Origin of the sequence: Rhodococcus sp. NBC_00294 (genome assembly GCF_036163995.1) — a bacterium.
Taxonomy (GTDB): Bacteria; Actinomycetota; Actinomycetes; order Mycobacteriales; family Mycobacteriaceae; genus Rhodococcoides.
The window spans coordinates 2351644-2409314 of record NZ_CP108043.1; the positions used below are offsets into that span (position 1 = coordinate 2351644).

Sequence of the window (57671 nt, forward strand, 5' to 3'; positions counted from 1 at the left end):
CGGCGACTCCGAATAAGAGGGTCCGCACCACAGCCCGAGTAGTCAGGTACCACCCATGCCCGAGGGGCACACTCTCCATCGTCTGGCGCGACTGCACCAGAAGCGTTTCGGCGGCCAGGTCATCGAGGTGTCCAGTCCGCAGGGACGTTTCGTCGACGGCGCCGAGTGGGTCTCCGGGCATGTCCTGAAGCGCGCCGACGCCTGGGGCAAGCATCTGCTCCACCGGTACGACAACGGGGCGATCGTCCACGTCCACCTGGGGCTGTACGGAAAGTTCGGCGAGCAGTCCGTTCCCATGAAGGAGCCCGTCGGCCAGGTGCGGATGCGCATGGTGGGGGAGGAGTACGGCACCGACCTGCGCGGCCCCACCCGCTGCGAGATCTTCGACGACACTCAGGTCGACGCGCTGGTGGCGCGCCTGGGTCCCGATCCGCTGCGCAAGGAGTCCGACCCGGAGAAGGCCTTCCACCGGATCCACAAGTCGGCCATGGCGGTCGGCGCGTTGCTGATGGAGCAGGACGTCATCGCCGGCATCGGCAACGTCTACCGAGCCGAGCTGCTGTTCCGGCACCGCATGAGCCCGTTCCGCACCGGCAAGCACCTCGACCACGAGGAGTGGGACGAGATGTGGACGGATCTCGTCGAGTTGATGAAGGTGGGCGTGCGACGCGGGCGCATCATCACGCTGGACAAGGAACACGACTCGGGCACCGGGTCGCGAGGACCGGGACGCCCGCGTTCCTACGTCTACAAGCGGAACGGCCAGCCGTGCCTGATCTGCGGCACGACGATTCTCACCGCGGACATGAAGGGCCGCAACCTCTTCTGGTGCCCGACGTGTCAGGCGACGTGAGGTCGGTCGAGCGCTGATCCGTCCGCACACGTTCCGGGGGCGCGCACCCGGTTCCGCTGACTGGACGGGGTGCACGGCACCGGTGGGTGTGCGGACCGGCGCCCGTGGAGGTCAGAAACCTCCGAAGTCGCCGCCGCCCCCGAAGTCGCCGCCGCCCCCGAAGTCGCCACCACCGCCGAAGTCGCCACCACCGAAGTCGCCCCCGGCATCGCCGCCCATGTCGCCGCCACCGTCACCCGTGTCGCCGCCCATGTCGCCGCCGTCGCCCATGTCGCCCCCGTCGCCCTCACCGCTGGCGAAGTTGTCCGCCCCGTAGCCCACGCCGGCCATCCCGGAGAACATCGCGGAGAACAGGAACATGGATCCCATGCCCCACGCGCCGGCCACGAGGGCGGGCTTCCACCACGGCTCGGAGTACCAGCCCGCAGGGACGGGGCGACCCGCCACGCGTCCGCCGGGGTAGTAGTTCGGCGTCCTCTCGGACGGTCCGGGGCTCGCGGTCACGGCCCGACCCTCGTAGTCGACGGTGCGTTCCTCGGTGACCTCGCCCGCGGACTTCTGTCCGTCGATGGTGGGGACCTCGGGTCCGGGGTCCATGCCCATCGCCAGCCGGGCAGCGCGGATGTAGTAGAGCCCTTCCAGCGCAGTCTGTTTGGCCAGACGCGCCTGGGTGGGGGACTGCGCCTGATCGATCTGTGAGCCCGCGGCCGTGTAGCGCTCGGACGCGTCGGCCAGAGCCTGCTTGGAGGCAGTGTCCGAGCCCACCAGGTTGTACACCTGGCCGCCGAGGCGCTCGATGGCCTGACGCGCGTCGGCCTTGGCGTCGTCGAGCGACTCGAGACTCCGTCGGCCGGACCTGCGCTGGGACGCGACGACGACGCCGACGACCAGAGCCACGACGACGATGATCAGGAGCAGAGGTTCCATGGTCCCAGTGTACGGAGAGTCCGGTTCCGGTCGCGGATCACGACGCGGGGCGCAGCGACTCTCGACCGTTGCTCCACGCGTCCATGAGATGGTCCGCCAGGACGTTCTCGACGTGGTCGATGGCGCGCATCCCGAAGACGACGTCCGCCTCGAGTTCCGGTTCGCGCGCGATGAGGTCGCCCACCACGTCGTGTCGCATGACCTGCTCGTGCACCGCGTCCGCCTCGACGTGCTCGGCGTAGAACGCGACGCACTCGGCCGGGAACTCCAACCGCTGCAACGCTTTCACCAGCCGCTGCGATCCGGGTGAGGAGGTGATCTCGGTCGCGGCGAGGTGTCCGACGGCGGCACCCCGCAGCGATCGGTGCAGACCGAACATCGACATCAGGTTGACCGGTGCGAGGGTCGGTGCACCCACCCGGTCGAGGTAACCGAGGTAGGTCGCGTCGAGTCCCGCCGCTGCCAGGAGGTCGCGAAAGAGGTTCTGGTGCATCCGACTTCCGCGCCCGCCGCCGAATTCGTCGAACTCGACGGCGACGTAGGAGGCCTTGGCCTGACCCTGCAGCCGCGGGATCGTCCACGCGTGGGGGTCGGCCTCCTTGAGGTGGTACAGCGACCGGTGCGCGAGGTACTCCCGCATCTGCTCGGCGGTGCCGGTGTCGCGGAGGTGGAATGACGGGCCGGACCCGTCGACGTGCTCCGTCGACAACAGGTCCATCTCGTCGGCCGCCGAGCCGCCCACCGTCACGTGCGCACGGACGTCGGCGAGGAATGCGCTCTCCATCTCGGCACGCAGACGCAGGAGGTCGGGATTCCACTCCCAGGCGTCGTCCACACCGGGGAGCCCGCGGTAGTGCAGTTCGTAGCAGAGGTACAACGCGAGATGAAGGTCGTCGCCGTAGGGATCGGCGTCCGTGACGGGGGCGACGACGCTGCCCGCGTCCGACGGGGACTGCACGAGTGCGGACAGGACGGCGGAGGACAGCGGCCCACGCGCCGTCGGCAGCGCGGCTGCGGTAGCCGGGGTCGAGGAGGTCGGGGTGTCGTTCAGCATCGCGGTCACCTCGTCCGACTACCCGTTTCGACCGTGTCCGAACATGCGCGGCGGTCGCTGGGGTCCGAAGACGGGCAGCGGACCCGATCCGGGTTCGGTCGGTACGGGCGTGGTGCGGCGGAGCAACAGGGTGGCCGCGTCGAGCACCAGTTCGCGGTCGTACGTCAGGCGGTAGTCGAACACCGGGTCCGACTCGGTCGATCCGTCGCCGTCCGTTTCGGCTCCGATGACGGCGGCGGTGAAGTGCGGGCTCACGACGATCACCGACAGTTCCCGCAACAGCGGGTCCGCGGCGGGCAGCCTCATGGTGTGCAGGCCGGGCACCGGCGGTGTGGTCGCGGCGCCGCCTCGTCCGAACAGGGCGACGAGCGTCCCGGACGCGGCGAGGTGCGCGGCCTGATGCATCTGCTCGGCGGACACCTCGAACGAGTGCGGAACCGTGGCCAGCACGATGGTCGACGGTCCGGTGGCCGCCGCGTGGAGCGCGAACTGGTCGATGATCGTGGAGAGCAGGGACAGACGCCCGCGGCGGATGCCACCGGTGGCCGCGGCGAGTGCGAACGGCGTCGGCGCGGACGGCATGCGGTGGGTGAGCCCGACGGCGAAGGGGGAGTCCGACGGCAGGTCGGCGGCGGTCGGGCCGGCGTGTGGCTCACGGCGCGGCAACGGAGCGGGCGTGCCGAAGAGCCAGCCCTGGCCGAGAGCAGCGCCCATCTCACGCGCGAGATGCAGGTGTTCCTCGGTCTCGATGCCCTCGGCGAGGACCACCGCGCCCGTGCGGTCGGACTCCGCCGAGACCGCCGCGAGCACCCGCGCGGTGTCCGCCGTCGCCCGCTGCTGGGTGAACGTCATGTCCAGCTTGATGATGTCGGGCCGCAGGAACGGCAGGAGGGCCAGGCTCGCCGTCTCGGCTCCCACGTCGTCCACCGCCACGAGCCACCGTCGGTCGCGCACTCGTTCCACTGCCTCGAGCAGCGATGCGGGGTCGGCGAGCAGGTCACGTTCGGTGATCTCCACGACCACCGACAGTCGCGACGCCTCGGCGAGCAGAGCGGCCACCCCCGCGGGAGGCGCGAGGTTCATCGCGCTGGGTTCCATGTTGACGAACAACTGCAACCCGGTCGGCAGATTGGCCTCCAGCGCCCCCCGGAGCGCACTGACGCGGCACATCCAGTCCAGCTGACCGACGGTCCCGTGCGCACGCGCCGACTCGAACAGTGCAGCGGGTGACTCCCAGGGTGTGCCGACGGGGCCGCGGGCGAGGGCCTCGTAGCCGACCAGCGCGCGCGTCGAGAGGTCGACGACGGGTTGGTAGAGGGAGTGGACCGTCAGGCCTGCGGGGATCTCTTCCACGCCCGGTCCTCTCGTCGGCGGACCGAGTCCGCGTGCCTGCAGCATCTGAAACAGTAGGCCGATCACCCCTCGCGAGGGCGAGGACGGATCAGACGGGCGACGGCACGACGGTGACAGGGACGTCCACCGAGTGCATCACGGCTCGGCTGGTCGATCCCAGCAGGAGCGAGGTGAATCCACCCCGCCCGCGGCGACCCACGACGACGAGGTCCGCCTCGGCCGATCTGGCCACGAGTTCCCGCACCGGCCGGTCCTGGACCACCACGCGCTCCACCTCGACGTCGGGGTAGTCCTGCGACCACCCGGCCATCGTCTCCGCGAGGACGGCCTCCTCGTCCTCGGCAGACCGACCGCGGCCGCCGGGAACGTCGATGTCGCTCCACGCGTGCACGGCGATCAGCGATGCCCCGCGTGACGAGGCGATCTCGAACGCCCAGCGGACGGCGGGCCCGCTGTTGTCCGTGCCGTCGACGCCGACGACGACGGCGTGTCCCGTGCCCTCGTTCGGCGGCGTGTCCAGAGGCACCACGGTGACGGCGCACGAGGCGTGTGTCGCCACCGCCGTGCTCACCGACGCGGAGAGTCCTCCGGTGAACTCGCCGAGCCCCCGCGTCCCCACGACGATCATCGCGGCGTCCGTCGATCGTTCGACCAGTACTCCGGCGGGGGTGCCGTGGTGGGTCTCGGTGGAGACCGACACGTCGGCCGCTACGGCCCGCGCCGCGTCCACTCCGTCGGCGAGAATGCGGTCGAGCGCACTCGCCGCAGTGTCGTCGACGTCCGCGAAGGCCGGCGCGGACACCGCCGTGACCAGCACGAGGGGCAGGCCGCGAGCGGTGCAGAGCCGCGTGGCCCATCGCACGGCCGCGAGCGCTGCGGACGATCCGTCGACTCCGACGACGACGGGGTGGGACACGGGCATGCAGGCCTCCAGCGGTTCGAACGGACGGTGCCGAGATGACCACAGTGTTCCCGACGCGAGGCGATGTCATGCCCGGAACAGGCAGTTGAGTCCGCAACGGCGTTACCTCGATGTGCTGTGAACGTTATCGAATCGTGATGCACTGCACGCAGCCTCGTCACTCTGGCGGGCGAATCTAAGGCAGACGCCGAGGAACGAGATCGACGCACACGAACCGGGAGACACAGCAATGACCGCACACGGACTCGACACCCACTTCTCTTTCGACGCTGCCGATCTCACCGTCCTCGAATACGAACGCGGCGACGTCGCCGTGGTGTCGGTCGGCGGCGAGATCGACATGAGCACCACGCCCGAACTCCGCGAGGTCCTGGCACGCGTGGCTGCTCGCGGCCACGAGGACGTGGTTCTCGACCTGTCGGACGTCACCTTCCTGGGCAGCGCCGGCGCTGTCCTTCTCCTCGGCGCGGCATCCTCGCTGTCGGTCCGTCCGATGGTGCTGGTGGCCACCGACCCCGCAGTGCGGCGCCCGCTCGAGCTCCTCGGCGTCTGCTCGCCGATCACCGTGTGCGGAAGCATCTTCGAGGCAGTGTCGCTGGTCACCTCGGCGCGCGACGGCGCCGGAGTCCTGTCCGACGCCGGCTGACCCCCGAACACGCGAGAGCCCCCCGATTCGGTGAATCGGGGGGCTCTCGCGTTCGTGGAGCGGGCGACGGGAATCGAACCCGCGTAATCAGTTTGGAAGACTGAGGCTCTACCATTGAGCTACGCCCGCATGCCTGCGGCGGTGCTGGGATCGCCAGCTCCTGCCGCCTGCGTTGAGGAACTGTACCGAACGTCGCGCGCGATCGAGAAATCGGCCCGCCGTCGGCGCCTCCGCGGTACCGCCGTAGGATCGTCGGCGCACGTCGCTGTGGCCTTGCCGGTGCGAATCGCCACGATCGAGGGTGACGGCGTGCACGAGGAACGGGATGTGGCGCAGCTTGGTAGCGCATCCGCTTTGGGAGCGGAGGGTCGCAGGTTCGAATCCTGTCATCCCGACAGACGTCGGTCGCCGCGATCGAATGGTCCAGATCCACCTTCCCACCGGAACCACCCCGCACCACCACAGTCCGACACCGAGTCACTGCAGTCGAGCAGATGAAGGAGCACGTTCGTGAAGAGCACTGTCGAGCAGCTGAGCCCGACGCGAGTCCGTATCAACGTCGAGGTGCCCTTCGAGGAGCTGAAGCCTGATTTCGACCGCGCCTACAAGACGCTCGCGCAGCAGATCCGCCTGCCCGGGTTCCGGCCCGGCAAGGCGCCCGCGAAGCTTCTCGAGGCACGCGTCGGCCGCGCGAACGTCCTGAACCAGGTGGTCAACGACGCGTTGCCAGCCAAGTACAACGATGCGCTCAGCTCGACCGAGCTGAAGCCCCTCGGCCAGCCGGACATCGAGATCACCAAACTCGAGGACGGGGAGGAGATCGTCTTCACCGCCGAGGTCGACGTGCGTCCCGAGATCACGCTGCCCGACTTCTCGAGCGTCACCGTCACCGTCGACCCGGTCGAGATCACCGACGAGGCCGTCGACGAGCAGTTGCTCTCGCTGCGTCAGCGTTTCGGCACCCTCACCGGTGTCGAGCGCGCGGCGCAGACCGGCGACTTCGTCTCCATCGACCTGTCGGCCACGGTCGACGGCGAGGACGTCGCGGAGGCCTCGACCGAGGGCCTGTCCCACGAGGTCGGCTCCGGCCAGCTCATCGAGGGCCTCGACGACGCGATCGTCGGCCTGTCCGTGGGTGACTCCAAGGAGTTCCCGACGACGCTGCTCGCCGGTGAGCACGCCGGTCGGGAAGCGCAGGTCACCGTCACGGTGAAGTCGGTGAAGGAGCGCGAGCTGCCCGAGCCCGACGACGAGTTCGCCCAGCTGGCGAGCCAGTTCGACACGTTCGACGAGCTGATGGTCGATCTGCGCGAGCGCGTGGCCCGCGTCAAGAAGGTCGAGCAGGCCGGACAGATCCGCGACAAGGTGCTCGAGGCTCTGCTCGAGTCCGTCGAGGTCCCGGTTCCCGAGGCCTTCGTCAAGGCCGAGGTCGATTCCGCGCTGCACGACGCGATCCATCCTCTCGACCACGACGAGGACAAGCTCGCGCAGCAGCTCGAGGCCGCAGGCTCCTCGCGCGAGGAGTTCGACACGAACGCGCGTGAGAGTGCCGAGAAGTCCGTGCGCACCCAGCTGTTGCTCGACACCATCGCCGACGCCGAGTCGGTCCAGGTCGGACAGGAAGAGCTGACCCAGAACATCGTCTTCCAGGCGCAGCGGTACGGCATCGCACCGGAGGAGTTCATCCAGCAGGTGCAGCAGGCCAACCAGCTGCCCGCACTGTTCGCCGACATCCGACGCAGCAAGGCACTCGCCGCGATCGTCGATCGCGTCTCCGTGACCGACACCGCCGGTGCGAGCGTCGACACCAAGGAGCTCTTCGGAGATCCCGAGGACGAGGCCACCGACGAGACCGAGTCGGCGGAGATCGAGTCGTCCACGGACGAGTCGGCTGCGGACGATTCGTCTGCGGGCGAACAGCAGAAGTAACGCTCACAGCGAACGACGGCGGTTCCGGGACTCCGGGGCCGCCGTCCTTCGTTAGTGTCGGTGACAGAGAACGTGAGCGTTCCGTCCACAGGGAACGTTCGCGCTCACGGCGAGAAACTCGTTCAGGCGAGACCACATCGAGCACGAGAAGGCAGGTACCGTGACCACCACGAACCCGGCGACCAACACCGACCAGGCAGGGCCGTCCCGTCAGGCAGGGTCGATCGTGACCGCTCCGGCCATGACGTCCGCGACCGCCGGACTCAACCTCAGCGACTCCGTCTACGAGCGTCTGCTCCGTGAGCGCATCATCTTCCTCGGCACGCAGGTCGACGACGACATCGCGAACAAGCTGTGCGCCCAGATCCTCCTGCTCTCGGCAGAGGACCCCACTCGCGACATCGCGCTCTACATCAACTCGCCCGGCGGTTCCGTCTCGGCCGGCATGGCGATCTACGACACGATGAACTTCGCCGAGTGCGACGTCGCGACCTACGCGATGGGCCTGGCGGCGTCGATGGGCCAGTTCCTGCTCACCGCCGGGACCAAGGGCAAGCGCTACGCCCTGCCGCACGCCCGCATCATGATGCACCAGCCGTCCGCCGGAATCGGCGGCAGCGCGGCGGACATCGCCATCATGGCCGAGCAGTTCGCCCTCACCAAGCGCGAGATGGCCGAACTGATCGCACAGCACACCGGCCAGTCGTTCGAGCAGGTCACCGAGGACTCCGACCGCGACCGGTGGTTCACGGCGCAGCAGGCCCTCGAGTACGGCATGGTCGATCACGTCATCACACGCGCCGAGCAGGCCGGCGGCACCAGCGGAGCCGACAACTGATCGGACCGGACAGCGCAGCGCGCGACGCGCTCGCTCCTGTCGGTCGTCCGATCTCTTCACCCACACCCTTGGAGTACTGATGTCCCAGCTCTTCGATCCCCGTTCTCTCCCCGGCTCCAGCTCGCCCGCCGGGCCCGATTCCCGCTACATCCTCCCGTCCTTCGTCGAGCACTCCAGCTACGGCGTCAAGGAGTCGAACCCGTACAACAAGCTCTTCGAGGAGCGCATCATCTTCCTCGGCGTGCAGGTCGACGACGCCTCGGCGAACGACATCATGGCGCAGCTGCTCGTGCTCGAGGGTCTCGATCCCGACCGCGACATCACGATGTACATCAACTCGCCCGGTGGCTCGTTCACGTCGCTGATGGCGATCTACGACACGATGCAGTACGTGCGCGCCGATGTCGCGACCGTCTGCCTCGGTCAGGCCGCGTCGGCCGCCGCCGTGCTGCTCGCAGCGGGTGCCCCCGGCAAGCGTGCGGCACTGCCGAACGCTCGCGTCCTCATCCACCAGCCGTCCACCGGCGGTGTGCAGGGCCAGGTGTCGGACCTCGAGATCCAGGCTCGGGAGATCGAGCGCATGCGTCGTCTGATGGAGACCACCCTCGGTCGCCACACCGGCAAGGACGCCGACGTCATCCGCAAGGACACCGATCGCGACAAGATCCTCACGGCCGAGGAGGCCAAGGACTACGGGATCATCGACACCGTCTTCGAGTACCGCAAGCTTTCCGCACGCAAGTGACGCCGGCCGGCCGGAGGCCGCTCCCGACACGCCCGGACGACGGGTCGTGGACGGGTGGCTCCGGCCGGTTCCGGGCCCCCGGACTGCATCGATTCACCCACGTCCGAGGGGGTGCGACGCCGCTCCGACATGCCTGCTCGGGTTGCGTCAGAAGTCGACCTCCGACCGCGAAGGCGGGTACGGTCGCACGCAGAGATTCTCTTTCACTAGTGAGGACTAACGCTCATGGCACGCATCGGTGACGGTGGTGATCTGCTCAAGTGCTCTTTCTGCGGAAAGAGCCAGAAGCAGGTCAAGAAGCTCATTGCCGGACCAGGTGTCTACATCTGTGACGAGTGCATCGATCTGTGCAACGAGATCATCGAGGAAGAACTGGCCGAGTCGAGCGAGGTCAAGCTCGACGAGTTGCCCAAGCCCGCGGAGATCCGCGACTTCCTGGAGAACTACGTCATCGGTCAGGACACGGCGAAGCGTCGTCTCGCCGTCGCGGTCTACAACCACTACAAGCGCATCCAGGCCGGCGACAAGGCCCGTGACGCCCGTGGTGAGACCGTGGAACTGGCCAAGTCCAACATCCTGATGCTCGGTCCCACCGGTTGCGGCAAGACCTACCTCGCGCAGACGCTGGCGAAGATGCTGAACGTCCCGTTCGCCATCGCCGACGCCACCGCGTTGACCGAGGCCGGGTACGTCGGTGAGGACGTCGAGAACATCCTCCTCAAGCTGATCCAGGCCGCGGACTACGACGTCAAGCGTGCCGAGACCGGCATCATCTACATCGACGAGGTCGACAAGATCGCTCGCAAGAGCGAGAACCCGTCGATCACGCGCGACGTCTCCGGCGAGGGTGTGCAGCAGGCCCTGCTCAAGATCCTCGAGGGCACGCAGGCCAGTGTCCCGCCGCAGGGTGGACGCAAGCACCCGCACCAGGAGTTCATCCAGATCGACACGACCAACGTGCTCTTCATCGTCGCCGGTGCGTTCGCCGGGCTCGAGAAGATCGTGTCGGACCGCATCGGCAAGCGCGGCCTCGGCTTCGGCGCCGAGGTCCACTCCAAGGCCGAGATCGACACGCAGGACCACTTCGCCGAGGTCATGCCCGAGGATCTGATCAAGTTCGGTCTGATTCCCGAGTTCATCGGTCGCCTGCCGGTCGTCGCGTCGGTCACGCATCTCGACAAGGAGTCCCTCGTGACCATCCTGTCGGAGCCGAAGAACGCTCTGGTGAAGCAGTACACGCGCCTGTTCGACATGGACGGTGTCGAATTGGAGTTCACCCCGGACGCGCTGGACGCGATGGCCGAGCAGGCCATCCATCGCGGCACGGGTGCTCGTGGACTGCGCGCGATCATGGAGGAAGTGCTCAACCCGGTCATGTTCGACATCCCCAGTCGTGACGACGTGGCGAAGGTGGTCGTGACGGCGGAGACCGTGAACGACAACGTGCTCCCCACCATCGTGCCGCGCAAGCCGGACCGGCCGGAACGGCGCGAGAAGAGCGCCTGACCCCCTCAGCTTGATCGAGAGCCCCGGACGACCGATGGTCGCCGGGGTTCTCGTGCGTCGGGGCTCTGGAGCGTCGGGGCTCTGGAACGTCGGGGGTAGGGTCGCCGCCATGCGCGTCGCGATCACGTACTGCACCCAGTGTCAGTGGCTCCTGCGAGCCGGATGGATGGCGCAGGAACTGCTGCAGACTTTCGGATCCGACCTCACCGAGGTGGCGCTGATTCCCAGCACCGGCGGAGTCTTCCGCGTCGTGGTGGGGGAGTCCGTGGTGTGGGATCGCAAGGAGCGCGGCGGTTTTCCCGAGATCACCGTTCTGAAGCAACTCGTTCGAGACGAGGTCGACCCGGAGCGCGACCTCGGGCACGCGGACCGTTCCTAGACGCGCTCGAACACCGCCGCGAGTCCCTGGCCGCCGCCGATGCACATCGTCTCGAGGCCGTACCGCACGTCTCGTCGCACCATCTCGTGAGCGAGGGTGGTCAGGATGCGTGCGCCGGTCGCGCCGACCGGGTGGCCGAGGGAGATGCCCGAGCCGTGCGGGTTGAGCCGAGGGTCGGCGGGGTCCATCGACCATTCGGTCAGCACCGACAACACCTGGGCGGCGAACGCCTCGTTCAGTTCGACGACGTCCATGTCGTCGAGGGTGAGGCCGAGCCGGCCGAGAACGGCGGCCGTCGCCGGGACCGGGCCGATGCCCATCGTCGCCGGCGCGACACCGGCCACCGCCCATCCGGCGAGTCGGACCAGGGGTGTCAGCCCCAGCGCTGCGGCCCTGTCCGCCGTGGTGACGAGGCAGAGCGCGGCGCCGTCGTTCTGACCGCTGGCGTTGCCGGCGGTGACTGTCGATTCCGGATCGATCGTCCCGCGGATCGGGCGGAGCCGGGACAGCGACTCGAGGGTGGTGTCGGCTCGTGGGTGCTCGTCGTCGGTGACGACGACGGGATCGCCCCTGCGCCGAGGCACCGTGACGGGCACGATCTCCTCGGCGAAGACGCCGCTCCGTTGCGCCGCGACGGCGCGCTGGTGGGACTGCACCGCGAAGGCGTCCTGGTCGGCGCGGGGCACACCGTACTGCTCGCGGAGGTTCTCGGCCGTCTCGATCATCCCACCGGGCACGGGAAAGTGTGTGCCGCCGGCCGTGATCCGGGCCCGTGCGAGCCTGTCCTGGAGGGGCACGGAGTCGGCGCCGACGCCCCACCGCACACCGTCGGTGTAGAACTCGGTGGAGCTCATCGACTCCACGCCGCCCGCGAGCACGACGTCGCTCACGCCCGTGGAGACCTGCATGCAGGCGTCGAGAACGGCCTGCAGCCCGGACCCGCAGCGGCGGTCGACCTGGCGGCCGGGGACGCCGATGCCGAGCCCCGCATCGAGTGCGGCGACGCGTCCGATCGCCGGTGCCTCGCCGTTCGGTGCGCCCTGCCCGAGGATCACGTCGTCGATGTCGGCGCCGGACAGCCCGGTGCGCGAGAGGATCTCGATGATCACGGCAGACGCGAGGTCCGCTGCGGGAACGGTCTTCAGGGCCCCGCCGAAGCGGCCCACGGGGGTGCGCAGCGGAGCGCAGATGACGGCGTCGAGCATGGCGTGGTCTCGTCTCGTGTGTCGGTGGTCGGGTGGGGAGGAGAGGTCAGGAGGTGCGGGCTGCGTCCGACCGCGACGCGACGCGGGCGAGATCGGCGTCGATGGCGGCCGCGGTGCTCAGCAGCGCCGGCACGACGGTGGTTCTCAACTCGTCGAGCGAGTAGCGCGCCGCGGGCGTGCTGATGTTGACCGCGGCGGTGACGGCGCCGCCGTGCCCGTGCAGCGGCGCGGCGATCGAGCGGAGTCCGATCTCGAGTTCCTGATCGACGATGCAGAAGCCCTGTGCCCGAACGAGATCGAGTTCGGCGCGCAGGCTCGACTCCGTCGTCACCGTTCGTCCCGTGAGGTCGCGGAGGTCGGTGCGCGCGAGAAGGTCCGCGAGAGCGTTCTCGTCGACACCGGCCCACAGGACTCTGCCCATCGAGGTGGCGTAGGCGGGGAAACGGGTGCCGATGGTGATGGACACGGTCATGATGCGGCTCACCGGGACCCGGGCGACGTAGACGACGTCGAGGTCGTCCAGGACGGACACCGACGAGGACTCGTGCACGCGCGCGGTCAATGCCTCGAGATGCGGTCCGGCGATCTCGGGGAGCGAGAGCGACGAGAGGTACGAGTAGCCGAGATCGAGGACCCTCGGAGTCGGCGCGAAGGTGGTGCCGTCGGTGCGGACGTACCCGAGTTCGACCAGGGTGAGCAGGAAGCGACGGGCCGTGGCGCGGGTGAGATCGGTGGCTCGGGCGACCTCGGACAGCGTGCGACGGGGATGGTCCGCGTCGAAGGCCCGGATCACCGCGAGTCCGCGGGCGAGGGACTGCACGTGATCCGCGGCGGCAGCGCGGGTCTGCGGCGGTGCGGGCTCGGTCATGGGGTCCTCTCCTCGTCGGCTCGGATGCGCGTGTCTCATTGAAGCACAGTGTTCGCATCGCGGACTTCTGTTCACTTGTCGAACGGTGCGTTAGGGTCAGGGTCATGATGAACAAGGTGGTGGTCTCGGCCGCCGAGGCGGTGGCCGACATCCCGAGCGGATCGTCGATCGCGGTGGGCGGATTCGGTCTGGTCGGTGTGCCGGAACTCTTGATCGCTGCGCTGCTCGATCAGGGTGCGACCGATCTCGAGACCATCAGCAACAACTGCGGGACCGACGGCTTCGGGTTGGGAATCCTTTTGGAGCAGGGCCGGATCCGCAGGACCGTCAGCTCGTACGTCGGGTCGAACAAGGAGTTCGCCCGCCAGTACCTCGGCGGTGAACTCGAAGTGGAGCTGACACCGCAGGGCACGCTCGTCGAGCGGCTGCGAGCGGGCGGCGCCGGTGTCCCGGCGTTCTTCACCCCCGCGGGGGTGGGGACACAGGTCGCCGAGGGCGGGCTGCCACAGCGATACGACGGCGCCGGCGGGGTCGCTCTCGCCTCGGCCCCGAAGGAGACGCGCGAGTTCGACGGTGTCACCCATGTCCTCGAGCGCGGGATCGCCGCCGACTTCGCACTGGTGCACGCCTGGAAGGGTGATCGGTACGGCAATCTCGTCTACCGGGCCAGCGCCCGCAACTTCAATCCACCGGCAGCGGAGTCGGGGCGCCTCACCATCGCCCAGGTGGAGCATCTGGTCGAGCCGGGGGAGCTGACGCCCGAGGACGTGCACACGCCCGGTATCCACGTTCAGCGCGTCGTCGTCGTCGGTCCCGTGACGGTCGGGATCGAGCGCAGGACGGTGCGGTCATGACCCCGACTCCGCGCACACGGGACGAGATGGCGGCACGGGTGGCCGCCGAACTCGAGGACGGGCAGTACGTGAACCTGGGCATCGGTATGCCCACGTTGATCCCGGCCCACATTCCCCCCGACAGGACCGTGATCCTGCACTCGGAGAACGGAGTTCTGGGCGTGGGCCCGTACCCCACCGAGGACGAACTCGATCCCGAGCTGATCAATGCCGGCAAGGAGACCGTCACCGTGCTCCCGGGGGCCTCGTTCTTCGACTCGGCACAGTCCTTCGGCATGATCCGCGGCGGCGCCGTGGACGTCGCCGTCCTCGGCGCGATGCAGGTGGACAGCCGCGGTGATCTCGCCAACTGGATGATCCCCGGCCACATGGTCAAGGGGATGGGCGGCGCGATGGACCTGGTCCACGGAGCGCGACGCGTCATCGTGATGATGGAACACGTCTCCCGCAGCGGGGAGCCCAAGATCGTCGAGAGGTGCACGCTCCCGCTCACCGGTCGCGGCTGCGTGCACCGCATCATCACCGATCTGGCGGTCCTCGACGTCACGGCGGACGGGCTCGAACTGATCGAGACCGCACCCGGCGTGGGGGTCGACGACGTCCTCGCGGCGACGGGCGCCGAGGTCCGCGTCCGGACGTAGCGTTACCGTTTCCTTCTCATGGTCGACTCACTCACCGACGGACTGAAGGTCCGCCACCTGACGATGATGGGCCTCGGCTCCGCGATCGGCGCCGGGCTGTTCCTGGGCACGGGCGCCGGCATCGCCGCCGCGGGACCCGCCGTCCTCCTGTCCTACGCCCTCGCCGGCTTCCTCGTGATCCTCGTCATGCGCATGCTCGGCGAGATGGCCGCCGCCTCGCCGTCGTCGGGATCGTTCTCGACCTACGCCGAGATGGCGTTCGGCCGCACCGCCGGCTTCGTCACCGGCTGGCTGTACTGGTTCACCCTCGTCATGGTCATGGGCGCCGAGATGACCGGCGCCGCAGCCTTCATGGGTGCATGGTTCGGCGTGGATCCGTGGATCCCCGCCCTCGTGGCCATGGTCGTCTTCGCCGCGATCAACCTCGCGAAGGTGTCGAACTTCGGCGAGTTCGAGTTCTGGTTCGCCGCCATCAAGGTCACCGTCATCATCGGGTTCCTCGTCGTCGGGACGTTGCTGGTGTTCGGCCTGCTCCCCGGTTCGGCCCCTGTCGGCGCCGCCAACTTCACCGGTCTCGGTGGGTTCGCGCCCAATGGCGTCTCGGGCATCGCCGCGGGCTTGCTGGTCGTGGCGTTCGCCTTCGGCGGCATCGAGATCGTGACCATCGCGGCGGCCGAGTCGAAGGACCCGGCCCTGTCGGTCGGGCGCGCGGTGCGCAGCGTCGTGTGGCGCATCAGCGTCTTCTACCTCGGGTCGATCCTGGTGATCACGTTGTTGCTGCCGTGGAACCGTCTCGACGAGGCGCAGTCGGCCGCGGAGAGCCCGTTCACGCTGGTGCTGCAGCAGGCGAACCTCTCCGGGGTGGTCGGCTTCATGGAGGCCGTCATCGTGCTGTCTCTGCTCAGTGCCTTCAACGCGCAGATCTACGCGACCAGCCGGATGATGTACTCGCTGGCGCTGCGGGAAGGCCGGAGGGGGCCGTTGGCGCGGGTGGATGCGTCGGGGGTCCCGCGTGCCGCGCTGCTCGTCTCGGTGTTCTTCGGCTTCGTGGCCGTGCTGCTGAACTATCTCGACCTCGACGGTCTGCTGACGTTCCTGCTCAACGCCGTGGGCGCGTCCCTGTTGGCGATCTGGGCGGTGACGGTGGCGTCGCAGCTACGACTACGGCGCCGTCTGGAGGCGGCGGGTCCACTGCCCGTTCGCATGTGGGCGTTCCCGTACCTCAGCTGGGTGGCGCTCGCGCTCCTCGTGGGCCTGACCGTGCTCATGCTGACGGACGCGTCGTCCCGTCGTCAGGTACTCGCCACCCTCGCGGTGGTCGTGCTGTTGACCGTCGTCGGTCTGGTCACCGGGCGTCGTCGGGCGGCGGCTCGCTGATCACACGGTGGGCGTGGGTGTAGACGTTCATACCGTCTCCGCGGAGGAAGCCGACGACAGTCAGGCCGGACTCGTCGGCGAGGTCGACGGCGAGCGACGACGGCGCGGACACCGCGGCGAGGATCGGGATCCCGGCCATGACGGCCTTCTGCGCGAGCTCGAAGGATGCGCGTCCGCTGACCATGAGCACCGTTCCCGTGAGGGGAACCCGTCCCTCGAGCACCGCCCACCCGATCACCTTGTCCACGGCGTTGTGTCGGCCGACGTCCTCCCGCACCGCGAGAAGCGTGCCGTCCGTGTCGAAGAGCGCGGCCGCGTGCAGCCCGCCCGTCGACGCGAAGATGCGCTGGTGCTCGCGGAGGGTGTCCGGGAGCGTGGTCAGGACGGTCGTCGTGACTGTCGCGCCGTCGGCTCCGGGGGAGTGGCGGGTCTTGAGCCGCACCGCATCGAGTGACGCCTTGCCGCAGACGCCGCAGGACGACGTCGTGTAGAAGTTCCGTTCGACCCCGGGGTCGGGTGGTGGGACGTGCGCTGCCAGAGCGAGATCGAGCACGTTATAGGTGTTGAGCCCCTCGTCGTCGACACCGTCGCAGTACCGTGCGGCCAGAATGTCGTCGCGGCCGCCGATGACGCCCTCGGTGGCGAGGAACCCGTGCGCGAGTTCGACGTCGTGTCCGGGCGTACGCATGGTGACGGCCAACGCCTTGCCGCCGACGCGTAACTCCAACGGTTCCTCGGCGACCACGGTGTCGGGCCGTGACGAGCGGTGTGGTCCGCGGATGCGGACGACCGGTCGGCGGACGGTGGCGCGGCCCATCAGTGGTGGCTCTCGTGCAACGTGCTCATCACTCCATAGTGGACCCGCGTCGGCCCGGCGCGCGGACGGACCCGTGTCCGAGGCGGCGGTGCATAAGTTAGCCTTGCCTACACCAGGGGGGCTGGGTCCCCGCCGTCCATCGAAGGGACCACCTCACCATGGCCATGTCGGCCGGCGTCTCACGTCGTTCTTTCCTCCTCGGTGCCACCGGCGCGATCGTCGCGGTGGCCGCTGCGTGCAGCAGTTCCGACTCCGGCGGATCGCAGGACTCCGGCGCGACCGTGTCCACGAAGTACGGCGAGGTCAGCGTGCCGTCGGATCCGCAGCGCGTCGTCAGCGTCGGGTACAACGACCAGGACACCCTGCTCGCGCTGGGTGTCGTTCCGGTCGGAGTGTTCGACTGGTACGGCGACTACCCGTCCGCGACCTGGCCCTGGGCGCAGTCTGCGCTGGGGGGCGCCGCACCGGCGATCGTCGGGACCGCGTCCGAGGGCATCGACGTGGAGAAGGTGGCGTCGGCAGGCCCCGATCTCATCGTCGGTACCTATGCCGGTATCACGCAGTCGGAGTTCGACTCGCTGTCCCAGCTCGCCCCGACCGTCACCCAGCCGACCGGTTTCGTCGACTACGGCATTCCGTGGCGTGACCAGACCACACTGCTCGGCCAGGCGCTCGGTCGGGCCGATCAGGCAAGCACGCTGATCACCGATCTCGAGCGCGAGTTCGCCGACACGGCTGCCGCCAACCCGTCGTTCGCCGGCAAGACGGTGCTGCTCGGAGCGCTGCAGGGACCCGGACAGTTCGGTGTCTACGGCGCGCAGGACCCGAAGGTGCGCTTCCTCAACGAACTGGGCTTCGTGAATCCGCCGGTCGTCGATCAGGTGGGCGAGCGCAACTTCGCCACCGTGAGCACCGAGCAGTTGTCTCTCGCCGACGTCGACGTGCTCGTCTGGTACGCCGGTGGCGGCTTCGGTGACAAGCTCCGTGCCGAGCTGGCGGCCACTCCCGTCTACCAGCAGCTGACCGCCGTCCAGGAGAATCGCGTGATCATTCTCGAGGACGAGGCCGCCGAGGCCATGGCGTGGAGCACCGTGCTCAGCCTGCCGTTCGCGTTGCAGGAGATCCCCGGCCGGCTAACACCTCTCGTGCGCTGACAGGCCCGACGGTGGATCGGCCGGCGGTACTGTCGGCGGCGTGACCGTGCTGATCATCGGCGACGCCGACCGTCCGGACTCGGCCGGTGAGAGCCCGGGCCGATTCGCGGTGCGAGGTCCGGAGTCGGACGCGTGGTTCGACGCCGAGACGGACCGTGCGGTGGTCGGCTGGCGCTGTGTGCTGATCGGTTCCGCAGCCGATGTCGCGGTCTACCGCGAGCGAGCGCTGCGGGCGGGCGCAGAACCCGACGAGATCTCCGTCGTCGTCACGCAGGACGGCAGTGTCGACGTCTACTGCCCGGTGTGCGGAACGGTCGGACCGGCACCGCCCTGTGGGTCCTGCGGTGCGAATCTCGTGGTGACCGACCATGTCTCGAGCCGTCTCGCTGCTCGCCTCGGCGTTCCGGACGCCGCGTCGTGACACTGCGGGTGGTCCACTCGACCGCGGTCACTCCGGGCGGTGCGGTGCGGCGCATCGACCTCGCGCCGCTGCGCTCGGGGGACGCGCTGCCGTCGTTCGTGCCCGGAAGCCACGTGGTGGTGCGCTGCGGCGACGACGCGTCCGCCCCGTACAACGCCTATTCCCTGATCGGGCCGCCGCACGCCCCGTCCCTCTACTCCTGCGCGGTACTCGCCGTCGGCGCCGGGTCGCGATGGCTGCAGAGCCGGCGCCCGGGTGACCTCGTCGAGGTCGACACTCCGCGCAGCACCTTCGCTCCGGTTCTCCGTGCGCGGAGGCACCTGCTGGTGGCCGGCGGGATCGGCATCACGCCGATCCTGTCCCTGGCGCGGTGGCTCGGGTCGACCGCCGAGGTGCACTACGTCCACCGGCCGGAACGCGGCGCGTTCGCCGAGGACGTGGCCACGTCGTGCGATGCGCGGATCAGCACCACCCGCGAGGACTTCACGAGCGGACTGGCGGACGCGCTCACCCGGCAACCACTGGGAACTCACTTGTTCGTCTGCGGGCCACCCTCTCTCGTCGAGGCGACGCTGACTGCCGCGCGTGCGGTGGGCTGGCCGGAGAGCCGTCTGCACACCGAGGCGTTCATCCGCCCCGATACTCCTCGCCGGTCGTTCGTGCTCGAACTCGCGCGCAGCGGTCGCACCCTGCCGGTGTCGGCCGACGAGTCGGTGCTGGACGTCCTCGACACTGCCGCCGTGTCCGTCGACCGGCAGTGTCGTCACGGTGTCTGCGGTCGGTGTCGGACGCCCGTGCTCGCGGGCGCCGTCGATCATCGCGACCTGTTCCTGTCCGACGACGAACGCACACGGTCGGATTCGATGATGGTCTGCGTGTCCCGCGCCGCGGGGGACCGTCTGGTGGTGGACCTGTGACCGACCTACGGGCCTTCCCGTTCCCCTTCGACGGTGACACGTACCGGTACAGCACGAATCTCGAACCGGCGCGCACGGCTCATCGGACCGCCGCGGGCGGCTGGGGTGAGCACGTCGTCGAACCGGGCACCGACTATCGGGACGCGCTGGCCGAACGCGCCCGCATCCTCGCACGGGACCCCCGGCGAGCGGTGTCGTTGCCGCACATGGCGCCGGCCGGGTGGGACGCGCTCGAGACGGTGCTGACCGAACTGCACCGCAGCATGCCCGACGAGACGACGCTCGATCTCGACGACGGGCGTGTCCGTTTCTCGAACAGATTGTCCGGCACCAGCATCGACGTCGCCAGAGGTGACCCGAGCGTCGACCCACTGCTGCTGGCGGCGGGGGAGACCCCGGACGATCTCGTCCTGCTCGACACCCACAGGGGCGAGCTGTTCGCCGACGCGGGCGTGGTGACGTTCGCGTCGGGGTGGTCCGTGAACTTCGCTCTGGGTGCGAGCTTCGAGGACATCCACGGTCCCGTCCCGCGTGTGCGGGAGGAAGGGGTCGTGGCGCGGGCGCGCGCGTTCCTCCTCGGGCTGGGTGCGGGAGCGATCGTGCGGCGCACCAACTGGTCGCTCGGGGTCGATCATCGGCTCGACGCCTCTCTGGAGACGCGCGGGGAGTGTGCACCCGCGCGACGGCACCTCGAGACCGCGTCCGTCGACGAGGTCGGCCGGCGCCTCTGCCTGCGGGTCGAGGTGCAGCACCTGACGCGCCTCGCTCCGTCCGGTGCGATCCTCTTCCTCATCCGCACCCATCAGGCCTCGCTCGACGAACTCGCGGCGGTGCCCGGCTGGGCGGAGCGCGTCGTCGCGGTCACCGCGGAGCTGCCGCGTGACATGGCCGACTACAAGGGGCTGACCGCGCTGCGACCGGCGATCGACCGCTGGTGGCGGAGCAGACGTCGCGCGGTGCTCGGGTGATCGCCTAGGTTCGGGGGCATGACCGACGCGAGCGCTTTCCGGACTCCCGACGCCTACCTCGACCTTCCCCGCATCGCGGGGCTCGCACTGTCCGTCGACGGAGCGTCGCTCGTCACCACGATGTCCGAGCTGAATGCCGCACGGACGAAGTACGTCTCGAGTCTGTGGTCCATCGCGACGGACGGCACGTCGGCGCCGCGCCGGCTCACCCGGTCCGCCACCGGTGACTCCGCACCGACCTTCGCCGCGAACGGCGACCTGCTCTTCGTGCGAGCGGCGTCCGGTGACGACGACGCACCGTCCGCGGTGTGGGCGCTGTCCGCGCGGGGCGGAGAGGCCCGCAGAGTCGCGCACCGCGGCGGAGGGGGCGGGGGAGTCGTGGCCGCGACCGACGCGCCGGTGTTCGCTGTCTCCGGTGAGGTTCTGGGCGACGTCGACCGTGACGAGACGCTGCGCGCGCTGCGGAAGGACAAGGCCGTCTCCGCGATCCTGCACAGCGGATATCCGATGCGGCACTGGGACAGCGACCTCGGTCCGGCGTCCACGCACGTCTTCGTGGGGAACCTCGGCGACACTGAGGACACCGACGTCGCACTGCGGACGGTGACGCCGCGACCCGGCGGTTCGGCGGGCGGCGGAGCGTACCGCGACACCTCCGTCGCGGTGGCTCCCGACGGCTCGTGGCTGGTGGCCACACGCAGGGTCGCGGGAGCCGATGCCACCACACGGCACGTGCTCGTCCGGATCGACACCTCGGACGGTGCCGACGCCGTGCTGGTCGACGACCCGGTGGCCGACGTCGGAGCCCCTGCCGTCTCGCCGGACGGAACGCGCGTCGCCTTTGTGCGCGAGACGCATCCGGAACCGGATGCGGCGCCGCGGACCACGCTGCACGTCCTCGACCTGACGACCGGGCTGCCGGAGCAGTGGGCGGCCGGGTGGGACCGGTGGCCGTCGTCGCCGGTGTGGTCCGCCGACGGGCGCAGCATCCTGGTGACGGCGGACGACGACGGCCGGGCACCGATCTTCGTCGTGACGCGCGACGCGGCCCGCCGCCTGACGCAGGACGACCACGCCTACACCGACCTGCGCCCGGCTCCGGACGGTGATGTCGTCCACGCGCTGCGCTCGTCGTATCTCGTTCCGCCGCATCCGGTCCGGATCACGCTCGTCGACGGTGCGGTGACCGAGCTGCGATCACCGGCCGCCACGCCGGCACTGCCGGGCACCCTCGAGGACATCGAGACCACCGCCGAGGACGGTGTGCGGGTGCGCGCCTGGTTGGCTCTCCCCACGGGCACGTCCGCCGACTGGCCCGCGCCGCTGGTGCTGTGGGCGCACGGCGGACCGCTCGGATCGTGGAACGCCTGGTCGTGGCGCTGGAATCCGTGGATGCTGGTGGCCCAGGGATTCGCCGTCCTGCTCCCCGATCCGGCACTGTCCACCGGGTACGGGCAGGCGTTCGTGCAGCGCGGCTGGGGCCGATGGGGGACGGAGCCCTACACGGACCTGATGGCCGTCACCGACGCCGTCGAGCAACGCGAGGACATCGACTCCACGCGCACGGCGATGATGGGCGGCTCGTTCGGCGGCTACATGGCCAACTGGGTCGCAGGTCACACCGACCGCTTCCGGGCGATCGTCTCGCACGCCGGTCTGTGGGCGCTGGACCAGTTCGGTCCCACCACCGACGAGGCGTCGTACTGGGCGCACGAGATGACGCCGGAGATGGCGTTCGAGAACTCACCGCACCTGGCCGTCGCGGACATCGTCACCCCGATGCTGGTGATCCACGGCGACAAGGACTATCGCGTGCCCGTGGGCGAAGCGCTGCGGTTGTGGTGGGAGCTGTTGTCCGAGTCCGGTTCTCCCGCCGACGAGAACGGGGAGACCGTGCACCGGTTCCTGTACTTCCCCGACGAGAACCACTGGATCCTCTCGCCGCAGCACACCGCTGTCTGGTACGGCGCCGTGCACGCCTTCTTGGCCGAGCACGTACTCGGACAATCCACTCCGATGCCCGAGATCCTGGCGGCGCGACCGGGCCGGACCGTCGATCCCGACGCGCACTAGAATCACCCGGTGACCAGATCGACGACAGCGCCCGACGAGAACCCTGCCGACCGCCTGCCCAAGGCCTGGAATCCCGGTGACGTGGAAGCAGGCCTCTACCAGGGATGGGTCGACTCCGGGTACTTCGTCGCCGATCCGGACAGCGCGAAGCCGGGGTACTCGATCGTGCTCCCGCCGCCCAACGTCACCGGCAGCCTGCACATGGGCCATGCCCTCGATCACACACTGATGGACGTCCTGTCCCGTCGCAAGCGGATGCAGGGCTACGAGGTGCTGTGGCTTCCCGGCATGGACCACGCGGGCATCGCCACGCAGTCGCTCGTGGAGAAGCAACTCGTCGCCGAGGGAACGTCCAAGGACGAACTGGGCCGGGACGCCTTCATCGAGAAGGTGTGGGAGTGGAAGCGTGAGTCCGGCGGCACCATCGGCGAGCAGATGCGCCGGATCGGTGACGGCGTCGACTGGAGCCGCGAGCGGTTCACGATGGACGAGGGCCTCTCGCGTGCCGTCCAGACCATGTTCAAGCTGCTCCATGATCGTGGCCTGATCTACCGCGCCGAGCGCCTCGTCAACTGGTCGCCGGTGCTGAAGACGGCGATCTCCGACATCGAGGTCAAGTACGAGGACGTCGAGGGCGAACTGGTCTCGCTGCGCTACGGGTCGTTGAACGACGACGAACCGCACGTGGTGGTCGCCACCACTCGTGTCGAGACGATGCTCGGCGACACCGCTGTCGCCGTTCACCCCGACGACGAGCGCTACCGGGACCTGGTGGGAACGACGCTTCCGCACCCGTTCCTCGACCGCGAGATCCCGGTCGTCGCCGACGACTACGTCGACCCCGAGTTCGGCACCGGCGCCGTGAAGATCACGCCGGCACACGACCCCAACGACTTCGAGATGGGTCTCCGGCACAGCTTGCCGATGCCGTCGATCATGGACACGTCGGGCCGGATCGCCGACACCGGAACGCAGTTCGACGGTATGGACCGCTTCGAGGCTCGTGTCGCCGTGCGCGAGGCACTCGCGGAGCAGGGCCGCGTCGTCGCCGAGAAGCGTCCGTACGTCCACAGTGTCGGCCATTCCGAGCGCAGCGGCGAGCCCATCGAGCCGCGACTCTCCCTCCAGTGGTGGGTGAACGTCACCACGTTGGCGGCCTCCGCCGGCGACGCCGTGCGCGACGGGCGCACCGTGGTGCACCCGAAGAGTCAGGAACCGCGGTGGTTCGCCTGGGTCGACGACATGCACGACTGGTGCATCTCGCGCCAGCTGTGGTGGGGGCACCGCATCCCCATCTGGTACGGACCCGACGGTGAGACGGTCTGCCCGGGCCCCGACGAGACGCCGCCCGAGGGCTGGGTGCAGGACCCGGACGTGTTGGACACGTGGTTCTCGTCCGGCCTGTGGCCCTTCTCGACGATGGGCTGGCCCGACCGCACTCCCGACCTCGAGAAGTTCTATCCCACCAGCGTTCTCGTCACGGGTTACGACATCCTGTTCTTCTGGGTCGCCCGCATGATGATGTTCGGCACCACCGTCGGCGACGAGCTGCCCGGTCCGGTGCCGTTCCGCGACGTGTTCCTGCACGGGCTGGTGCGTGACGAGTTCGGCCGCAAGATGTCGAAGTCGAAGGGCAACGGCATCGACCCTCTCGACTGGGTCGACCGATTCGGTGCGGATGCACTGCGTTTCACGCTGGCTCGCGGCGCGCATCCCGGCGGTGACCTCTCGGTCGGCGAGGACAACGCGCAGAGTTCGCGCAACTTCGCCACCAAGCTGTTCAACGCCACCAAGTTCGCGTTGATGAACGGCGCTGTGGTGCAGGATCTCCCGGCCCGCGAGACGCTCACGGACGCCGACCGCTGGATCCTCGACCGGCTGGCGACGGTACGCGCCGAGGTGGACGACGCGCTGGACCGCTACGAGTTCGGCAAGGCGTGCGAGGCGCTGTACCACTTCGCCTGGGACGAGGTCTGCGACTGGTACCTCGAACTGGCCAAGGTGCAGTTCTCGTCGGAGAGCGCGGCGGAACCCACTCGTATCGTCCTCGGTGTCGTGCTCGACTCCATTCTCCGCCTGCTGCATCCGGTCGTCCCGTTCGTCACCGAGACGCTCTGGAAGGCGCTCACGGGCGGCGAGAGCATCGTGGTCGCACCGTGGCCGAAGGAGACCGGGGTCGGAGCCGATCCCGTCGCGTTGCAACGCGTGTCCGACATGCAGAAGCTCATCACCGAGGTGCGCCGCTTCCGCAGCGACCAGGGCGTGAAGCCGAAGCAGAAGGTCCCGGCGCGGCTGCTCGGGGTCGAGGAGGCGGACCTTACGGCACAGATCCCCGCGACCCGTGCGCTCGCCTTCCTGACGGAGCCGGAGGAGGACTTCGCCGAGACGGCGTCCATCGAGGTTCGACTCTCGCTCGGTACCGTCGTCGTCTCCGTCGACACGTCCGGCACCGTCGACGTGGCGGCCGAGCGCAAGCGCGCCGAGAAGGATCTCGCGGCCGCGGAGAAGGAACTCGCCGCCACCACGGCCAAGCTGGGCAACGAGGCCTTCATCGGCAAGGCCCCCGAGGCGGTCGTGGACAAGATCCGCGCACGGCAGCAGATCGCCCGCGAGGACGTCGAGCGCATCACCGCACGTCTGCGTGAGATGGGGCCGGCGTGAGCTATCCGGGAAACTCCGGGCCGGAGGGGGTGACGGGACCCTCCCCGGTCGATCTCGCCGAGTTCACGCTGGTGGAGTCCGAACTGGACCAGCGCTGGGGCGAGACGACCATCGAGCCGTCGCTCACGCGCATCAGTGCGCTGATGGACCTGCTCGGGTCCCCGCAGGCGAGCTACCCGTCCATCCACGTCGCGGGCACCAACGGCAAGACGTCGGTCACCCGGATGATCGAGTCGCTGCTGCGGGCGTTCCACCGGCGCACCGGTCGCACCACCAGCCCCCACCTGCAGTTGGCCACCGAGCGGATCGCGGTCGACGGGGTGCCGCTGACCCCTCGCCAGTACGTCGACACGTACCGCGACATCCTGCCGTACGTCGAGATGATCGACGCGCAGTCGGAGGCCGCGGGCGGGCCCAGAATGAGCAAGTTCGAGGTGGTGACCGCGATGGCGTTCGCGGCGTTCGCGGAGGCCCCGGTCGACGTCGCCGTCGTCGAGGTGGGTCTCGGCGGGCGGTGGGACGCCACCAACGTGGTGGACGCGCAGGTCTCCGTCATCACCCCGATCGGTATCGACCACATCGAGTACCTCGGTACCGATCTGGCCGGTATCGCCGAGGAGAAGGCCGGCATCATCAAGAAGGCCCCCGAACGGCTCGATCCGGTCGACACGGTGGCGGTTCTCGACGAGCAGCAACCCGAGGTCACCGACGTCCTGTTGCGGCGTGCCGTGGAGATGGACGCGGCGGTGGCCCGCGCCGGGTCCGAGTTCGTGGTCCTGGCCCGTCGCGTCGCGGTCGGCGGTCAGCAGCTCGAGCTCCGCGGCCTCGGCGGCGTGTACGACGACATCTTCCTTCCGCTCCACGGTGAACACCAGGCGCGCAACGCCTCGCTGGCCCTCGCGGCGGTCGAGGCGTTCTTCGGCGCGGGTGCCGACCACGGACTCGACGTCGAGACGGTGCGCGAGGGTTTCGCCTCGGTGGTGAACCCGGGCCGACTCGAGCGGGTGCGCAACGCACCGACGGTCTTCGTCGACGCCGCGCACAACCCGCACGGCGCCGCCGCACTCGCCGCGACGCTGACGGCCGAGTTCGACTTCCGCAAGCTCGTCGGCGTCGTGTCCGTGATGAAGGACAAGGACGTCGACGGCATTCTGCAGGCACTCGAACCCGTACTCGACGAGATCGTCGTGACCCACAACGGCTCCCCGCGCGGGCTCGACGTCGAGGCACTCGCCGACGCCGCCGTGGCCAAGTTCGGCGACGAGCGTGTCGTCGTCGCGGAGACGCTCCCGGACGCACTCGAGATCGCGATCGGCATCGCGGAGGACGTCGCGGACGAGGGTGAGGCCGTCTCCGGTGCCGGCGTCGTCGTCACGGGATCCGTGGTGACCGCCGGTGCGGCACGCACTCTCTTCGGGAAGGACCCGGTATGACAGTCCCCGAGGCGGGCCAGGTCCCGCCGCCCGCACGCGATCCGTGGAAGGGGTTCCGCGGCGTCTGCGCCGGCACCCTCGTCCTCGAGGCGATCGTCGTCTTCCTGTCCCTCCCGGTCGTCGCGACCGTCGGCGGCGGACTCACGTGGATCAGTGGGACGTACATCATCGCGCTGGGCGTGGTCATGCTGCTCGGTGCAGGACTGCAGGGTCGGTCGTGGGCTCTGTCCTTCGATCTCGCGCTGCAGGTCCTGGTGATCCTCGGCTTCTTCGCGCACCCGTCGATCGCCGTCGTGGGCGTGCTGTTCCTCGCCGTGTGGGTGTACCTGCTGTATCTGCGCCGCGATCTCCGCAAGCGCATCGCCGAGGGCCGGTTGCCGAGCCAGCGAGAATGACGCCGGTGCTCCGGGGCCGATCGAGGGTCCTCTAGGCTCAGCGCTCGTGACCGAACGCACTCTCGTACTGATCAAGCCGGACGGCGTCGAACGTCGCTACGTCGGCGACATCCTCGGCCGTATCGAGCGCAAGGGGCTCGACCTCGTCGCCCTGAAGCTCCTGACGGTGGACCGCGAGGTGGCGGAGAAGCACTACGCCGAGCACGCCGAGCGGCCGTTCTTCCCCGACCTCATCGAGTTCATCACCTCGGGACCGCTCGTCGCGGCGGTGCTCGAGGGTCCTCGTTCCATCGAGGCCTTCCGTCAGATCGCCGGTGGCACCGACCCCGTGGCCAAGGCGACGCCCGGCACCATCCGCGCCGACCTTGCGCTGGACGGACAGAAGAACCTGGTCCACGGCTCCGACTCGCCCGAGTCCGCTGCTCGTGAGATCGCGCTCTGGTTCCCCGAGCTCGGCTGACGCTCCACCTCGAGTCCCACCCCCGACCGCCGGGCCGCACCGCGAACCCCGCAGTGGCACGCGGCGGTCGGGGAGTGTGGGATACTGGCCTAGGTCGCGACGCACACCACGCGAACGTGACCGGATGACAATCACGGACCGAAGCCCGTCATCGCGAACACGCGCAGGCATCGATGCGAGTCTCCTTCTCGCACCGCCGACGCGTCCCGCTGAAGATCAGGTGCTCGGATCGGCCATCCGCCCAGGCAGTGCGGTGACAGTCGCCGACCGTTCCGGTCGACGACCTGACGCAGTGCGAACCCGCTTTTTCGTCGGATCGTCCGATCCCGCGAACGAACCATGACTCCCGCGTGGCCGCGTGCCATTCGACGGACGACGCCCGATCGGGCACCTCGACCGTTGATGTTCGCGCCCGGGAGCCCGAGGAGAACACGTGGCCGACACCGTGCCGCCCCAGGAGCCGCTCGATCAGGGCGCCCCCACCTTCCCCGAGCGCATCCGCGTTCACGCGCTCGCCAAGCTGCTGGGAGTGACCAGCAAGCAGGTCGTCGCCCAGCTGGCCGAGATGGGCGTGGACGTCCGCAGCGTCCAGTCCAGCGTCGTTCGTGACGACGCGCAGACCGTCGCCTCCGCACTGGGTGCTCCGGCGCTCGACGCCGCCGACGTGGCAGATCTGCCCGCTGCCGAGAGCACACCTCCCGCCGCCGAGAAGACCAGCTCGGCGTCCACGGCCGACGAGAGTCCGGCCTCTCCCACCGAGCCGGACCTCTTCACGAACATCGAGACGGCCGAGGCGACGGCCCCGTCGTCCGCCGACCCCGCCACCGCGCCGCTGTTCCTGCAGCCGGAGGTCACCGAGGCGCCGAAGGCTCCCCGGACGCGGGCACGTCGCGCTCGATCCGCGCCGAAGAAGGCGGAGGTCGACGAGACCACGACAGCGGACGCACCCGAGGCCGAGGGCACTGCCGACGTGTCCACCCCTGTCGAGGTGTCCGCCCCCGCCGAGAGCACCCCCGCCGTCGAGACGGCGACCGAGTCCGACACCTCCTCGTCCGATGCCTCCGCGTCCGACGAGGGCACCGACGACGACGCGAACGAGCAGGACGGATCGTCCGGTCCTCGCCGCCGCCGCCGTGGCCGTCGTGGCCGTGGTCGTGGACGCGGCGACAACCAGAACGACGATCAGAGCGACGACGACGAGTCGGACGAGTCCTCCGCGGATCGCTCCGATGCGCCTGCCGCCGAGGACGCGACGGCGGAACCGGAGACCACGGACACGGACGACGCCGCGGAGGGCGACGACGCGCCGAAGCGCTCCTCGAGCCGCCGCTCGCGCAGCCGTCGTGGGTCGCGGGCGGACACGTCCGCCGACTCGGACGCGCCCGAGACCACCGATTCGAGCGACGCGTCGAGCACGAGCGACACCACTGCCGGCGAGACGGAACCGTCCGCGGAGGACACCGACGGTGTTTCCGGGGAGAACGACGGCGCCTCCGGGGACAACGACGACGACTCGACCGGGGACAGCGCGAGCCGTCGCCGGCGCCGCCGTCGTCGCCGCAAGAGCGGTGGCGAGAGCGCGGACGCCGAGACCACGACCGACGACGATCCGCCCAACACGGTGGTGCACGAACGCGAGCCACGTCAGCGCGCGGCCAAGTCCAAGGACGAGGTCCAGGGCATCACCGGGTCGACCCGGCTCGAGGCGAAGCGTCAGCGTCGCCGCGACGGTCGTGACGCCGGCCGTCGCCGTCCGCCGATCCTGACCGAGTCCGAGTTCCTCGCGCGCCGCGAGTCGGTGGACCGGACGATGGTCGTGCGCGAGAAGTCGCTGGCCGGGCACCCGGACCTGACCCAGGTCGCGGTGCTCGAGGACGGCGTTCTCGTCGAACACTTCGTCACCAGCACGGCCTCGGGCTCCATCGTGGGCAACGTCTACCTCGGCCGCGTGCAGAACGTGCTGCCCAGCATGGAAGCCGCGTTCATCGACATTGGCAAGGGCCGCAACGGTGTGCTGTACGCCGGCGAGGTCGACTGGGACGCCGCCGGTCTGGGCGGCAACAGCCGCAAGATCGAGCAGGCGCTCAAGCCCGGTGACCAGGTGCTCGTGCAGGTCAGCAAGGATCCCGTCGGGCACAAGGGCGCCCGGTTGACCACGCAGATCTCGCTCGCCGGCCGCTTCCTGGTCTACGTGCCCGGTGGCTCGTCCACCGGCATCAGCCGCAAGCTGCCCGACAACGAGCGCAAGCGTCTCAAGGACATCCTGCGCGACATCGTCCCGTCCGAGGCCGGGGTCATCATCCGGACCGCGTCTGAGGGCGTCAGCGCCGAGGAGCTCGAGCGCGACGTCACCCGTCTGCAGGCGCAGTGGGCCACCGTCTCGGAGCGTTCGACGGGTGCCGAGGCCTCCAAGTCGTCGGCTCCGGTCACGCTGTACGAGGAGCCCGACCTCCTGGTCAAGGTGGTCCGCGATCTCTTCAACGAGGATTTCTCCAAGCTGGTCATCGAGGGCGACCGTGCCTGGTCGACGGTGCAGAACTACATCGAGACCGTCGCCCCCGACATGCTGCCCCGCGTCGAGCGGTACACCTCGGCGTCCAAGGACGTCGATGTCTTCGGTGCCTTCCGCATCGACGAGCAGCTGGCCAAGGCGCTCGACCGCAAGGTGTGGTTGCCGTCCGGCGGCACGCTGGTGATCGACCGCACCGAGGCCATGACCGTGGTCGACGTCAACACCGGCAAGTTCACCGGTGAGGGCGGCAACCTCGAGGAGACCGTCACCCGGAACAACCTCGAGGCGGCCGAGGAGGTCGTGCGGCAGATGCGCCTGCGCGACATCGGCGGCATGATCGTCGTCGACTTCATCGACATGGTGCTCGAGTCCAACCGCGACCTGGTGCTCCGTCGCCTGACCGAGGCCCTGGGCCGCGATCGCACACGGCACCAGGTGTCCGAGGTGACGTCGCTCGGACTGGTCCAGATGACGCGCAAGCGCATGGGTACCGGTCTCATCGAGGCGTTCTCCACGACGTGCGAGCACTGCCACGGGCGTGGGCTGATAATGCATCAGTTCCCCGTCGAGCCGGCCAAGGACGAGGGTGGGCGCTCCCACTCCCGCTCCGATCGGTCGCGGTCCGACAACTCCCGTTCGGACACCACCTCCCGCTCCGACAGCCAGGCCTCCGAGGGCGGCTCGCGTCGCAAGCGCGGCGGCCGGGACCGTTCGGAGAATCGAGTCGACGAGACGACGACGGCCGAGACCACCGAGTCCGAGTCGGGAAGCGACACGGCTGTGCGTCGTGCTCATCCCGTCGCTCTGGCCATGGCGGCGCACCTGCATCCGGACGATGTCGCCGAGGTGGCGGACACCGTGTCGGATCCGATCGAGGACGCGACGGCCGCCGTGGCAGCGGTGCGCGACGCCGCCGGCCGCAACGGCCGATCGGACTCGGCCGCCGAGGTGACCGAGACGTCGGACACGCCGTCGACACCCGATTCCGCCACACCCGAACCCGCGGCGCCGGAGCCTGTCGCTCCCGAACCCACCGCCGCGACGCGTCCGCGCCGCAGTCGTCGGGTGTCCCGAGCGGCGTCCGCGCCGGCCGGGGACTCCGCCGGCACGGTCATCGTGGTGCCCTCGGCACCCGAGACGTCCACGGCAGCACCGACTTCCGACAGCGGCGACGAGGGCGGCGCTGCCGAACCCGTTGCAGTGACCGTCGGGGGCGGCGCCTCCGTGGAGCCCGTCGCACCGGTCCGGCGTCCGCGCCGTCGGGCAGCGGGTCGGCCGGCCGGACCGCCGGTGGACGACGAGGCCTGAGCTGCGGCCGAGCACCGGGCCCGGCGGTTTGACCGGGCCACGGGCTCTACCGTAATCTTGGACAGTCGCTGCCGGCGACGTGGCTCCGTCCTGTCCTCCGCGAGGTGAGCGGGCGCAGCCACCCGAACTTCGGTTCGCCGGCGCAAGAGTGTGACCAGCAGGGGCTGCGGAACCGCAGCCACGAGACCAGTCACGTCCCCGACCAGGGACGTGAGAACGCATCAAAGAAGCAAGGGGTAGCCCTCCGATGGCAACGTACGCGATCGTCAAGACCGGCGGAAAGCAGTACAAGGTCGCTGTAGGTGACCTCGTCAAGGTCGAGAAGATCGAGGGAGCGCCCGGAACGGCTGTCTCGCTTGCTCCTGTTCTCGTCGTCGACGGGTCCGAGCTGACCACCGGGGCCGACAAGCTGGCCGGCATCACCGTCACCGGTGAGGTCGTCGAGCACACCAAGGGCCCGAAGATCCGCATCCACAAGTTCAAGAACAAGACCGGGTACCACAAGCGTCAGGGACACCGGCAGAAGCTGACCGTCCTGAAGGTCACCGGCATCAAGTAAGTCCTGATACCGGTCTCCATCCGGCGTCTCTGCGTCACCACGGCTCGTTCCACCAGGGCTCGTCCATCACGGCACCGGCTCCACCAACCCCGGGAGGGTTTCTCATGGCACACAAGAAGGGCGCGTCCAGCTCACGCAACGGTCGCGATTCCAATGCTCAGCGTCTCGGCGTCAAGCGCTTCGGCGGACAGTCGGTCAGCGCGGGCGAGATCCTCGTCCGTCAGCGCGGCACCCACTTCCACCCGGGTGTGAACGTCGGCCGTGGCGGCGACGACACGCTCTTCGCCCTCTCGGCGGGTGCAGTTCTCTTCGGCACCAAGCGTGGCCGCAAGACCGTCAACATCGTCCCGGCCGCCGCGGAGGCCTGATTCTCCTGCGGCGCCCGCGAGGCCCGGCTTCGGCCGTTCGCGCGACGTCAGTGCACGTTCCCGTCAGGGGCGGTTCGGAGGGCTCGTCCTCCGTCCGCCCCTGACGGCGTTTCACCCCTCGGCGCCCTGTCGGCCGCCGATCTCTCAGCAGTTCAGCATCATCTGCCTTTCGGAAGGACCCTCCACCCATGTCGCGTTTCGTCGACCGTGTCACCCTGCACGTCAGTGCGGGAAAGGGCGGTAACGGGTGCTCCTCCGTCCACCGGGAGAAGTTCAAGCCCCTCGGTGGTCCGGACGGCGGCAACGGCGGCCGCGGCGGCGACGTGGTCCTCGTGGTGGATCCGAGCGTGCACACCCTTCTCGACTTCCACTTCCACTCCCATGCGAAGGCAGGAAACGGCACGCAGGGGGCCGGCAGCAATCGCGACGGCGCCGTCGGCGAGGACCTGATCCTGGGTGTCCCGGACGGCACCATGGTTCTCGACAGCGACGGCCGGATCCTTGCCGACCTGGTGGGCGAGGGCACGCGTTTCGACGCGGCGGCCGGCGGTCGCGGCGGCCTGGGCAACGCCGCCCTCGCATCGCGAGCACGCAAGGCGCCCGGCTTCGCGCTCCTCGGCGAGGACGGGGTCGAGCGCGACCTGGTCCTGGAGCTCAAGTCCGTGGCCGACGTCGGTCTGGTGGGCTTCCCGAGCGCCGGAAAGTCGTCTCTCGTCTCCGTGCTCTCGGCCGCCAAGCCGAAGATCGCCGACTACCCGTTCACGACACTGGTCCCGAACCTCGGCGTCGTCTCGAGCGGCGACACCACGTTCACCGTCGCCGACGTCCCCGGCCTCATCCCCGGCGCCAGCCAGGGCAAGGGGCTGGGCCTGGACTTCCTGCGTCACCTCGAGCGCTGTGCTGTGCTCGCCCACGTCGTCGACTGCGCGACCCTCGATCCGGGTCGTGATCCCGTGTCCGACGTCGACGCTCTCGAGGCCGAACTGGCCGCGTACACGCCCGCCCTGTCGAGCGACGCCGGCCTGGGCGAGTTGGCAGATCGCCCGCGCATCGTCGTGCTCAACAAGGTGGACGTTCCCGAGGCGCAGGAACTGGCCGACATGGTGCGCGAGGACTTCGAGGCCCGCGGCTGGCCCGTCTTCGCCATCTCCGCGGTGAGCCGGGAAGGTCTGCGTCCCTTGACCTTCGCCCTCGCGGAGTTGGTCGCGCAGTACCGCATCGATCATCCCAAGGCCGTCGCGCGTCGGCAGGTCATCCGGCCCGTCGCCACCGACAAGGCGGGCTTCAGCGTCATCTCCGATCCTGACGAGCCGGGCGGCTTCATCGTGCGCGGCGAGCGCCCGGAGCGGTGGGTCATGCAGACGGCCTTCGACAACGACGAGGCCGTCGGTTACCTCGCCGACCGACTCGCTCGTCTCGGTGTCGAGGCGGAACTGGTCAAGCAGGGCGCGCAGCCCGGGGCGTCCGTGACCATCGGCGACGTCAGCTTCGAGTGGGAGCCGCAGACCCCCGCCGGTGTCGACGTCACCATGACCGGCCGCGGTACCGACTCGCGCATCGACCAGGTCGAGCGCATCGGCGCGCCCGAGCGCAAGCACGCCCGCCGTGTCCGTCGAGGGCTGGAGAGCGACGAGCAGTGACCGCGACGCAGCCGCACGGGAGTACGCGGGAGATCATCGCGTCGGCGCGCAGCATCGTCGTGAAGATCGGGTCGTCGGCTCTCACCAGCATGGAGGCCGGACTCGACCTCGCCCGGCTGGACGCGTTGGCGGATGCGATCGAGGCGCGGATGCGTGCCGGGTCCGACGTCGTCGTCGTGTCGTCCGGAGCGATCGGTGCCGGTATGGCGCCGTTGGGTCTCAAGCAGCGGCCTCGTGACCTGGCGACGAAGCAGGCCGCGGCCAGTGTCGGCCAGTTGGCGCTGGCGCACGCGTGGGGCACCTCCTTCGGCCGCTACGGTCGGACCGTCGGTCAGGTGCTGTTGACGGCGGACGACATCGCCCGTCGGTCGAATCACCGCAACGCTCAGCGCACCTTCGACCGACTGCGCTCACTCGGCGCCGTGGCCGTCGTCAACGAGAACGACACCGTCGCGACGGCCGAGATCCGCTTCGGCGACAACGACCGTCTCGCAGCCCTGGTCGCGCACCTCGTCGGCGCGGACGCGTTGCTGCTGCTGTCCGACGTCGACGGCCTCTACGACGGCGACCCCCGCAAGGACCCCGACGCGACCTTCGTCCGCGAGGTCGCGAGTCCCGAGGATCTCGACGGCGTCGTCGCCGGATCGGGCGGCTCCCTCGGCACCGGCGGCATGGCGTCCAAGTTGTCCGCGGCCCGCCTGGCAGCGGACGCGGGTGTTCCCGTCCTGCTGGCGGCGGCGTCCGAGGCGGCCTCCGCCCTCAGTGGTGGACCGGTGGGGACCACGTTCACCGCGCGCCCGAACAGGTTGTCGGCCCGCCGATTCTGGGTTCGTCATGCCGCGGACACCGCCGGCGCCCTCACGCTCGACGACGGCGCCGTCACCGCGGTGATCGGCCGGCGACGCTCGTTGCTGTCGGCAGGAATCGTCTCGGTCAGTGGCTCGTTCGACGCCGGCGACGTGGTGACCCTGCACGGCGTCGACGGCACCGTGGTCGCGCGCGGAGTCGTCGCGTACGACGCGGCGGAGCTCGCCGGCATGATCGGTCGCTCGACGGGCGATCTCGCCCCCGAGGCCCGACGCCCCGTGGTGCACGCGGACGACCTCGTCCCGGACTGAGCGACCGGTCAGGCCGGAGCCGAGGCGGCGAGCACGCGCCGGAGTGCGAGGGCCAGCAGCGCCACCGCGACACCGGCCGCAACCATCGACCACAACGCCCAGCCGAAGCCGGTCAGCTCCGCGAGAGAGCCGAACGCGACGGGTGCCAGCAGCACCCCGATCCGGGCGATCAGCGACACCACTGTGAGGGCCGTGCCCGCGGTGATGCCGGGGAGTCGTCCGGCCAACCCGAACGCAGCCGGAAAGATCGGTGCCGCACCGAATCCCGCGACGGCGAACATCACCGGGGCGATCACAGGCGAACTCACCACGGGTGCCGCCAGGAACGCGGCCGCGATGAGCAGTGCGCCGCCCATCAGCACGGCGTGGCGTCCGACGCGGTCCACCACGGCGTCACCGACGAGGCGTCCGACGAACATCGCGGACGAGAAGGCCACGACGGTGAGACCCGCCAGTCCCGGCCCGGCCCCCAGATCGGTGGAGTAGATCGCACCCCAGGTCTGCGGCACGTCCTCGACCAGGGCGCACACCAACACGAGCCCTCCGAGCAACGCCAGGGCGCCGGAGAACACGCGCCGTGGCCCTCGGCCGGACGGTCGAGGGACGGTGTCGGGCACGGCGCGTCCGTCGGGAACCAGCGAGCGGTGAGCCACCAGCGCGAGCGCCAGCAGGACCCCACCGACGAGAGCGAAGTGGACGAGCACGGCGAGTCCGATCCCGGCCGCGGCGGCGCCCGTGAGGCCGCCGGTGACGGCCCCTGCGCTCCACGCCGCGTGGAATCGGTTGAGAAGCGAACGCCGCCGGTTCTTCTCGACGATCACCCCCTGCGCGTTCATCGCCACGTCCATGACGGCGTCAGCCCCGCCCAGGACGGCGAGAGCGAGTGCCAGTGCCCACCACGTCCCGGCGAGTGCCGGGAGTACGAACGCCAGGCACAGCACCGTCGCGGAGAGCAGGACGACTCGGCGACTGCCGAGCCGCCGGATACCGACGGCGGCCAGGGGAGTGGCGAGAAGGCCGCCGGTGCCGACTCCCGCGAGCGCCAGACCGAGCACCGACGCGTCGAGTTCGAGAGCATCGCGGATCGCAGGCAGGCGCGGCGCCCAGTTACCGAGCACCGCACCGTTGACGAAGAAGATCGCCGCGACGGCCCACGGGGCACCGCCGACGGTCCTGCCGTCCGTCACAGAAAGGACGCCAGGACCTCGGAGCAGCCGGCCTCGATCTTCTGGGCGGCGAACTCGTCCCCGCGGGTGCGTCCTCGGTTGACGATGAACACCGGGATGTCGTTCTTCCACGCGTGCCGGACGAAGCGCAGTCCGGACATGACGGTGAGCGAGGACCCCAGCACCACGAGCGAGCGCGCGGCGTCGACCATGTCGTAGGCGCTCCGGACGCGCGGCTTGGGCACGCTCTCACCGAAGTAGACGATGTCGGGTTTGAGGATGCCGCCGCACACCTCGCAGCCGACCATGCGGAAGTGGGCGGTGCTCTCGATGATCGCGTCGGCGTCCGGGGCGATCTCGACGCCGTCGGCACCGACGACGGACTCGATGAAGCCGGGATTGGCAGCGGTCAGACGTTCGTCGAGAGCCACGCGGGAGACGAGGCGATCACAGTCGAGGCAACGGACCCGGCCGTACACACCGTGCAGGTCGATCACCGAGCGGGATCCGGCCTTGGTGTGCAGCATGTCGACGTTCTGCGTGATGACGCCGGAGACGGTACCCACGCGCTCGAGCTCGGCGAGGGCGCGGTGCCCGGCGTTGGGGCGGGTGGCGTCCATGTGGCGCCAGCCGACGTGGTTGCGAGCCCAGTAGTGACGTCGGAAATCGTCGTCGCCGATGAACTGCTGGAACGTCATCGGGTTGCGCGGCGGAGAGTCCGGGCCCCGGTAATCGGGAATTCCCGAGTCCGTGGACATCCCGGCACCGGTCAGCGCGACGACGCGGCCGTCGGCCATCGCGTCCTGCAGAGAGAGGGCGCTGCGCGGCGACCGATCGAGAGAGCGTGGGGAAACCGAGGTCACGTCTCCAGAGTAGGTCGCCGCGTCGGCTGGGGTGGGGCGGCGGGGTGGGATGTCCGGTCGGCCCGTGGCGTCAGGCAGGAACCTCGATCAACGGGTAGACGCCGTTCTCGTCGTGACGCTCGTTGCCGACGACGGGCGGGTTGAACACGCACAGCATCCGCATGCGGGTCCGCGTCTCCACCGTGTGACGCTCGTGCCCGTTCAGCAGGTACATCGATCCCGGACCCAGGTCGTACGTCTCACCGGTCTCGCGGTCGGTGAGCGTGCCCTCGCCCTCGATGAGCCAGACGGCCTCGACGTGGTTGGCGTAATGGAAGTTGTTGACGGTGTTCGGCTCGATGGTGGTCTCGTGGAACGAGAACCCGACCTTGTCACCGCCCAGGACGATCCGCTTGGACCGCCACTGGCCGTCCTCGCTCGCGATGTCGCGCTCGGTTCCGGTGATGGCCTCGGTGGTGCGAACGATCATGTGGTCCTCCTCGTGCTGTGCAGACGTGCGGAACGCGATTCGGTCAGGAGCAGACGGTCGCGGTGGCGTCGGCCAGGATGCCGAGGCCGTGATCGAGATCCTCCTCGGTGATGGTGAGCGGCGGAAGCAGCTTCACCACCTCGTCGGAGGGTCCGGACGTCTCGGCGAGCAGGCCCTTGTCGTAGGCGAGCGCGGTGACCTTCGACGCCTTCTCCGCGTCGTCGAACACGAGACCCTGGACCATGCCGCGACCGCGGGTGCTCAGACCCTCGAAGCGGGCCGAGAGATCGATGAACGCGTCCTGGATCCGCTCGCCCTTGGCCAGGATCGACGCCTCGAACGCGCCGTCGGCCCAGTAGTGGTCGAGCGCGGCCTTGCTGGTGACGAAGGCCGGGCTGTTGCCGCGGAACGTGCCGTTGTGCTCGCCGGGACCCCAGACGTCGAGTTCCGGGCGCATGAGCGTCAGTGCCATCGGCATGCCGTAGCCGCCGATCGACTTCGACAGCGTGACGATGTCCGGCACGATGCCGGCGTCCTCGAAGGAGAAAAACGGCCCGGTGCGGCCGACGCCCATCTGCACGTCGTCCACGATGAGCAGGATGTCGCGGCGCTTCAGCAGATCTGCGAGCCCGCGCAGCCACTCGGCACGGGCGACGTTGACGCCGCCCTCACCCTGGACCGTCTCGACGATGACGGCCGCGGGGCGGTTGATGCCGCTTCCCGAGTCGTCCAGCACTCGTTCCATCCACTGGAAGTCGTCCGTGGCACCGCCGAAGTAGTTGTCGAACGGCATCGGGGTCGCGTGGACCAGCGGGATGCCGGCGCCGGCGCGCTTCATGGAGTTGCCGGTGACGGACAGAGCGCCGAGCGTCATGCCGTGGAACGCGTTCGTGAAGTTGATGACCGAGGAACGGCCGGTGACCTTTCGCGCCAATTTGAGCGCGGCTTCCACGGTGTTCGTTCCGGTGGGTCCGGGGAATTGCACCTTGTAATCCAACCCGCGGGGCTCGAGAATGCGCATGGTGAACGACTCGAGGAATTCGCGTTTCGCGACGGTGGACATGTCGAGACCGTGCGTGATGCCGTCCCGCATGATGTAGTCGACCAGTGCCTGCTTGAGCACGGGATTGTTGTGGCCGTAATTGAGCGCACCGGCTCCGGCGAAGAAGTCGAGGTAGCGACGGCCGTTCTCGTCGGTGATCCACGAACCCTGCGCGGTGTCGAACACTGCGGGCCACTGTCGGCTGTAGCTGCGGACCTGCGACTCGCGGGCCTCGAAGATGTCGGTGGTGGTGTCGGTCGGGGTGATGCTGGTGGTCATCGAGGTCCTTCGGGTGTGGTCGTCGGAAGTGTCGGCGAGCGTGCCGTCGAACGGGCCGACCGTGTAGAGGTCCTCCGGCTCGTGGCTGTCGGGAAAGTCCTTCGCTGCGAACAGATCTCGTCGGGTGATGGTGGTGTCGCGTCGTCGCGCCAGAGATGTGAAGAGGGCGATCGACGCGTCGTTGTCGGGGCTGATGGTGGTCTCGAGGAGGCGTGCTCCGCGTGGGGTGGTGCGGTCGACGAGGCCCTGCAGCATGCGCACGGCCAGGCCGTGCCCGCGCTGGTCGGAGTCGACCGCCACCTGCCAGACGAACAGGGTGTCGTCGGCGTCGGGACGGATGTATCCGGTGACGAAGCCGACCGGACGGTCGTCGGCGTCCACTGCCACGATCGAGGTGTCGGAGAAATCGCGGCACCACAGCACGTACGAGTAACTGGAATTGACGTCCAGTACTCGGGAGTCCCTCGCGATCTCCCACAATCGCGTCCCGTCGGCCACGCGTGGTGGGCGGAACGAGAAATCGATGTCGTCGGTCGGGGCGGCTCTCTGTAACACTGGCGTCATATTGCAGACGAACGTAACAAGGCTGACCGGACATGTCAGGCGCCCTCGTCGTCAGGCACGAGAATGGCACGCCTATCGCCAGTACGTTCGCCCCTTGTGAGTGTGGTCACACGACGATGCGTTCGTCGGCGACTCGGGGGCCTGCCGTGGTCCGCGGGAGGCGCGGGAACCCTCGCAGCGGCACCGCGGCGTGGGGCTGCTGTGACCAGTGTGAACAGGGTGATCAAGACTGAATGGTCTCGACGACGGTGAAATAAATGGTCAGAGCCCGGCGAGGCACCCACCGTTCCCGTTCGGTGATGGCTAATGTCCGGCACACTATGACTCCCACGGTCAGACTTCCCCGGCCCGCCCGACTGCGAGGCGCCGCTGCACGTGTCGGTGCAGCCAGCTCGACCCCCGTCGCGATGGTGCTCGCCGTTCTGCTCCCCACCGTGGCGGCCGGAGTGTTCTGGGTCTCGCAGACCGATCGCCCCGCCACCACCGGCACCGTTTCCGTCGCCGCCACTGCGGGCGGGTCCACGACGGACCCGCTCGCGTCGAGTCGGGCCGCCCTGACCAACACGGTCCTGCCGCTGCAGATCCTGAGTGGCGGTATGGCCGAGCTGTCCGACGGCAGCGTGGAGCTGGACGACGGCGCTCACCAGATGTCCGACGGCCTGCACCAGGCCCGCGACGGCTCGGCCGAACTCGCCGACGGCATGACCCAGCTCCGAGCCGGCCTCTGGCAGCTCGGTGACGGCTCGTCGCAGGTGAGCGGAGGAGTCGATCGCGTGGTGGGTGCGCTCACCGGCGTCGGAGCCGCGCAGGGCCAGATCGAACTGATCGTGCAGCAGACTCTCGACTCGCTCGCCGCGTCCACCGATCCGGGCGCCGCCGCGTCCGCGGATCAGCTGCGGCCGGTCCTCGACCTGCTGCGCACCCAGGGACTGAACGCCGGGGTGATGACCGACCTGCAGACGCTGCGCGATGGTGCGCGCACCGTGGCGTACCAACTCGACGATCCGTCCTCGGAGTTCGTCGACGGCATGGTGCGTGCCACCGACGGATCCGCGCAGCTGCGCGACGGCCTCGTCCTGCTCGACGACGGCGGGGTACGCCTCGTCGACGGCACCACGCGCCTGGTCGGGGGAGTCGGCCCGATGGAGACCATGTTCTCCACCCTGCGCACCAACGTGGAGAAAGCGTCCACCTCACTGCCGGCAGCAGAGCGGATCGAACCCGACCCGGCCGGCGGCGGTACCTCGTACGTGGTGCGGTCCGCCTCGGACGCGTGGCCGTACCTCGCGGCGGCGTTCGCGCTGGTCGCAGCAGCGCTCGTCGGATTCTTCGTCCCGCGCGCCCGCGCCGCGGTCCTGGGGGCGGTGGCCACCGCGTCGACGATGGTGTTGGCCCTGACGTTCGCCGACACCGGCGCGAGTCTCTCGGGCTCGATGGTCTCGACCGTCCTGATCGGAGTCTGGGTCGCCGCGGTGGCCACCGCGGCCCGTGCATTGCGCACCGCACTCGGAGCCGTCCGTGCCGGAGTGGTGCTCGGGGTCCTCGGGCTCGTCCAGGTGGTGCTCGGCGGGCTGGTCCTGCGCGGGGTCGGTGGTCTGCCCGACACGGTCGGACTCTTCACCCCCCTCGGCCAACTGGTCCGGTCGTTGGAGAACGCCGCCGCGGGCGGAAGCATCGTCACCTCGCTCGTGTCGGTGATCGCCGCACTGGTCACGGTGGCTGTATCGGTGGCCGTCCTGGCCGCGCATCGCACGATCGACGACGCGGAACCGGTCGACCACGGCGCCGATGCGGCTGTCGAGAACGACGCCGACGAGGCCGACCGAACCGAGGACGACAGCGTCTCGTCCTCCGTACGCTAGGACCACCGGCCGGACGATCCCGCGGCAGGAATACCTGTCGGCGCCGGGTGGGCGGAGGAGCGTGACGTGCTGCTCGACGGAGCCAACGCACTGATCTACGGGGGCGGCGGTGTCGTCGGGAGCCGGCTGGCCGTCGCCCTGGCCCGCGACGGAGCGCGCGTGCACCTCGCGGGCCGCTCCCGGACGAAGATGCAGCACGTCGTCGACATCATCCGCGCGGACGGTGGCCACGCCGAGGCGGCCGTCATCGACGTGCTGGACGAGGTCGACGTCGACGAGTACGTGGACGTCGTCGCCGCCTGTTCCGGGAGCATCGACGTGTCGATCGACGTCATCGTCCCTGGCCGGGCGTCGCGTGCGACCCCCTCCGAAGCGTCGGCGCGTCGGCTCGATCGCACCGAGGTCGCGGATCTCGAACGTCCGGTCCTGGACGCGCTGCGTGCCCACTTCATCACCGCGCGGGCGGCCGCACGGCACATGGTGTGCCAGCACTCCGGTCTCATCCTCGTTCCGCGCTGCCTGCCGACCGCAGGCGACGCGGGGCTGGACGCGTCGTCGCTGGCCTCCGTCGTCATCGATCGGCTCGCCGCGCAACTTGCCGGCGACCTGGTCGGCACCGGGGTGCGCGTCACCGCCGTCGACACCGATCCGACGTCGGCCGACGAGACGGCCCGACGGCTGGTGGCCGCGGCGTCAGACGGCGATACGTAGCGCCTCGACGAGATCCCGGTACAGGGTGTCGGTGTCGAGCAGCTCGCGGTGCGTTCCCTTCGACCGGACACGTCCGCGCTCGAGCACGAAGATGGTGTCCGCGTCGATGACCGTCGACAGGCGGTGCGCGATGGTCACCACGGCACCGTGCACCGACAGGTCGCGGATGGCGTCGTGGATGGCGGCCTCGGTGATGCCGTCCACCTGCGCGGTGGCCTCGTCCAACAGCAGGATGTCCGGTGGGCGGACGATGGCACGGGCCAACGCGATGCGCTGACGCTCGCCGCCCGAGACCGCCGAGTCGCGCAACTCGGTGGCGAGACCCGCCGGCAACAGCTCGATCTTCTCGGCCAGCCGCACGCGTTCGAGTGCCGCCCACAGCTCGGCGTCGGTCGCGTCCGGGTGGGTGAGCCGGAGATTGTCGGCGATCGTGCCCGGCAGTGTGGGTGTGGCCTGCTCGACGTAGCCGATGCGCGCGCGGATCTGACTGTGGGACAAGGCCGAGTACGGGACACCGTTCAGGGCGAGTTCGCCGTCCCGCGGTTCGAGGAAGCGCAGGATCAACGAGAACAGCGTCGTCTTGCCGGCGCCCGACGGCCCGACGACGGCGGTGTGGCCGCGCGACGGAATGCTCATGTCGATCGCGTTCACCGCGGCGCCCTCGTCGCCGTACCCGGCCGTGACCCGAGTGAGGGTGAGCGCCGAGACCTCCGCGCTCGCCGGCAGGTCCGCGACCGCGGTGGGCGCCTCCTTCTCGAGGTCCATCACCTGCACCTCACGAATGCGGGCCGCGGCGGCGATGCCGCGCTGCAGCTGCGAGACGTAGAGCGTGAGCTGGGCGACCGGACCCACCAACTGGAACGCGTAGAGCAGGAACGCGACCAGGCTGGAGACGGCCAGCGCTCCCGAGCTCACCCGATACGCGCCCACGCCGAGCACCGCGATGATGGTGAGCTGGATCCCGGAACCGGTGATGGTCCACGCCCAGGCCTCGAGACGCACTGCCCGGATACCGTAGGACGCCGAGACGCGGGCCTCCTCGATGACCAGCTCGCTCGAACGACTCTCCGCCCGACTGGCCTTGACCGTGCGAACGGCGCGCAACGCGCCCTCCAGGATGCCGCCGAGCCGACCCATCGCCTCCTGTGCATTGCGTTGAGCGCGAGCCACCTTCGGCATGAGGAACCCGGCGGCGACACCGATGAGACCGATGCCGAGCAGAGCCGTCCCGAGGAGGGGGAGGTCGAGGGTCGCCATGAGCACGATGACACCCACGATCGCGATGCTGCCGTTGACGATCTCGACCAGCGCCCAGGACGACGCCTCGCGGAGCAGCATCGTGTCGGACGTGACCCGCGTGAGCATCTCGCCCGCGGGACGAGCGGTGACCGCCGGGATGGTGGCGCCGAAGAACCGCCGCACCATCGATGATCGCGCCTCGAGCACGACGCGTTCTGCCATGGTTCCCAGGAGCAGACGTTGAGCCAGACCCACGATGATCCCCACGACGAGGAGCCCGACCAACAGGACGATGGCCGACCGCGTGGCGCCCGGGACGTCGAAGGAGTCCAGCAGTCGCTTGGTGACCAGCGGAGTGGCCAGGGACGACGCGGTGACCAGCAGACCGAGGAGCAGACCGAACCGGAACAACCGGCGATGCGGGCGGATGAAGGTCCAGAGGAGGCGGAGATTGGGGAGCCGACCTGGTGCATCGGGAGTAGCTGTCGTCACCTCGTCACACTAGTCGCGCGCCGACAGTCACCCCTTCTGTCCATCCTCCGGCCTACCCGGCCTACCCGGCCTACCCGGCCTACCCGGCCTACCCGGCCTACCCGGCCTACCCGGCCTACCCGGCCTACCCGGCCTACCCGCTCATCCCCGGCCGGCCTCCGGCCTACCCGCTCATCCCCGGCCGGCCTCCGGCCTACCCGCGCCCGATCAACGCGAACGGAAGCACCGCATCGGCCCCCGCCTGCCGGAGCGCCCGCGCCGCCACGGTGAGCGTCCACCCGGTGTCGGTGGAGAGATCGAGCAGCAGGACGGGTCCGCGATGCGCCGTCAGATCGGGTGCCTCGAAGGCGTCCACCAACGAGGCGACGCGGAACGCCGAGTTCGCGCCCGAGACGGGCCGGGCATCGGGCCGACGGTGCAGAACGCCCAGTGGCTCCAGCCTGCCGACCCTCGCCAGACGCTCCCCGAGGTCGTTCAACAGCGCCGGTCGGGAGTCGCTCTCCATGACCATCAGCCCGGTGGGCCGCTCGTCCCACGTCCACTCCGCGAGGACCTTGATGCACGCGGCCTCCAGCCCGTCGGGTGCCGGACCGTCCTCGCCGTCCGTCAGCGCGCGCAGGCGTGGTCCCCACACCGGGTCGGTGAGGCGGCCGAGGATGCGGCCGGTCTCCGGGCCGTCGGTGATCTTCCCCGACAGCTCGACGCCGACCTTCTTCAGTCCCGTCGGCCACTGCTTGCGGATGGCGAGGTCCAGCCCGGGTCGATCGAGACGGCGACGGGTCGACTCCACGTGATCGGCCGACACGTCCGCGGAGAGGTGCTGCCCGGTGCAGTTGTCGCAGCGCCCGCACCGGTCCGCCTCCGCATCCCCGGTGAGGGACGGATCGTCGAGTTGCCGGCGCAGGAACGCCATCCGGCACTCGTCGGTGCTCTGGTACTCGATCATCGCGCGCTGCTCGGACAGCCGTGCCTCGTCGAGTCGTTCGTAGCGCTCCCGGTCGTAGTGCCAGTGTTCCCCGGTGCCGAGCCAACCCCCCTTGACCCGCCGGACGGCACCGTCGACGTCGAGGACCTTGAGCACCATCTCGAGCCGAGTGCGTCCGAGCTCGACGAGCGGTTCGAGAGCCTGGGTGGACTGGGCGCGCTCGGTGTCCAGCACCTCGAGCACCCGACGTACGACGTGTTCGCGAGGGAAGGCGACGGACGCGAAGTAGCTCCAGATCTCCCGGTCCTCCGGACCGGGCAGGAGGACGACGTCGGCGCGCTCGGTGGCGCGTCCCGCGCGGCCCACCTGCTGGTAGTAGGAGATGGGCGACGACGGTGCACCCACGTGCACGACGAACCCCAGATCGGGTTTGTCGAAACCCATGCCCAACGCCGAGGTCGCGATCAGCGCCTTCACACGGTTCTGCAGCAGATCCTGTTCCGCCGCTTCGCGTTCCGTCGGATCGGTCTGGCCGGTGTAGGCGGCCACCTCCATTCCTCGATCGCGCAGCAGCGCCGCGAGGTCGTTGGCTCCCGCGACCGTCAGCGAGTAGACGATGCCCGAGCCGGGCAGGGTCTCGAGATGGTCGGCGAGCCAGGCTATGCGCGCCGTCGGATCGGGGATGGTGACCACGGACAGGTGCAGCGACTCGCGCTGGAGACCGCCACGCAGGACGGTGGTGTCGGCCCCGCCGACACCGAGCTGTGCCGCGACGTCCTCGACCACCCGATCGTTCGCGGTGGCCGTGGTGGCGAGAACGGGGACCCCCTCGCGCAACTCGGCGATGAGCGACCTGATGCGGCGATAGTCCGGCCGGAAGTCGTGACCCCAGTCGGAGACGCAGTGCGCTTCGTCCACCACGACGAGCCCCGCGTCCGCGGAGAGCGAGGGCAGCACCTGATCGCGGAAGTCCGGATTGTTCAGCCGCTCCGGGCTCACCAGCAGCACATCCAGTTCACCGGCCGCGACGCGTGCGTGGACGTCGTCCCACTCGGTGACGTTGCCCGAGTTGATGGTGGCGGCGGTGACCCCGGCGCGCTCGGCCGCAGCGACCTGGTTGCGCATGAGCGCGAGCAGAGGCGACACGATGACGGTCGGTCCGAGCCCCTGCTCGCGCAGCAGGCGTGCGGCGATGAAGTACACGGCCGACTTTCCCCATCCGGTGCGCTGCACGACGAGTGCGCGTCGATGATGGACGACGAGCGCCTCGATCGCCGTCCACTGGTCCTCACGGAGAACGGCATCGGGGCCGGCGAGGTCGGTCAGCAGCTCCTGTGCGCGCTCACGGGTACTCATGCGTCACGCGTCCCGGCGAGAGCCCGGTCGACCTCGGTGACGGTGGGAGCCGAGGACCCGGCGCCGTCGCGCGTGGTGGCCACGGCCCCTGCCGCACACGCGCGCCGAACCGCGGCGGCGGGGCCGTCGCGCCACGCGGCGGCCAGCGTGCCGGCGAAGACGTCGCCGGCGCCCGTGGTGTCGACGGCCTCGACGGCGGGCGAGGGATGGGCGGTGACGACGCCGTCGGCGCTGCGATGGCGGGCACCGTCGGCCCCCAGCGTGGTGACCACGTGCGGAATGCGGGCGAGTGCGTCGACCCCCAGGGCGTTCTCCTCGTCGCGGTTGACGATCGCGACGTCGACGAGACCCAGCAAATCGTCGGAGAGCGGTTGCACCGGTGACGGATTGAGGAACACGAGCGTACCGTTGGCCCGCGCGTGTCGCGCCGCCGCGACGACCGTCGCGACGGGCGTCTCGAGTTGGCACAGCAGGACGTCGGCTTCGGCGACGGCAGCCAGTTCCTCCGCCGTGAGCTCGGTCAGGGTCTCGTTGGCACCGCCCACGACGACGATGGAGTTCTCCGCGGCGTCGTCGACCGTGATGACAGCGACGCCACTCGCGCCCTCGACCTCGCGCAGCAGCGACGCGTCGACCTCGGCCCCGACGAGGGTCTCGCGCAGTTCGAGCGCGAAGGTGTCGGAGCCGACTGCTCCGACGAAGACCACCTCGGCGCCGGCCCGAGCGGCGGCGACCGCCTGATTGGCGCCCTTGCCGCCGGGGGAGGTGCGGAACGCGCTGCCGAGGACCGTCTCACCCGGTGCGGGCAGCGTGGGGGTGCGGGCGACGAGGTCCATGTTGATGCTGCCGACGATGGTGATGCGGGGACGTGCGGTGTCAAGATCGGCCATGGTGCACGACACTAACGGGTGGTTCGGACACCCGAGCCGTCTCGACGAGCGGGCGGCCAGTCCACGAACGACTTGCTCCGCGGCGGCGCGAACGTGCGCACCTTGGACGTGCGGAGACCCTGCCGGACCAGCCCCTCGGCGACGGTGATCGCCGCGGTCACCCCGTCGACGACGGGAACGTCGACCCTGGCCCGCACGGCGGCGTCGAGACCGGACATTCCGCCGCACCCCAGGACGATCACCTCGGCTCGGTCGTCGCGCACCGCGCGCTCCGCCTCGTCGACCACGGCGCGCACCGCGGCATCGGGATCACGGTCGAGGTCGAGCACCCCGAGGCCGCTGGCGCGGACCGACGCGCAGCGGGTGTGCAGGCCCGCGACGAGCAGTCGGTCCTCGATCAGCGGGACCGTGCGATCGAGGGTGGTCACCACCGAGTACGAACGCCCCAGGAACATCGCGGTGCTCGCCGCGGCCTCGGTGATGTCGACGACGGGAACGTCGAGCAGCTCCTGCAGGCCCTCGCGGCCGTGCTCGCCGTAGCCGGCCTGCACGACGGCGTCGAACGGTTCCGCGTACGCGCGAACGGTCTCCATGACCGCGACGGCGGCGAGGTACGACTCGTAGTTGCCCTCCACCGACTCGGCCCCGAACGCCGGCGTCAGCGCGACCACGGTGGTGCCCGGCGACGCGATCTCGCGGGCGCGCGCACCGATGGCCTCGGTCATGGATCGCGTCGTGTTGACGTTGACGACGAGGATGCGCACGGCAGCTCCGGAGTTCGACGGGAACGGGGTTCGGCGTCGCTCAGAGTAGACCCGCTCCGCAGGCCGGAAGATATATCGCGAACTCGGTTACGTTGGCAGCGCACGAGCGTGAACCGAACGAGAGGACCGGACCCACACCATGGCCGAACTGTTCTGCAACGGAGGCGCCATGCGTGGCGGCAACCTGCACCACAACGTCTCCAGTCACACCTTCCTCGGCTCGGTGCGGACGGCGCCGAACTACCGGTTCTTCGCGGTGCGCGACGAGTTCCCCGGCCTGCTGCTGACCGAGACCGGTGGCGCCTCCATCGCCGGTGAGCTGTACGACGTCCCGATGGAGAACATCCGCACCGACTTCCTGCCGGAGGAGCCCGTCGAACTCGAACTCTCGGTCATCGAGCTCGCCGACGGACGGTCGGTGATGGCCGTGGTGCTGCGACCGGGCCTGGTCGACTCGCTGTCCGCCGAGCTCACCGAGATCACGGATCTCGGTGGGTGGCGTGCCTATCGCGGGCTTCCCGATCCGGACGAGACCGTCTCCGCGGGAGCATGAGTCGTGTCCGCCGCTGCTGACTTCCTCCTCTTTCCCGATCTCGCCTCGCGCGCTCTGGGCGGGTCGGTGAGCGCCGCCAACGACGAGTTGTTCGCCCAGCGCGAGAACCTGATCAAGCCGACGGCGCCGTTCTTCGATCCGTCGGAGTTCGGCCACAAGGGCAAGGTGTACGACGGCTGGGAGACCCGCCGCCGACGCGACGACGGGCACGACTGGGCTCTCGTGCGGCTGGGTGCGGCGGGCATCGTGCACGGCGTCGTCGTGGACACCGCGTTCTTCCGCGGCAACTATCCGCCGTTCGTGTCGGTCGAGGCCGCGTCCGTCGAGGGCTACCCCTCGGCCGAGGAACTGTCGACGGTGCAGTGGCACACCATCGTCGAGAAGTCGCCGGCCGACGGTGACACGGCGAATCTGTATCCCGTGACCGATACCCGTCGCTGGACCCACGTCCGGTTGTCGATCTATCCGGACGGGGGAGTGGCGCGGTTGCGGGTGCACGGCGAGGTGGTGCCCGACCCGCGGTTCCTGACCGGAACGGTCGATCTGCTGGCGGCGGAACACGGTGGGCGGCTCGTGGAGTGCTCGGACGCGTTCTACGCGTCTCCGGCCAACATCATCCTGCCCGGCCGTGCCCGGAACATGGGTGAGGGGTGGGAGAACTCGCGTCGGCGAGGCGGCGGAAACGACCACGCGACGTTCGCTCTCGCTGTCGCCGGGGTGCCGCGGCACGTGGAGGTGGACACGTCGTACTACGTCGGCAACGCCCCGGGCTGGGTGCGACTGAGCACCGTCGACGATCGGGTCGCCGACGTCGCGGATCCGTCCGCGTGGGCCGAGGTCCTGCCGCGTACGGCGGTCCAGCCCGACACGCGGCACCTGTTCCTTCTCGACGGCGCCCCTGCCGCAACACATCTGCGCCTCGACGTCTACCCGGACGGGGGTCTGTCCCGGCTGCGGTTGTTCGGCGATCCGGACGAGCGTGGCCGCGTCGACGCGCGCGCCGCCTGGTGGGACGGGCTTCCCGCCGAACACCGCGCACTCCTCGCCGAGCAGGCCCCGGCATGAGCGCGTGGGATCTCGCGTTCCGCGCGCGCCGTGCGGTCGTGACCGCGGCCGACGGTTCCCGTACCGAGACGGCGTGCACGGTGGGGGTGCGGGACGGCCGCATCGTCGCCGTCGTGGGTCACGACGATCCCGTCGATGCGGACGTCGTCGTGGACCTGGCCGACGACGAGGTACTGCTCCCGGGCCTGGTGGACACCCACGTGCACGTGAACGAGCCCGGTCGCACCGAGTGGGAGGGTTTCGCGAGTGCGACGGCCGCCGCGGCCGCCGGGGGCATCACGACCCTGATCGACATGCCGCTCAACAGTATTCCGTCGACGGTCTCCACCGACGCACTCGACGTCAAACGAGCGGTGGCCGAGCCCGAGGCTCGCATCGACGTCGGCTTCTGGGGTGGCGCCGTACCCGGCAACGTCCCGGACCTGCGCGCGATGCACGAGGCCGGTGTCTTCGGCTTCAAGTGCTTCCTGTTGCACTCGGGTGTCGACGAGTTCCCGCCTCTCTCGCCCGCCGAGCTCGAGGAGGCGATGCGGGAGATCGCCTCGTTCGACGGACTGCTGATCGTGCACGCCGAGGACGCGCAGATCATCGCCGACTCCGAGAACGCCGGCGGCCGGGACTACGCCGGTTTCCTGGCGTCGCGACCGCGCGCCGCGGAGAACACGGCCATCGCCGACGTGATCGCGGCGTCGCGGCGGACGGGATGCCGCGTCCACATCCTGCACCTGTCGAGTGCCGACGCCGTGCCGCTCGTGGCGGCGGCGAAGAAGGACGGTGTGCGGATCACTGCCGAGACCTGCCCGCACTACCTGTCGTTCGCGGCGGAGGAGATCGCGGACGGGGCGACCCAGTTCAAGTGCTGCCCGCCCATCAGGGAGGCCGACAACCGGGACGCGTTGTGGCAGGCGTTGTCCGACGGCGTGATCGACACGGTGGTCACCGATCACTCGCCGTGCACCACGGAGCTCAAGCGGTTCGACATCGGCGACTTCGGTGTCGCGTGGGGCGGCATCGCCTCGCTGCAGGTGTCCTTGGCCGCCGTGTGGTCCGAGGCCCGTCGGCGTGGGCACTCTCTCGCCGACGTCGTCGGGTGGATGTCCGCGGCGACGGCTGCTCAGGTCGGACTGGAGAGCAAGGGCGCGATCGCGGTGGGCAAGGACGCCGACCTGGCGGTGTTCGCACCGGACCAGGAGTTCGTCGTGCACGCGGAGGAACTGAGGCACAGGAATCCGGTGAGTGCGTACGACGACCGCACGGTGACGGGCTGTGTGCGCTCGACCTGGCTCGCCGGACGACGCATCGATCTCGACGGTCCACCGCAGGGAAGGCTGCTGACGCGCGGCTGATTGCAGATTGTTGACAATCGGACGATCGTCCTCGACAGTGAGGGCATGACTGCAGCAGCATTCGTGCCTCGAACAGCCGACGCCTCCACCAGTGCTCACACCGCTCGGCTGTCGCCCGCCCTGAAGCAGGCCACACCCATCGTCGTGGATCACGCGTCGGGAAGTTGGATCACCGGGACCGACGGGCGCCGCTACCTCGACTTCACCACGGGTATCGGCGTGACCAGCACCGGACACTGCCATCCGCGCGTGGTCGCGGCGGCGCGCGAGCAGGTCGGCAAGATCATCCACGCGCAGTACACGACCGTCATGCACACGCCTCTGCTCGAGTTGACCGAGAAGCTCGGCACCGTCCTGCCGGTCGGCCTGGACAGCGTGTTCTACGCCAACTCGGGGTCCGAGGCCGTCGAGGCGTCGATTCGTCTGGCGCGCATGGCCACCGGCCGCCCGAACATCATCGCGTTCCACGGCGGCTTCCACGGTCGCACCGTCGCCGCGGCGACACTCACCACAGCCGGGACCAAGTTCCGGTCCGGCTTCGCTCCGATGATGGGCGGCGTCCACATCGCGCCGTTCCCGTACGCGTTCCGGTACGGCTGGGACCTCGACACCGCGGTGACCTTCGCCTTGCGCGAGCTCGACTACCTGCTGCAGACCGTGTCCGCCGTCGCCGACACCGCGGCGTTCATCATCGAGCCGGTCCTGGGCGACGGTGGTTACCTTCCCACCCCGCCGGCGTTCCTGGACGGACTCCGAGAGCGAGCCGATCGGCACGGCATCGTACTCATCGTGGACGAGGTCCAGGCGGGAGTGGGCCGCACGGGGAAGTTCTGGGGTCACCAGTTCTCCGATTCCACCCCGGACGTTCTCATCACGGCCAAGGGTCTCGCCAGCGGCTTCCCGATCTCCGCGATCGCCGCCTCGACCGCCCTCATGAGTACCGCCCTGCCGGGATCGCAGGGCGGCACCTACGGCGGGAACGCGGTGGCCGCGGCGGCCGCCGTCGCCACGCTCGACGTGGTCGAGGACGAGGGCCTGGTGGAGAACGCCCGTCTGCGCGGGGAGCAGCTTCTCGGTGGACTGCGTGAGATCGCGGCTCGGCACGACGAGATCGGAGATGCCCGCGGGCTCGGTCTGATGGCGGCATTCGAGTTCGTCGACGACGCCGGGGACGCCGATCCGGGCGCCGCGCTCGCTCTGCAGAAGGCAGCTCTGGACCGCGATCTCCTGTTGTTGACGTGCGGTGCGCTGGGCAACGTGGTGCGCATCATCCCGCCCCTCGTGGTGACGCGGGACGAGGTCGAGCTGGGACTCGAGCGCATCGCGGAGGCGTGCGACGCGGCGCTGGGAGTTCGGTCGTGACGACGACGGTCGACCGACCCGTGCCGGTGGCCGATCGCAGCATTCTGATCGGTGGTCGATGGCGGGACGCGGTGGACGGCCGCACGTTCGACGTCGAGAACCCTGCCACCGGCGAGACCATCGCGCGCGTCGCCGACGGGGGGCCCGCCGACGCCGCTCTGGCTCTCGATGCCGCGAGCGCCGCCCAGTCTGCGTGGGCGGCGACGTCGCCGCGGGAGCGGAGCGTCGTGCTGCGCCGTGCGTTCGACCTCGTGGTCGAGCGGACGGAGGACCTCGCCGCCGTGATGACCGCCGAGATGGGCAAGCCGCTCGCCGAGGCGCGCGGCGAGGTCGCCTACGCAGCCGAGTTCCTTCGCTGGTTCTCCGAGGAGGCCGTCCGCATCGCCGGCGATCACACCCTGACCGGCGACGGGTCGACGCGCATGGTGGTCACACGAGTACCGGTGGGACCGTGTGTGCTGGTGACGCCCTGGAACTTTCCGCTGGCCATGGGTGCCCGCAAGATCGGGCCCGCTGTGGCCGCCGGATGCACCATGGTGTTCAAGCCAGCCGAACAGACACCGCTCACCTCGCTCGCTCTGGCCCGCATCTTCCAGGAGGCCGGACTGCCGGACGGCGTCCTCAACATCGTCACGACCTCGGACGCGGGTGGCGTCGTCGAACCGTGGTTGCGCAGCGGCGTGGCTCGGAAGCTGAGTTTCACGGGCTCCACCGCCGTCGGCAGGCTGTTGCTCGGCCAGGCGGCGTCCACCGTCATGCGGACGTCGATGGAACTGGGCGGGAACGCGCCCCTCGTCGTCTGTGCGGACGCCGATCTGGGGACGGCGCTCGACGGAGCCATGATCGCCAAGATGCGCAACATGGGGGAGGCCTGCACCGCCGCCAACCGGTTGTTCGTCCATCGGTCCGTCGTCGACACCTTCGCGGAGCAGCTGACCGCGCGGATGGCCGAGCTGACCGTGGGAGACGGTGCGCACGAGGGTGTCCGGGTCGGCCCGCTGATCGATGCGGAGGGCCGCGCGAAGGTGCAGCGCCTCGTCGACGACGCGGTGAGACGCGGGGCGCGAGTCCTGACCGGCGGTGCCACGCCGGAGGGGCCGGGATACTTCTACCCTCCGACGGTGCTGGTGGACGTTCCACCCGACGCCGAGATCGTGCACACCGAGATCTTCGGGCCGGTCGCCGCGATCATCACCTTCGACGACGAGGACGAGGTGGTGCGCATCGCCAACGACACCGAGTGGGGTCTCGTGGGCTACGTGTTCACTCGTGACGTCGACCGGGCCTTCGATCTGGGCGAGCGTCTCGAGGTGGGCATGGTCGGTCTCAACACCGGGCTGGTGTCCAACCCCGCGGCACCCTTCGGCGGGGTCAAGCAGTCCGGACTGGGACGTGAGGGCGGGCGTCTCGGCATCGACGAGTTCCTCGAGGTGAAGTACTTCGCCGTGCCGCGTCGGCCGGGGCGGACGCTGTGACGGCCACTCGACGGCTGACGCCTCTCGACGCCCGCACCACGTCGATCGTCATCGCGGACCAGTTGCGCGAGCGCATCATCGACGGATCGTTCGCACCGGGGGAGCAGGTCCACGAGGCGACGGTCGCGACCGAACTCGCCGTCTCCCGCGGACCCGTTCGCGAGGCGCTGCAGCGGCTGAGTCAGGAGGGGCTGCTCGTCTCCTTCCGCAATCGCGGCGTCTTCGTCGTCGAGCTGGGTGAGTCCGACGTCGCCGAGATCTACCAGGCGCGCGCGGCCATCGAGATCGGTGCCGCGTTCACCGTTCTGCGGCGTGGTGACTCCGGACGCGTCGCGGACGCGTTGTCGCGCATCGTGGTCGAGATGCAGCCGGCCATCGACCGGGGCGACTGGCGGTCGGTGGCGGAGCGGGATCTCGCGTTCCACACCGCACTGGTCGCGGCGACGGGCAACAGCCGGATGGGCCGGATGTACGCGACGCTCGCCGCCGAGGCCCGCATCTGCATGGCCAACCTCGAGACCGCGTACCACCGGCCCGACGCGTTGATCGAGGAGCACACGCTGCTCGTCGATCTGCTGCGAGCGCAGGACTGGGCCCGGCTCGAACCTGCTCTGCGCGAACACATGGACACCGCCGTGCACGATCTGACGGCGTCGCTACGTGAGTCGGCGGAGACCGCGTAGTCACTCGCGCTGCGCCCGTGGGTGCGAGCACCTACGCTCGCTCCAGGAACCCGGATAACCTCGAAACTGTCAGGGGTACAGCATGATCGACACGATCAGTACGGCCGAACACAGCTCCCGCCTCGCTGCCGTGCGTGCCGTCATGGCCGAGCGGGGTCTCGCGGCGCTCATGATCACCGATCCGTCGAACATCTACTATCTGACGGCCTACAACGCCCTGTCGTTCTACACCCCGCAGGTGCTCTTCGTGCCGGCCGAGGGCGACATGCTGTTCTTCGCCCGCGCCATGGACGCGCACGGCGCCTCACGCACGTCGTGGCTTCCCGACGACCAGGTGTTCGGCTATCCGGAGACCCTGGTCCAACGGCCGGACACCCATCCCTTCGTCTGGGTGGCCGACACGCTGCGCGGACTGAGCCTGGTCTCGAACTTCGAGCACGGCCAGGTGGGGCTCGAGATGGACTCCTACTACTTCAGCCCGAAGGCGTTCGAAGCACTCGTGAAGTGCCTGCCGGAGTACCGGTTCGTCGATTCTCGTGAGCTGGTGAACTGGGTGCGATCGGTGAAGTCGGACACCGAGATCGAGCTGATGCGCGGGGCGGCGGCGATCTGCGAGAGCGCCATGGCGACCGCGATGGACGCGATCGCCGTCGGTGTGCGCCAGTGCGACGCCGCCGCGGCGATCTCCGCGGCGCAGGTGCGCGGCACGGACGACTTCGGCGGCGACCACCCGGCCATCGTTCCGATGCTGCCCACCGGTGAGGGTGCGGACACCCCGCATCTCACCTGGACCGACCGGCCGTTCCGGGACGGGGAGTCGACCGTGGTGGAACTGACCGGGGTGTTCCGCCGCTACCACGTCCCGATGGCGCGGACGGTCTCGCTCGGGCGACCGGACCCGCGCATGGCCGGTCTCGCCGCCGCCACCGACGACGCACTCGGAGCCGTGCTCGCGGAGATGAGGCCCGGAGTGCAGACCAGTGACCTCGCGGCGACGTGGAACCGTGAACTGGGCCGGGCGGGATTTCACAAGCCTTCCCGCATCGGGTACTCGATCGGCATCGCGTACGCGCCGGACTGGGGCGAGCGCACCATCAGCCTGCGCAGCGACGACGCCACGATCCTGCAGCGCAACATGACGTTCCACGTCATCGGCGGTATGTGGCTCGACGGTTACGGATACGAGGTGTCCGAGTCCGTGGTGGTCACCGACACCGGTATCGACACCTTCACCGCCTACCCGCGATGCCTGACAGTCAAGGAGTGACGGACATGCACGCACAGACGTACGAGACGACCACGCTTCCGTGGGCGCTGCGCACCGATCACCTCGTCGGGTCGATGATCGACTCGTCGACCTCGCTGCTCGCCGCGCAGAAGCACGACATCGTGCGCTTCGCCATGGGATCGCCCGCCGCCGAGGCGGTTCCGCACGCGGCGATGGCGGAGATCGCGGGCCGGGTCCTGACCGCAGATGCCTTCGACTACGGTGCGACAGAGGGTGATCCGGCTCTGATCGAGCAGCTGGTGGCCTTCTGCGACGCCTTCGGTGAACCGACGTCTCCCGATCGGTTGGTCATCACGTCGGGTGGCATGCAGGGGCTCGATCTCGCGTGCACGCTGTTCGTCGACCCCGGCGATCTGGTGATCGTCGAGAGCCCGACGTACACGAACGGCACCGCGACCGTGCTCAGCTACGGTGGCGACATCCTCGAGGCGCCGATGGATTCCGACGGGCTGATCGTCGAGGCGCTTCCCGAGTTGGTCGCCCGCGCGGGCCGACTGCCCACGATGATCTACACCATCCCGACGTTCCAGAATCCGTCCGGGACGACCATGTCGCTGCCGCGCCGACTGGCGCTCCTGGAACTCGCCCGCGAGTGGGGCGCCGTGGTGCTCGACGACGACCCCTACGGCCACCTCCGCTTCCAGGGAGATCCGGTTCCGAGCCTGCGAGCGCTCGCTCCCGACGACCCGCTCGTGTTCTCCGTGCGCACGTTCTCGAAGCTCATCGCCCCCGGTCTGCGCGTCGGGTGGGTGGACGCGGACCCCGCCGCTCGCCGGTTGATCATCAACGCGAAGCAGGCGATGGACACGTGCACCAACGTGCCGAACCAGCGGATCGTGGCCGAGTTCCTGCGACAGGGACTGCTCACCGAGCACCTGGCGTCCCTCGCGGACATCTACCTGCCCCGCAAGATCGCGATGCAGACGAGCCTGGAGCGGCACCTCGGTGGGAGGGTGCGCACCACCGATCCCGAGGGCGGCTTCTTCCTGTGGGTCACGCTGGTGGGTGACGACGCCGCTGTGGACACACGGCGGCTGTTCGAGATCGCACTCGCGCACGGTGTCGCCTTCATCCCGGGTCCGGCGCTGTCCGCGAACGGCCTCTTCGGCGATGCGATGCGACTGTGCTTCGCGTCCTCGACCCCCGAGCGCATCGACGTCGGGGTGCAGCGGTTGGCGGGTGCGCTGGACGCGGCCCGAGCCGAACTGTGACGGCGGCCGACCTCCAGCAGGATCGCGCGTCGACCGACGTCGCGACGGTCGAGCGGATCACGAGAGCGCTGATCGACGCCGGTCCCGACGAGTCCGCCGTGGTGGCCGAGATCTGCCGCATCGCAGAGAGTCTCGGTCTGCAGACCGTCGTCACCGACGCGTCGCCGGGGCGGCCGAACGTCGAGGTGGTCCTTCCCGGCGAGCCCGGCCCGGGCCTGCTGTTCCTCGGGCACTCGGACGTGGTGCCCGCCGGGGAGGGCTGGACCGGGGACCCGTTCCGCTCGCGGGTGCACGACGGTCGGATCGTGGGACGCGGCGCCTGCGACATGAAAGGTGGTCTCGCCGCTGTACTCGCCGCGATGGGGTCACCGGCCCGGCGCGGTGTGGTCCCGGCGCGCACCGTGACACTCGCCTGCGTGGTGGACGAGGAGGACACGGGCCTGGGCATCCGGGCATGGGTGTCCGACCGTACCGACCAGACCGGCCGGCCTCCGGCCTTCACGGGATGCGTCGTGGCGGAACCCACGGCCGGCACCGTGATCGTCGGGTGCCGCGGAGCGGCGAACATCGTGCTCACCGTCACCGGTCGGAGCGCGCATGCCGGCCGGCCCGAGAACGGTCGCAGTGCCGTGGTCGCGGCGGCCCGCGTCGTGGGCGAGATCGACGGGCTGCACGCGGAACTGGCCGCTGTGCCGCACCCGGTGCTCGGCGCCGCGTCGTGGAACGTCGGCCGGATCGACGGTGGGACCGGACCGTCGATCGTCGCGGGCCGCTGCCGGCTGGAGATCGATCGTCGCCTGCTGCCGGACGACGACGTGGACGCCGTCGTCGTGGACCTGCTCCGCCGGGCCCGCCTCGTCACGGATCTGGACGTCGACGCGTACGTCGAGATGGAGATGCCGGGATTCCTCACCGACGAGTCGAGCCCGCTCGTCGAGTCGGCGCTGGCGGCGCTGCGCTCCACGGGTGCGCCGGACCCGTCGACCGCGGTGTGGACGGCGTCCTGCGACGGGGGGTTCGTCGCCCGTGACCTCGGAGTGCCCACCATCGTGCTGGGTCCCGGTGATCTCGAGGCGCAGGCCCATCAGCCCGACGAGTCCGTGGACCTGCTCGAGGTCGCTCGCCTCTCCCGGGCCTACGCTCGACTGATGACGGAGCAGCGACC

Annotated in this window: 51 protein-coding genes, 2 tRNA genes and 1 pseudogene (2 of these 54 only partly in view); 37 read left to right on the top strand and 17 right to left on the bottom strand. The window is 69.6% G+C overall.

Annotated features, from left to right (window positions below; genetic code table 11):
• Together OHB23_RS11020 and OHB23_RS11025 are read left to right on the top strand one after the other, a co-directional pair.
• A protein-coding gene (locus OHB23_RS11020) for a ribose-5-phosphate isomerase (protein WP_328809530.1) crosses the window boundary here: on the top strand, positions 1-16 show its 3' end. It extends 482 nt beyond the left edge of the window; 16 of the gene's 498 nt are visible here — the last part of the coding sequence; its start codon lies off the left edge, out of view; the stop codon is at positions 14-16.
• A 39-nt stretch (positions 17-55) separates the two neighbouring features.
• Complete coding sequence (locus OHB23_RS11025; protein ID WP_328809531.1) at positions 56-853, top strand: Fpg/Nei family DNA glycosylase; 798 nt, start codon at positions 56-58, stop codon at positions 851-853.
• A gap of 111 nt (positions 854-964) precedes the next feature.
• Here the strand turns inward: OHB23_RS11025 and OHB23_RS11030 are convergent, their stop codons facing one another.
• The 4 genes from OHB23_RS11030 to OHB23_RS11045 all read right to left on the bottom strand — a co-directional run bounded on the left by OHB23_RS11030 (position 965) and on the right by OHB23_RS11045 (position 5109).
• Entirely contained in the window at positions 965-1780 is an 816-nt protein-coding gene (locus OHB23_RS11030; protein WP_328809532.1) for a DUF1542 domain-containing protein, read from the bottom strand.
• Between the two features lie 37 nt (positions 1781-1817).
• Positions 1818-2834, bottom strand: coding sequence for an iron-containing redox enzyme family protein (locus OHB23_RS11035; protein WP_328809533.1), 1017 nt, complete (start codon positions 2832-2834; stop codon positions 1818-1820).
• Between the two features lie 18 nt (positions 2835-2852).
• Positions 2853-4187: an EAL domain-containing protein gene (locus OHB23_RS11040; RefSeq protein WP_222630268.1), complete on the bottom strand. Its 1335-nt coding sequence runs from the start codon at positions 4185-4187 to the stop codon at positions 2853-2855.
• A gap of 88 nt (positions 4188-4275) precedes the next feature.
• Positions 4276-5109 (bottom strand): universal stress protein, encoded by an 834-nt coding sequence (locus tag OHB23_RS11045; RefSeq protein WP_328809534.1) that lies wholly within the window; start codon positions 5107-5109, stop codon positions 4276-4278.
• Between the two features lie 229 nt (positions 5110-5338).
• Here OHB23_RS11045 and OHB23_RS11050 point away from each other — a divergent pair, with 229 nt between their 5' ends.
• Positions 5339-5755, top strand: a complete 417-nt coding sequence (locus OHB23_RS11050; RefSeq protein ID WP_051613329.1) for an STAS domain-containing protein — start codon at positions 5339-5341, stop codon at positions 5753-5755.
• Between the two features lie 55 nt (positions 5756-5810).
• Here OHB23_RS11050 and OHB23_RS11055 read toward each other — a convergent pair.
• A tRNA-Gly gene (locus OHB23_RS11055) sits at positions 5811-5884 on the bottom strand.
• A gap of 192 nt (positions 5885-6076) precedes the next feature.
• Here OHB23_RS11055 and OHB23_RS11060 point away from each other — a divergent pair.
• From OHB23_RS11060 to OHB23_RS11085, 6 genes are all read left to right on the top strand, one after another.
• Positions 6077-6150, top strand: a tRNA-Pro gene (locus OHB23_RS11060).
• Positions 6151-6265: 115 nt separating this feature from the next.
• The gene (gene tig / locus OHB23_RS11065; RefSeq protein WP_328809535.1) at positions 6266-7684 is read left to right on the top strand and encodes a trigger factor; all 1419 of its coding nucleotides are present in this window, start codon (positions 6266-6268) and stop codon (positions 7682-7684) included.
• A 241-nt stretch (positions 7685-7925) separates the two neighbouring features.
• Positions 7926-8522, top strand: a complete 597-nt coding sequence (locus OHB23_RS11070; RefSeq protein WP_051613384.1) for an ATP-dependent Clp protease proteolytic subunit — start codon at positions 7926-7928, stop codon at positions 8520-8522.
• A gap of 79 nt (positions 8523-8601) precedes the next feature.
• On the top strand, positions 8602-9267 hold the full coding sequence (locus OHB23_RS11075) for an ATP-dependent Clp protease proteolytic subunit (protein ID WP_027505653.1): 666 nt from the start codon (positions 8602-8604) through the stop codon (positions 9265-9267).
• Between the two features lie 225 nt (positions 9268-9492).
• Positions 9493-10773: an ATP-dependent Clp protease ATP-binding subunit ClpX gene (clpX, locus tag OHB23_RS11080; protein WP_027505654.1), complete on the top strand. Its 1281-nt coding sequence runs from the start codon at positions 9493-9495 to the stop codon at positions 10771-10773.
• Positions 10774-10882: 109 nt separating this feature from the next.
• Positions 10883-11152, top strand: a complete 270-nt coding sequence (locus OHB23_RS11085) for a SelT/SelW/SelH family protein (RefSeq protein WP_328809536.1) — start codon at positions 10883-10885, stop codon at positions 11150-11152.
• Here OHB23_RS11085 and OHB23_RS11090 read toward each other — a convergent pair.
• Positions 11149-12357, bottom strand: a complete 1209-nt coding sequence (locus OHB23_RS11090; protein WP_056445905.1) for an acetyl-CoA C-acetyltransferase — start codon at positions 12355-12357, stop codon at positions 11149-11151. The two genes, OHB23_RS11085 and OHB23_RS11090, sit on opposite strands and share 4 nt — an antisense overlap.
• Positions 12358-12403: 46 nt before the next feature.
• Entirely contained in the window at positions 12404-13225 is an 822-nt protein-coding gene (locus tag OHB23_RS11095) for an IclR family transcriptional regulator domain-containing protein (RefSeq protein ID WP_328809537.1), read from the bottom strand.
• Positions 13226-13332: 107 nt separating this feature from the next.
• On the opposite strand from OHB23_RS11095, the gene OHB23_RS11100 reads away from it, so the two are divergent.
• The 3 genes from OHB23_RS11100 to OHB23_RS11110 are packed head-to-tail and all read left to right on the top strand — an operon-like array spanning position 13333 to position 16097.
• The gene (locus tag OHB23_RS11100) at positions 13333-14079 is read left to right on the top strand and encodes a CoA transferase subunit A (RefSeq protein ID WP_328811623.1); all 747 of its coding nucleotides are present in this window, start codon (positions 13333-13335) and stop codon (positions 14077-14079) included.
• Entirely contained in the window at positions 14076-14720 is a 645-nt protein-coding gene (locus OHB23_RS11105; protein ID WP_056445900.1) for a CoA transferase subunit B, read from the top strand. Before OHB23_RS11100 ends, OHB23_RS11105 begins: the two co-directional genes overlap by 4 nt.
• Before the next feature lie 18 nt (positions 14721-14738).
• Positions 14739-16097, top strand: a complete 1359-nt coding sequence (locus OHB23_RS11110; RefSeq protein ID WP_328809538.1) for an amino acid permease — start codon at positions 14739-14741, stop codon at positions 16095-16097.
• Here the strand turns inward: OHB23_RS11110 and fdhD are convergent.
• The gene (fdhD, locus tag OHB23_RS11115) at positions 16066-16914 is read right to left on the bottom strand and encodes a formate dehydrogenase accessory sulfurtransferase FdhD (protein ID WP_027505660.1); all 849 of its coding nucleotides are present in this window, start codon (positions 16912-16914) and stop codon (positions 16066-16068) included. The genes OHB23_RS11110 and fdhD overlap by 32 nt on opposite strands.
• 164 nt (positions 16915-17078) lie before the next feature.
• Between fdhD and OHB23_RS11120 the strand changes: the two genes are divergently transcribed.
• The 14 genes from OHB23_RS11120 to proB all read left to right on the top strand — a co-directional run bounded on the left by OHB23_RS11120 (position 17079) and on the right by proB (position 34901).
• Positions 17079-18068, top strand: coding sequence for an iron-siderophore ABC transporter substrate-binding protein (locus OHB23_RS11120; protein ID WP_328811624.1), 990 nt, complete (start codon positions 17079-17081; stop codon positions 18066-18068).
• A 40-nt stretch (positions 18069-18108) separates the two neighbouring features.
• Positions 18109-18489, top strand: a complete 381-nt coding sequence (locus OHB23_RS11125; protein WP_051613335.1) for a dimethylamine monooxygenase subunit DmmA family protein — start codon at positions 18109-18111, stop codon at positions 18487-18489.
• A complete protein-coding gene (locus OHB23_RS11130; RefSeq protein ID WP_328809539.1) occupies positions 18486-19406 on the top strand; it encodes a PDR/VanB family oxidoreductase in 921 nt (306 codons plus the stop codon). Before OHB23_RS11125 ends, OHB23_RS11130 begins: the two co-directional genes overlap by 4 nt.
• Complete coding sequence (locus tag OHB23_RS11135) at positions 19403-20374, top strand: heme-dependent oxidative N-demethylase family protein (RefSeq protein WP_328809540.1); 972 nt, start codon at positions 19403-19405, stop codon at positions 20372-20374. The genes OHB23_RS11130 and OHB23_RS11135 overlap by 4 nt, the downstream gene beginning before the upstream one ends.
• An 18-nt stretch (positions 20375-20392) precedes the next feature.
• A complete protein-coding gene (locus OHB23_RS11140; RefSeq protein WP_328809541.1) occupies positions 20393-22447 on the top strand; it encodes a S9 family peptidase in 2055 nt (684 codons plus the stop codon).
• Positions 22448-22456: 9 nt separating this feature from the next.
• Positions 22457-25108 carry a valine--tRNA ligase gene (locus OHB23_RS11145; protein WP_328809542.1) on the top strand — a complete coding sequence of 884 codons (2652 nt, stop codon included), beginning with the start codon at positions 22457-22459 and terminating at the stop codon, positions 25106-25108.
• Positions 25105-26541: a bifunctional tetrahydrofolate synthase/dihydrofolate synthase gene (folC, locus tag OHB23_RS11150; RefSeq protein WP_051613338.1), complete on the top strand. Its 1437-nt coding sequence runs from the start codon at positions 25105-25107 to the stop codon at positions 26539-26541. Before OHB23_RS11145 ends, folC begins: the two co-directional genes overlap by 4 nt.
• Positions 26538-26936 carry a DUF4233 domain-containing protein gene (locus OHB23_RS11155; protein ID WP_027505665.1) on the top strand — a complete coding sequence of 133 codons (399 nt, stop codon included), beginning with the start codon at positions 26538-26540 and terminating at the stop codon, positions 26934-26936. Before folC ends, OHB23_RS11155 begins: the two co-directional genes overlap by 4 nt.
• A gap of 46 nt (positions 26937-26982) precedes the next feature.
• Positions 26983-27396 (top strand): nucleoside-diphosphate kinase, encoded by a 414-nt coding sequence (gene ndk, locus OHB23_RS11160; RefSeq protein WP_056445877.1) that lies wholly within the window; start codon positions 26983-26985, stop codon positions 27394-27396.
• A 433-nt stretch (positions 27397-27829) separates the two neighbouring features.
• On the top strand, positions 27830-31216 hold the full coding sequence (locus OHB23_RS11165) for a translation initiation factor IF-2 N-terminal domain-containing protein (protein WP_328809543.1): 3387 nt from the start codon (positions 27830-27832) through the stop codon (positions 31214-31216).
• A 247-nt stretch (positions 31217-31463) separates the two neighbouring features.
• Positions 31464-31775 carry a 50S ribosomal protein L21 gene (gene rplU, locus OHB23_RS11170; RefSeq protein ID WP_027505669.1) on the top strand — a complete coding sequence of 104 codons (312 nt, stop codon included), beginning with the start codon at positions 31464-31466 and terminating at the stop codon, positions 31773-31775.
• A gap of 104 nt (positions 31776-31879) precedes the next feature.
• Positions 31880-32143: a 50S ribosomal protein L27 gene (gene rpmA / locus OHB23_RS11175; RefSeq protein WP_027505670.1), complete on the top strand. Its 264-nt coding sequence runs from the start codon at positions 31880-31882 to the stop codon at positions 32141-32143.
• 188 nt (positions 32144-32331) lie between these two features.
• Positions 32332-33783, top strand: coding sequence for a GTPase ObgE (obgE, locus tag OHB23_RS11180; RefSeq protein ID WP_027505671.1), 1452 nt, complete (start codon positions 32332-32334; stop codon positions 33781-33783).
• Positions 33780-34901 carry a glutamate 5-kinase gene (gene proB / locus OHB23_RS11185; RefSeq protein ID WP_027505672.1) on the top strand — a complete coding sequence of 374 codons (1122 nt, stop codon included), beginning with the start codon at positions 33780-33782 and terminating at the stop codon, positions 34899-34901. The genes obgE and proB overlap by 4 nt, the downstream gene beginning before the upstream one ends.
• An 8-nt stretch (positions 34902-34909) precedes the next feature.
• Here the strand turns inward: proB and OHB23_RS11190 are convergent, their stop codons facing one another.
• The 5 genes and pseudogenes from OHB23_RS11190 to ectA all read right to left on the bottom strand — a co-directional run.
• Positions 34910-36088, bottom strand: a complete 1179-nt coding sequence (locus OHB23_RS11190) for an MFS transporter (RefSeq protein ID WP_328809544.1) — start codon at positions 36086-36088, stop codon at positions 34910-34912.
• Complete coding sequence (locus OHB23_RS11195) at positions 36085-36864, bottom strand: Sir2 family NAD-dependent protein deacetylase (RefSeq protein ID WP_027505673.1); 780 nt, start codon at positions 36862-36864, stop codon at positions 36085-36087. The genes OHB23_RS11190 and OHB23_RS11195 overlap by 4 nt, the downstream gene beginning before the upstream one ends.
• A 136-nt stretch (positions 36865-37000) precedes the next feature.
• Positions 37001-37399, bottom strand: a complete 399-nt coding sequence (locus OHB23_RS11200; protein WP_027505674.1) for an ectoine synthase — start codon at positions 37397-37399, stop codon at positions 37001-37003.
• Between the two features lie 43 nt (positions 37400-37442).
• Positions 37443-38720, bottom strand: coding sequence for a diaminobutyrate--2-oxoglutarate transaminase (gene ectB / locus OHB23_RS11205; RefSeq protein ID WP_328811625.1), 1278 nt, complete (start codon positions 38718-38720; stop codon positions 37443-37445).
• Between the two features lie 60 nt (positions 38721-38780).
• Positions 38781-39284 (bottom strand): annotated as a pseudogene (ectA, locus tag OHB23_RS11210) (diaminobutyrate acetyltransferase); the annotation flags it as partial.
• A 320-nt stretch (positions 39285-39604) separates the two neighbouring features.
• Between ectA and OHB23_RS11215 the strand changes: the two are divergent.
• Together OHB23_RS11215 and OHB23_RS11220 are read left to right on the top strand one after the other, a co-directional pair.
• Positions 39605-41146: a hypothetical protein gene (locus OHB23_RS11215; RefSeq protein ID WP_162246773.1), complete on the top strand. Its 1542-nt coding sequence runs from the start codon at positions 39605-39607 to the stop codon at positions 41144-41146.
• 66 nt (positions 41147-41212) lie between these two features.
• Entirely contained in the window at positions 41213-41857 is a 645-nt protein-coding gene (locus OHB23_RS11220; RefSeq protein ID WP_328809545.1) for an SDR family oxidoreductase, read from the top strand.
• Here the strand turns inward: OHB23_RS11220 and OHB23_RS11225 are convergent.
• The 4 genes from OHB23_RS11225 to OHB23_RS11240 all read right to left on the bottom strand — a co-directional run bounded on the left by OHB23_RS11225 (position 41840) and on the right by OHB23_RS11240 (position 47523).
• Positions 41840-43588, bottom strand: coding sequence for an ABC transporter ATP-binding protein (locus tag OHB23_RS11225; RefSeq protein ID WP_027505676.1), 1749 nt, complete (start codon positions 43586-43588; stop codon positions 41840-41842). The two genes, OHB23_RS11220 and OHB23_RS11225, sit on opposite strands and share 18 nt — an antisense overlap.
• A gap of 193 nt (positions 43589-43781) precedes the next feature.
• The gene (locus OHB23_RS11230; protein ID WP_328809546.1) at positions 43782-45869 is read right to left on the bottom strand and encodes a RecQ family ATP-dependent DNA helicase; all 2088 of its coding nucleotides are present in this window, start codon (positions 45867-45869) and stop codon (positions 43782-43784) included.
• Positions 45866-46759, bottom strand: a complete 894-nt coding sequence (locus OHB23_RS11235) for a PfkB family carbohydrate kinase (RefSeq protein ID WP_328809547.1) — start codon at positions 46757-46759, stop codon at positions 45866-45868. The genes OHB23_RS11230 and OHB23_RS11235 overlap by 4 nt, the downstream gene beginning before the upstream one ends.
• A gap of 11 nt (positions 46760-46770) precedes the next feature.
• Entirely contained in the window at positions 46771-47523 is a 753-nt protein-coding gene (locus OHB23_RS11240) for an aspartate/glutamate racemase family protein (RefSeq protein WP_027505679.1), read from the bottom strand.
• Positions 47524-47662: 139 nt separating this feature from the next.
• On the opposite strand from OHB23_RS11240, the gene OHB23_RS11245 reads away from it, so the two are divergent.
• The 9 genes from OHB23_RS11245 to OHB23_RS11285 all read left to right on the top strand — a co-directional run.
• On the top strand, positions 47663-48076 hold the full coding sequence (locus OHB23_RS11245) for an allophanate hydrolase-related protein (RefSeq protein WP_027505680.1): 414 nt from the start codon (positions 47663-47665) through the stop codon (positions 48074-48076).
• A 3-nt stretch (positions 48077-48079) separates the two neighbouring features.
• Positions 48080-49141 carry an allantoicase gene (alc, locus tag OHB23_RS11250; RefSeq protein ID WP_222647189.1) on the top strand — a complete coding sequence of 354 codons (1062 nt, stop codon included), beginning with the start codon at positions 48080-48082 and terminating at the stop codon, positions 49139-49141.
• The gene (allB, locus tag OHB23_RS11255; RefSeq protein ID WP_328809548.1) at positions 49138-50487 is read left to right on the top strand and encodes an allantoinase AllB; all 1350 of its coding nucleotides are present in this window, start codon (positions 49138-49140) and stop codon (positions 50485-50487) included. Before alc ends, allB begins: the two co-directional genes overlap by 4 nt.
• A gap of 45 nt (positions 50488-50532) precedes the next feature.
• Positions 50533-51849, top strand: coding sequence for an aspartate aminotransferase family protein (locus OHB23_RS11260; protein WP_285185681.1), 1317 nt, complete (start codon positions 50533-50535; stop codon positions 51847-51849).
• Entirely contained in the window at positions 51846-53324 is a 1479-nt protein-coding gene (locus OHB23_RS11265; RefSeq protein ID WP_051613385.1) for an NAD-dependent succinate-semialdehyde dehydrogenase, read from the top strand. The genes OHB23_RS11260 and OHB23_RS11265 overlap by 4 nt, the downstream gene beginning before the upstream one ends.
• A complete protein-coding gene (locus OHB23_RS11270) occupies positions 53321-54007 on the top strand; it encodes a GntR family transcriptional regulator (protein ID WP_231476313.1) in 687 nt (228 codons plus the stop codon). Before OHB23_RS11265 ends, OHB23_RS11270 begins: the two co-directional genes overlap by 4 nt.
• An 82-nt stretch (positions 54008-54089) precedes the next feature.
• Positions 54090-55274, top strand: a complete 1185-nt coding sequence (locus OHB23_RS11275) for a M24 family metallopeptidase (protein WP_027505686.1) — start codon at positions 54090-54092, stop codon at positions 55272-55274.
• Positions 55275-55279: 5 nt separating this feature from the next.
• Positions 55280-56506, top strand: a complete 1227-nt coding sequence (locus tag OHB23_RS11280) for an aminotransferase-like domain-containing protein (protein ID WP_328811626.1) — start codon at positions 55280-55282, stop codon at positions 56504-56506.
• On the top strand, positions 56503-57671 hold the 5' portion of the coding sequence (locus OHB23_RS11285; RefSeq protein ID WP_328809549.1) for a M20 family metallopeptidase. It continues 4 nt past the right edge of the window; 1169 of the gene's 1173 nt are visible here — the first part of the coding sequence; the start codon lies at positions 56503-56505; its stop codon lies beyond the right edge, outside the window. Before OHB23_RS11280 ends, OHB23_RS11285 begins: the two co-directional genes overlap by 4 nt.

Coding starts and splice junctions, on each gene's coding strand:
- OHB23_RS11235 (WP_328809547.1), bottom strand. CDS start 46,759: ATGGCCGATCTTGACACCGCACGTCCCCGCATCACCATCGTCGGCAGC.
- OHB23_RS11245 (WP_027505680.1), top strand. CDS start 47,663: ATGGCCGAACTGTTCTGCAACGGAGGCGCCATGCGTGGCGGCAACCTG.
- OHB23_RS11090 (WP_056445905.1), bottom strand. CDS start 12,357: ATGCTCGACGCCGTCATCTGCGCTCCGCTGCGCACCCCCGTGGGCCGC.
- rplU (WP_027505669.1), top strand. CDS start 31,464: ATGGCAACGTACGCGATCGTCAAGACCGGCGGAAAGCAGTACAAGGTC.
- OHB23_RS11280 (WP_328811626.1), top strand. CDS start 55,280: ATGCACGCACAGACGTACGAGACGACCACGCTTCCGTGGGCGCTGCGC.
- OHB23_RS11110 (WP_328809538.1), top strand. CDS start 14,739: ATGGTCGACTCACTCACCGACGGACTGAAGGTCCGCCACCTGACGATG.
- obgE (WP_027505671.1), top strand. CDS start 32,332: ATGTCGCGTTTCGTCGACCGTGTCACCCTGCACGTCAGTGCGGGAAAG.
- OHB23_RS11075 (WP_027505653.1), top strand. CDS start 8,602: ATGTCCCAGCTCTTCGATCCCCGTTCTCTCCCCGGCTCCAGCTCGCCC.
- rpmA (WP_027505670.1), top strand. CDS start 31,880: ATGGCACACAAGAAGGGCGCGTCCAGCTCACGCAACGGTCGCGATTCC.
- ectB (WP_328811625.1), bottom strand. CDS start 38,720: ATGACCACCAGCATCACCCCGACCGACACCACCACCGACATCTTCGAG.
- OHB23_RS11095 (WP_328809537.1), bottom strand. CDS start 13,225: ATGACCGAGCCCGCACCGCCGCAGACCCGCGCTGCCGCCGCGGATCAC.
- OHB23_RS11260 (WP_285185681.1), top strand. CDS start 50,533: ATGACTGCAGCAGCATTCGTGCCTCGAACAGCCGACGCCTCCACCAGT.
- OHB23_RS11025 (WP_328809531.1), top strand. CDS start 56: ATGCCCGAGGGGCACACTCTCCATCGTCTGGCGCGACTGCACCAGAAG.
- OHB23_RS11105 (WP_056445900.1), top strand. CDS start 14,076: ATGACCCCGACTCCGCGCACACGGGACGAGATGGCGGCACGGGTGGCC.
- OHB23_RS11100 (WP_328811623.1), top strand. CDS start 13,333: ATGAACAAGGTGGTGGTCTCGGCCGCCGAGGCGGTGGCCGACATCCCG.
- OHB23_RS11195 (WP_027505673.1), bottom strand. CDS start 36,864: ATGGCCGACGGCCGCGTCGTCGCGCTGACCGGTGCCGGGATGTCCACG.
- OHB23_RS11155 (WP_027505665.1), top strand. CDS start 26,538: ATGACAGTCCCCGAGGCGGGCCAGGTCCCGCCGCCCGCACGCGATCCG.
- fdhD (WP_027505660.1), bottom strand. CDS start 16,914: ATGGGCCGCGCCACCGTCCGCCGACCGGTCGTCCGCATCCGCGGACCA.
- clpX (WP_027505654.1), top strand. CDS start 9,493: ATGGCACGCATCGGTGACGGTGGTGATCTGCTCAAGTGCTCTTTCTGC.
- OHB23_RS11030 (WP_328809532.1), bottom strand. CDS start 1,780: ATGGAACCTCTGCTCCTGATCATCGTCGTCGTGGCTCTGGTCGTCGGC.
- OHB23_RS11050 (WP_051613329.1), top strand. CDS start 5,339: ATGACCGCACACGGACTCGACACCCACTTCTCTTTCGACGCTGCCGAT.
- OHB23_RS11140 (WP_328809541.1), top strand. CDS start 20,393: ATGACCGACGCGAGCGCTTTCCGGACTCCCGACGCCTACCTCGACCTT.
- OHB23_RS11230 (WP_328809546.1), bottom strand. CDS start 45,869: ATGAGTACCCGTGAGCGCGCACAGGAGCTGCTGACCGACCTCGCCGGC.
- allB (WP_328809548.1), top strand. CDS start 49,138: ATGAGCGCGTGGGATCTCGCGTTCCGCGCGCGCCGTGCGGTCGTGACC.
- OHB23_RS11070 (WP_051613384.1), top strand. CDS start 7,926: ATGACGTCCGCGACCGCCGGACTCAACCTCAGCGACTCCGTCTACGAG.
- OHB23_RS11275 (WP_027505686.1), top strand. CDS start 54,090: ATGATCGACACGATCAGTACGGCCGAACACAGCTCCCGCCTCGCTGCC.
- OHB23_RS11045 (WP_328809534.1), bottom strand. CDS start 5,109: ATGCCCGTGTCCCACCCCGTCGTCGTCGGAGTCGACGGATCGTCCGCA.
- OHB23_RS11085 (WP_328809536.1), top strand. CDS start 10,883: ATGCGCGTCGCGATCACGTACTGCACCCAGTGTCAGTGGCTCCTGCGA.
- OHB23_RS11120 (WP_328811624.1), top strand. CDS start 17,079: ATGTCGGCCGGCGTCTCACGTCGTTCTTTCCTCCTCGGTGCCACCGGC.
- OHB23_RS11200 (WP_027505674.1), bottom strand. CDS start 37,399: ATGATCGTTCGCACCACCGAGGCCATCACCGGAACCGAGCGCGACATC.
- OHB23_RS11215 (WP_162246773.1), top strand. CDS start 39,605: ATGACTCCCACGGTCAGACTTCCCCGGCCCGCCCGACTGCGAGGCGCC.
- OHB23_RS11035 (WP_328809533.1), bottom strand. CDS start 2,834: ATGCTGAACGACACCCCGACCTCCTCGACCCCGGCTACCGCAGCCGCG.